This is a genomic window from Collimonas sp. GW821-FHT02H07 (assembly GCF_059421505.1).
Genome location: NZ_JBWKVC010000001.1, coordinates 618,428 through 676,098, shown reverse-complemented (window position 1 = coordinate 676,098; position 57,671 = coordinate 618,428). Strand labels below are relative to the sequence as shown.

51 protein-coding genes and 1 tRNA gene (2 of these 52 running past the window's edge) are annotated in these 57,671 nt (G+C 59.7%); 14 read left to right on the top strand and 38 right to left on the bottom strand.

Features of this window, described 5'->3' with window-relative positions; all coding sequences use genetic code 11:
- From AC07V8_RS02830 to AC07V8_RS02800, 7 genes are all read right to left on the bottom strand, one after another.
- On the bottom strand, positions 1-2,396 hold the 5' portion of the coding sequence (locus AC07V8_RS02830; RefSeq protein ID WP_494676746.1) for a putative bifunctional diguanylate cyclase/phosphodiesterase. The gene continues 574 nt to the left of window position 1, outside the view; 2,396 of the gene's 2,970 nt are visible here — the first part of the coding sequence; it begins with the start codon at positions 2,394-2,396; its stop codon lies beyond the left edge, outside the window.
- 135 nt (positions 2,397-2,531) lie between these two features.
- Positions 2,532-3,317 carry an N-acyl amino acid synthase FeeM domain-containing protein gene (locus tag AC07V8_RS02825; RefSeq protein ID WP_494676747.1) on the bottom strand — a complete coding sequence of 262 codons (786 nt, stop codon included), beginning with the start codon at positions 3,315-3,317 and terminating at the stop codon, positions 2,532-2,534.
- Positions 3,318-3,511: 194 nt separating this feature from the next.
- The gene (locus AC07V8_RS02820; RefSeq protein ID WP_494676748.1) at positions 3,512-4,237 is read right to left on the bottom strand and encodes an ABC transporter ATP-binding protein; all 726 of its coding nucleotides are present in this window, start codon (positions 4,235-4,237) and stop codon (positions 3,512-3,514) included.
- A 1-nt stretch (position 4,238) separates the two neighbouring features.
- Entirely contained in the window at positions 4,239-6,242 is a 2,004-nt protein-coding gene (locus AC07V8_RS02815; protein WP_494676749.1) for a branched-chain amino acid ABC transporter ATP-binding protein/permease, read from the bottom strand.
- A gap of 2 nt (positions 6,243-6,244) precedes the next feature.
- Complete coding sequence (locus AC07V8_RS02810) at positions 6,245-7,135, bottom strand: branched-chain amino acid ABC transporter permease (RefSeq protein WP_494676750.1); 891 nt, start codon at positions 7,133-7,135, stop codon at positions 6,245-6,247.
- A 155-nt stretch (positions 7,136-7,290) separates the two neighbouring features.
- Positions 7,291-8,448: an ABC transporter substrate-binding protein gene (locus tag AC07V8_RS02805; protein WP_494676751.1), complete on the bottom strand. Its 1,158-nt coding sequence runs from the start codon at positions 8,446-8,448 to the stop codon at positions 7,291-7,293.
- A gap of 312 nt (positions 8,449-8,760) precedes the next feature.
- Entirely contained in the window at positions 8,761-8,964 is a 204-nt protein-coding gene (locus tag AC07V8_RS02800; RefSeq protein WP_014005790.1) for a cold-shock protein, read from the bottom strand.
- A 357-nt stretch (positions 8,965-9,321) separates the two neighbouring features.
- On the opposite strand from AC07V8_RS02800, the gene AC07V8_RS02795 reads away from it, so the two are divergent.
- The 3 genes from AC07V8_RS02795 to AC07V8_RS02785 all read left to right on the top strand — a co-directional run bounded on the left by AC07V8_RS02795 (position 9,322) and on the right by AC07V8_RS02785 (position 13,503).
- Positions 9,322-10,905 (top strand): ABC transporter substrate-binding protein, encoded by a 1,584-nt coding sequence (locus tag AC07V8_RS02795; protein WP_494676752.1) that lies wholly within the window; start codon positions 9,322-9,324, stop codon positions 10,903-10,905.
- Between the two features lie 97 nt (positions 10,906-11,002).
- Positions 11,003-12,295, top strand: coding sequence for an MFS transporter (locus tag AC07V8_RS02790; RefSeq protein ID WP_494676753.1), 1,293 nt, complete (start codon positions 11,003-11,005; stop codon positions 12,293-12,295).
- A 158-nt stretch (positions 12,296-12,453) separates the two neighbouring features.
- Positions 12,454-13,503: an NADP(H)-dependent aldo-keto reductase gene (locus tag AC07V8_RS02785; protein WP_494676754.1), complete on the top strand. Its 1,050-nt coding sequence runs from the start codon at positions 12,454-12,456 to the stop codon at positions 13,501-13,503.
- 56 nt (positions 13,504-13,559) lie between these two features.
- Here the strand turns inward: AC07V8_RS02785 and AC07V8_RS02780 are convergent, their stop codons facing one another.
- From AC07V8_RS02780 to AC07V8_RS02760, 5 genes are all read right to left on the bottom strand, one after another.
- The gene (locus AC07V8_RS02780) at positions 13,560-14,579 is read right to left on the bottom strand and encodes a bile acid:sodium symporter family protein (RefSeq protein WP_494676755.1); all 1,020 of its coding nucleotides are present in this window, start codon (positions 14,577-14,579) and stop codon (positions 13,560-13,562) included.
- A 176-nt stretch (positions 14,580-14,755) separates the two neighbouring features.
- On the bottom strand, positions 14,756-16,108 hold the full coding sequence (locus AC07V8_RS02775; protein ID WP_494677224.1) for a 4Fe-4S binding protein: 1,353 nt from the start codon (positions 16,106-16,108) through the stop codon (positions 14,756-14,758).
- A gap of 58 nt (positions 16,109-16,166) precedes the next feature.
- Entirely contained in the window at positions 16,167-16,997 is an 831-nt protein-coding gene (locus AC07V8_RS02770) for an FTR1 family iron permease (protein WP_494676756.1), read from the bottom strand.
- 91 nt (positions 16,998-17,088) lie between these two features.
- On the bottom strand, positions 17,089-17,424 hold the full coding sequence (locus AC07V8_RS02765; RefSeq protein ID WP_494677225.1) for a cupredoxin domain-containing protein: 336 nt from the start codon (positions 17,422-17,424) through the stop codon (positions 17,089-17,091).
- 33 nt (positions 17,425-17,457) lie between these two features.
- Positions 17,458-18,000, bottom strand: a complete 543-nt coding sequence (locus AC07V8_RS02760) for an iron transporter (RefSeq protein WP_494676757.1) — start codon at positions 17,998-18,000, stop codon at positions 17,458-17,460.
- A gap of 289 nt (positions 18,001-18,289) precedes the next feature.
- Between AC07V8_RS02760 and AC07V8_RS02755 the strand changes: the two genes are divergently transcribed.
- A tRNA-Arg gene (locus AC07V8_RS02755) sits at positions 18,290-18,366 on the top strand.
- A 310-nt stretch (positions 18,367-18,676) separates the two neighbouring features.
- Here AC07V8_RS02755 and AC07V8_RS02750 read toward each other — a convergent pair.
- A complete protein-coding gene (locus AC07V8_RS02750) occupies positions 18,677-19,078 on the bottom strand; it encodes a hypothetical protein (RefSeq protein WP_494676758.1) in 402 nt (133 codons plus the stop codon).
- 404 nt (positions 19,079-19,482) lie between these two features.
- Positions 19,483-19,665: a hypothetical protein gene (locus tag AC07V8_RS02745; RefSeq protein ID WP_494676759.1), complete on the bottom strand. Its 183-nt coding sequence runs from the start codon at positions 19,663-19,665 to the stop codon at positions 19,483-19,485.
- A 279-nt stretch (positions 19,666-19,944) separates the two neighbouring features.
- Between AC07V8_RS02745 and ompR the strand changes: the two genes are divergently transcribed.
- Together ompR and AC07V8_RS02735 are read left to right on the top strand one after the other, a co-directional pair.
- Positions 19,945-20,700, top strand: a complete 756-nt coding sequence (gene ompR, locus AC07V8_RS02740) for an osmolarity response regulator transcription factor OmpR (protein WP_494676760.1) — start codon at positions 19,945-19,947, stop codon at positions 20,698-20,700.
- Positions 20,701-20,754: 54 nt separating this feature from the next.
- The gene (locus AC07V8_RS02735; RefSeq protein ID WP_494676761.1) at positions 20,755-22,092 is read left to right on the top strand and encodes a sensor histidine kinase family protein; all 1,338 of its coding nucleotides are present in this window, start codon (positions 20,755-20,757) and stop codon (positions 22,090-22,092) included.
- Positions 22,093-22,150: 58 nt separating this feature from the next.
- Here AC07V8_RS02735 and ispF read toward each other — a convergent pair whose 3' ends face one another.
- Positions 22,151-22,636 (bottom strand): 2-C-methyl-D-erythritol 2,4-cyclodiphosphate synthase, encoded by a 486-nt coding sequence (gene ispF, locus AC07V8_RS02730; RefSeq protein WP_494676762.1) that lies wholly within the window; start codon positions 22,634-22,636, stop codon positions 22,151-22,153.
- Positions 22,637-22,646: 10 nt separating this feature from the next.
- Positions 22,647-23,345: a 2-C-methyl-D-erythritol 4-phosphate cytidylyltransferase gene (gene ispD / locus AC07V8_RS02725; protein ID WP_494676763.1), complete on the bottom strand. Its 699-nt coding sequence runs from the start codon at positions 23,343-23,345 to the stop codon at positions 22,647-22,649.
- Between the two features lie 261 nt (positions 23,346-23,606).
- On the opposite strand from ispD, the gene mfd reads away from it, so the two are divergent.
- The 4 genes from mfd to AC07V8_RS02705 all read left to right on the top strand — a co-directional run bounded on the left by mfd (position 23,607) and on the right by AC07V8_RS02705 (position 28,968).
- The gene (gene mfd, locus AC07V8_RS02720; RefSeq protein ID WP_494676764.1) at positions 23,607-27,047 is read left to right on the top strand and encodes a transcription-repair coupling factor; all 3,441 of its coding nucleotides are present in this window, start codon (positions 23,607-23,609) and stop codon (positions 27,045-27,047) included.
- A 46-nt stretch (positions 27,048-27,093) separates the two neighbouring features.
- Positions 27,094-27,942 (top strand): phosphoserine phosphatase SerB, encoded by an 849-nt coding sequence (gene serB, locus AC07V8_RS02715; RefSeq protein WP_494676765.1) that lies wholly within the window; start codon positions 27,094-27,096, stop codon positions 27,940-27,942.
- 60 nt (positions 27,943-28,002) lie between these two features.
- On the top strand, positions 28,003-28,365 hold the full coding sequence (locus AC07V8_RS02710; protein WP_494676766.1) for a DUF4870 family protein: 363 nt from the start codon (positions 28,003-28,005) through the stop codon (positions 28,363-28,365).
- A gap of 69 nt (positions 28,366-28,434) precedes the next feature.
- The gene (locus AC07V8_RS02705; RefSeq protein ID WP_494676767.1) at positions 28,435-28,968 is read left to right on the top strand and encodes a GNAT family N-acetyltransferase; all 534 of its coding nucleotides are present in this window, start codon (positions 28,435-28,437) and stop codon (positions 28,966-28,968) included.
- Between the two features lie 91 nt (positions 28,969-29,059).
- Here the strand turns inward: AC07V8_RS02705 and AC07V8_RS02700 are convergent, their stop codons facing one another.
- From AC07V8_RS02700 to phaC, 6 genes are all read right to left on the bottom strand, one after another.
- On the bottom strand, positions 29,060-30,223 hold the full coding sequence (locus tag AC07V8_RS02700; RefSeq protein WP_494676768.1) for a cystathionine beta-lyase: 1,164 nt from the start codon (positions 30,221-30,223) through the stop codon (positions 29,060-29,062).
- A 38-nt stretch (positions 30,224-30,261) separates the two neighbouring features.
- Positions 30,262-30,738, bottom strand: coding sequence for a hypothetical protein (locus tag AC07V8_RS02695; RefSeq protein WP_494676769.1), 477 nt, complete (start codon positions 30,736-30,738; stop codon positions 30,262-30,264).
- The gene (gene rimO, locus AC07V8_RS02690) at positions 30,735-32,117 is read right to left on the bottom strand and encodes a 30S ribosomal protein S12 methylthiotransferase RimO (protein ID WP_494676770.1); all 1,383 of its coding nucleotides are present in this window, start codon (positions 32,115-32,117) and stop codon (positions 30,735-30,737) included. The genes AC07V8_RS02695 and rimO overlap by 4 nt, the downstream gene beginning before the upstream one ends.
- A 110-nt stretch (positions 32,118-32,227) precedes the next feature.
- Positions 32,228-32,794 carry a polyhydroxyalkanoate synthesis repressor PhaR gene (gene phaR / locus AC07V8_RS02685; RefSeq protein ID WP_061940049.1) on the bottom strand — a complete coding sequence of 189 codons (567 nt, stop codon included), beginning with the start codon at positions 32,792-32,794 and terminating at the stop codon, positions 32,228-32,230.
- Positions 32,795-32,992: 198 nt separating this feature from the next.
- Positions 32,993-33,733 (bottom strand): 3-ketoacyl-ACP reductase, encoded by a 741-nt coding sequence (locus AC07V8_RS02680; protein WP_494676771.1) that lies wholly within the window; start codon positions 33,731-33,733, stop codon positions 32,993-32,995.
- 106 nt (positions 33,734-33,839) lie between these two features.
- A complete protein-coding gene (gene phaC / locus AC07V8_RS02675) occupies positions 33,840-35,606 on the bottom strand; it encodes a class I poly(R)-hydroxyalkanoic acid synthase (RefSeq protein ID WP_494676772.1) in 1,767 nt (588 codons plus the stop codon).
- A 68-nt stretch (positions 35,607-35,674) separates the two neighbouring features.
- Here phaC and AC07V8_RS02670 point away from each other — a divergent pair, with 68 nt between their 5' ends.
- Complete coding sequence (locus AC07V8_RS02670) at positions 35,675-35,938, top strand: hypothetical protein (RefSeq protein WP_494676773.1); 264 nt, start codon at positions 35,675-35,677, stop codon at positions 35,936-35,938.
- Between the two features lies 1 nt (position 35,939).
- Here the strand turns inward: AC07V8_RS02670 and pgeF are convergent, their stop codons facing one another.
- Both pgeF and AC07V8_RS02660 read right to left on the bottom strand, forming a co-directional pair.
- Positions 35,940-36,725: a peptidoglycan editing factor PgeF gene (pgeF, locus tag AC07V8_RS02665; RefSeq protein ID WP_494676774.1), complete on the bottom strand. Its 786-nt coding sequence runs from the start codon at positions 36,723-36,725 to the stop codon at positions 35,940-35,942.
- A 78-nt stretch (positions 36,726-36,803) separates the two neighbouring features.
- Complete coding sequence (locus AC07V8_RS02660) at positions 36,804-37,847, bottom strand: RluA family pseudouridine synthase (protein ID WP_494676775.1); 1,044 nt, start codon at positions 37,845-37,847, stop codon at positions 36,804-36,806.
- A gap of 80 nt (positions 37,848-37,927) precedes the next feature.
- Between AC07V8_RS02660 and AC07V8_RS02655 the strand changes: the two genes are divergently transcribed.
- Positions 37,928-38,743 carry an outer membrane protein assembly factor BamD gene (locus tag AC07V8_RS02655; RefSeq protein ID WP_494676776.1) on the top strand — a complete coding sequence of 272 codons (816 nt, stop codon included), beginning with the start codon at positions 37,928-37,930 and terminating at the stop codon, positions 38,741-38,743.
- 59 nt (positions 38,744-38,802) lie between these two features.
- On the opposite strand, the gene AC07V8_RS02650 is transcribed toward AC07V8_RS02655, so the two are convergent.
- From AC07V8_RS02650 to AC07V8_RS02635, 4 genes are all read right to left on the bottom strand, one after another.
- Positions 38,803-39,861, bottom strand: a complete 1,059-nt coding sequence (locus AC07V8_RS02650) for a glycosyltransferase family 4 protein (RefSeq protein WP_494676777.1) — start codon at positions 39,859-39,861, stop codon at positions 38,803-38,805.
- Positions 39,843-40,718 (bottom strand): UDP-2,3-diacylglucosamine diphosphatase, encoded by an 876-nt coding sequence (locus AC07V8_RS02645; protein ID WP_494676778.1) that lies wholly within the window; start codon positions 40,716-40,718, stop codon positions 39,843-39,845. The genes AC07V8_RS02650 and AC07V8_RS02645 overlap by 19 nt, the downstream gene beginning before the upstream one ends.
- Entirely contained in the window at positions 40,715-41,482 is a 768-nt protein-coding gene (locus AC07V8_RS02640; protein WP_494676779.1) for a GNAT family N-acetyltransferase, read from the bottom strand. Before AC07V8_RS02640 ends, AC07V8_RS02645 begins: the two co-directional genes overlap by 4 nt.
- A 256-nt stretch (positions 41,483-41,738) precedes the next feature.
- Complete coding sequence (locus AC07V8_RS02635; protein ID WP_494676780.1) at positions 41,739-42,254, bottom strand: hypothetical protein; 516 nt, start codon at positions 42,252-42,254, stop codon at positions 41,739-41,741.
- 207 nt (positions 42,255-42,461) lie between these two features.
- Between AC07V8_RS02635 and AC07V8_RS02630 the strand changes: the two genes are divergently transcribed.
- Complete coding sequence (locus tag AC07V8_RS02630) at positions 42,462-43,574, top strand: ABC transporter substrate-binding protein (protein WP_494676781.1); 1,113 nt, start codon at positions 42,462-42,464, stop codon at positions 43,572-43,574.
- A 130-nt stretch (positions 43,575-43,704) separates the two neighbouring features.
- Here AC07V8_RS02630 and AC07V8_RS02625 read toward each other — a convergent pair whose 3' ends face one another.
- The 3 genes from AC07V8_RS02625 to AC07V8_RS02615 form a co-directional block, all read right to left on the bottom strand.
- On the bottom strand, positions 43,705-45,159 hold the full coding sequence (locus AC07V8_RS02625; protein ID WP_494676782.1) for a Ppx/GppA phosphatase family protein: 1,455 nt from the start codon (positions 45,157-45,159) through the stop codon (positions 43,705-43,707).
- A 202-nt stretch (positions 45,160-45,361) separates the two neighbouring features.
- A complete protein-coding gene (gene yoaA / locus AC07V8_RS02620) occupies positions 45,362-47,392 on the bottom strand; it encodes a DNA repair helicase YoaA (RefSeq protein ID WP_494677226.1) in 2,031 nt (676 codons plus the stop codon).
- Between the two features lie 110 nt (positions 47,393-47,502).
- Positions 47,503-47,703: a YdcH family protein gene (locus tag AC07V8_RS02615; protein WP_199111255.1), complete on the bottom strand. Its 201-nt coding sequence runs from the start codon at positions 47,701-47,703 to the stop codon at positions 47,503-47,505.
- Between the two features lie 168 nt (positions 47,704-47,871).
- Between AC07V8_RS02615 and AC07V8_RS02610 the strand changes: the two genes are divergently transcribed.
- Positions 47,872-48,678 (top strand): PP2C family protein-serine/threonine phosphatase, encoded by an 807-nt coding sequence (locus AC07V8_RS02610; protein ID WP_211440882.1) that lies wholly within the window; start codon positions 47,872-47,874, stop codon positions 48,676-48,678.
- A gap of 72 nt (positions 48,679-48,750) precedes the next feature.
- On the opposite strand, the gene AC07V8_RS02605 is transcribed toward AC07V8_RS02610, so the two are convergent.
- The 7 genes from AC07V8_RS02605 to gltA all read right to left on the bottom strand — a co-directional run.
- Positions 48,751-49,563 carry a hypothetical protein gene (locus AC07V8_RS02605; protein ID WP_494676783.1) on the bottom strand — a complete coding sequence of 271 codons (813 nt, stop codon included), beginning with the start codon at positions 49,561-49,563 and terminating at the stop codon, positions 48,751-48,753.
- A gap of 50 nt (positions 49,564-49,613) precedes the next feature.
- The gene (zapE, locus tag AC07V8_RS02600; protein WP_211472735.1) at positions 49,614-50,711 is read right to left on the bottom strand and encodes a cell division protein ZapE; all 1,098 of its coding nucleotides are present in this window, start codon (positions 50,709-50,711) and stop codon (positions 49,614-49,616) included.
- A 197-nt stretch (positions 50,712-50,908) separates the two neighbouring features.
- The gene (locus AC07V8_RS02595; protein WP_494676784.1) at positions 50,909-51,337 is read right to left on the bottom strand and encodes a hypothetical protein; all 429 of its coding nucleotides are present in this window, start codon (positions 51,335-51,337) and stop codon (positions 50,909-50,911) included.
- A gap of 12 nt (positions 51,338-51,349) precedes the next feature.
- Positions 51,350-52,777, bottom strand: coding sequence for a dihydrolipoyl dehydrogenase (gene lpdA, locus AC07V8_RS02590; protein WP_211440878.1), 1,428 nt, complete (start codon positions 52,775-52,777; stop codon positions 51,350-51,352).
- A 237-nt stretch (positions 52,778-53,014) separates the two neighbouring features.
- The gene (odhB, locus tag AC07V8_RS02585; RefSeq protein ID WP_494676785.1) at positions 53,015-54,280 is read right to left on the bottom strand and encodes a 2-oxoglutarate dehydrogenase complex dihydrolipoyllysine-residue succinyltransferase; all 1,266 of its coding nucleotides are present in this window, start codon (positions 54,278-54,280) and stop codon (positions 53,015-53,017) included.
- A gap of 60 nt (positions 54,281-54,340) precedes the next feature.
- A complete protein-coding gene (locus tag AC07V8_RS02580; RefSeq protein ID WP_494676786.1) occupies positions 54,341-57,196 on the bottom strand; it encodes a 2-oxoglutarate dehydrogenase E1 component in 2,856 nt (951 codons plus the stop codon).
- A gap of 325 nt (positions 57,197-57,521) precedes the next feature.
- Positions 57,522-57,671 carry the final stretch of a citrate synthase gene (gene gltA / locus AC07V8_RS02575; protein WP_211440875.1) on the bottom strand. The gene runs 1,155 nt beyond the window's last position, so only the last 150 of its 1,305 coding nucleotides appear in the window; its start codon lies off the right edge, out of view; the stop codon is at positions 57,522-57,524.

Sequence of the window (57,671 nt, the reverse complement as noted above, 5' to 3'; positions counted from 1 at the left end):
CTCAAATTCACGCACACGAACTTGGTCAGCGGCAGCTGCGCCTGGTTCTGGTCCAGCCACTCCAGCACGGTCGCCATGACCCAGCGGTCGATCACCGCGATGCTGCCGTTTTCCTCCGCCGCCGCGATTACCCGGGTGGCCGGCACCACCTTGTTGTCCGCATCGCGCAATCTGAGCAAGACTTCAAAATTGAGCGAGTCTTCCGGGTGCTGCAGCGACATGATCGGCTGCATTTCGACAAACAGGCCGGAAGGCAGGAATTCTCCGCCCAGCCTTTCGATCAGGCTGAGCTCTTCCAGCCGCTCGCGGAACACCGGCGCATTCTTGTGATACACCACGATATGTTCGTTATGGGCCTTCTTGGCTTCCCGGCAGGCGCGGTCGGCAGCGGAAATGGCGTCCTGCACCCGCATGCCGGCATCCACCTCGACCAGCCCGATCGACCCCTTGACCTGGAACGCGCGTGCCCCGATGTGATAAGACTGGTAGCTGATTTTCCGGATGATGGCGGAACAGATTTCCGTGGCGGCGCCTATCCCCACATCCTGGAACAGGATAATGAATTCGTCGCCGCCGATGCGGCCGATATGATTGCCCTCGCCCAGCGACAGCTCGACCCGCTCGCACAGCTGCTTCAAGACCTCGTCGCCGGACTGATGGCCGAACAGATCGTTGATCAGCTTGAAGCGGTCCAGGTCCAGATAAGCCAGGGCCAGCGGCCGGTCGTCGCACTGGCGCTCGATGGCCTGCTCCAGCATGATCTCGATGCCGCGCCGGTTCAGCACGCCAGTCAGGGGATCGTGCTCGGCCAGGAAGCGCAGGCGTTCTACCGCGTTGGAGCGGTCGCTGATGTCTTGCAGCGAGCCTTCGATACGGCCATTGGCGAAGGTGGCGGTGACCAGATAGGTGCTGGCCTTGCCGCCGGCGCCGGCAATCCCATGCAGCTCGGTTTCATTGCCGCCCTTGCCGGACACGATATGCCACAGCTTGTTATGCGCGCCGGCTTCGAAATAGTCGTCCCATTTCTTCAGCCATGGGGTTCCGGCATCGTGGCCGAGTATTTTCTCCAGCGCCGGATTGGTGCGCACAAAGCTGCCGTCAGCCGAAAGCGTAAACAAGCCGATCGGCGTGACCTCGTAAGTGGTGCGCAACTCTGCCTGGACCAGGGCCAGCTCGCGTTTTCCGGCGCGCATCTGTTCGGCGAAAGCAAACGACGCCATCAGGCTCGACAGCAAGGCCACGATCACGTTATTGGGGACTTCGTCCAGCGTCTTGATGCCGAATGCGGCGGCGACCACCTCATCCACCCGCGTGAACAGCACGACAAACATGGACGCGCAGTACCAAAGCACGGCGCGGGTGCGGGCTTTCCAGACGATGCGCGCCAGCAGGAAGATCAATATGAGTATGCCGACCACGGTCCAGCACCATAGCACCGGCAAGAACCGCTGGTACGACAGCAACAAGGCGGCGACCAGCAGCAACCCGCCGAGCCAGCGCAAGACGTTCTGCAGGAAAACGAAGCCGACCTGTTTCAACTCGTTCTGGAACAGCCTGCCGAACAAGGTGAATGTCACGATGTAATAGGTGGCGAAGGTCAGCTTGCGCAGCCATGGCAGCCACTGGTTGGGAATCGTCCATATCAGCCAATGGGCGTCCCAGCCCATCGCATTGGCGCCTAGCCGCAGATTGCCCAGCAGCCAGACGGCAAACAAGACATACATCCACTCGCGGTTGATCAGCGCCGCCACCAGCACGAACAGGGTCAGGGTCAGCAGGCCGCCTTCCATCAAGCCGATGCCGCGATAAAATTCCTTTTGCGACTGCTCGAAATCCGGAACGCTCCACTGGCGCACAGAAATTCGCGCCGGGCCGGAAAAAGCACCCCGGCACAGCACGGTCGCAGGCAGAGCCTGGGCCGCCAGCGACAAGATGAATCCGGTCTTTTCAGCCCTGACCTGGCCATCGACACCGGAGCGGCTGCCGCTCCCAAGCAAACGCCGGCCCTCGTCTTCCCAGCAACTCACCTGCTGCGCGTGACGCGAAGGCAGCTCCACTTCCACCGTGCCGGAATCGGCGGCCGGCAGCACGACAAAGGAAAACCAGAATGGGGTTTCCAGTAATTGGGTGTTTTGATAAGTCTTTTGGGGGGCGCCTGCCAGTTTCTGCAATGCCTGTTGCGGCTGCAAGTTCTGCTCCGGATCGCTCAGCACCCGCAACGGCGACGAAACCGGATCCTTGTTCCCGAAACGGCTATCAAGCGTCCCGAACGCAAGGATCGTCAGCAAAATGACCAGAGCTGGCACCAATACCACCGAAAAATAGAAACCCAGCCAATCCCGCGGCTTAAGGTTGTCGGTATTTTTTTTCGGCGTATCGGCATGGAATAGCCACATAAACATCGCGTCCGTAGAGTGAGAGGGTTCTACTGTACTGTAAAAAAAGCCACATTATTTTTTTTCAACAACAATAACACCCTCTCATTATCATATTTTAACAATACTGAACTATAGGACTATTGCAGCCCTTGATTATCCCTTCTCTCTGCCGTGAAGGTCGCCGCGGCTGGGAGCGGATTGAGAGGCCGCCAGGAAATTGGGGGGCTGATCCAGCATCAAATCGGCATGGTGTATCTCAAACATCAAGGAAAACAGCGGATGGACGGCGGCGCTCCAGCGCGCCCTGGCAGTCGCAACTTCGAACGCCATGACGCGGTGAGGCAACATGCCGACGTGCTGCATGGGGATGAACTGGCCGCCGGCAAAGACATCCTGAAACAGCAAGGCGTCATATTGCCGGTCCAGTGGCGAACGCGCTGTGATCACCATCCAGTCGATCTCGTTTTCGACACAGTACAGAAAATAAGCTTTGAACAGTAAGGTTTTCACCATCTTGCCGACCTGTCCGGGGGTCACGCCCAAACGTGTCGCTTCCGCCAGGCGCTGTCCCTGCAGCCACGCCGGCAAGCTCACCGACTGTTCCAGCACCAGGGGCTGGTCATGATTGGTCTGGATGCGCATGGTACCTAAAGACGAGCCGTCGAGCTTGGACTCCGCCAACAGGATGATCGTATCCTGCGCCAGGTCTGCCGGTTCGAACTGCGACAGATTGCGCGCCAGTTCCGGCAAGTGGCGGCTGTAGGCCGCATGCCGGATCCTGACCGCTTTCTGCAAAGCCTGTTCGTCATTCACGATGCGGATAGTAAACGGCAAGCGCTGCTCGCGCAGCGCCGCCACTGCGGATTTTGAGGGCGATGATGGCTGCGTGCTGTCGTCGTTGATGCGGCCGGAGGTGATGACTGTATGGTCTTGTTTCATGTTGAATGCTCCGAAGTAGAAAACATGGTTGGCCGTTTTATGCACGTATTGCATTACGGTATTGCCAGATTCTCACGTTCAGCGCACTGTAGAAAACTAAACCCTATTAGTGTTTAAGTCATTAGTGGCAGATAACTCACGCAACATGACTATCAATTAACATTAATTTCCGAGCATCAATATATTGCACCGATTCAGTGCTGAGTACCGCCCAGATACGCCGCCTTGACCGCGGGATCGTTCTTCAGTTTCTCGGCCGGGCCATGCACGGAAATCCGCCCATTTTCCAGTACGTAGCCGTAATCGGCGACATTCAGGGCGGCCGCTGCGAACTGCTCCACCAGCAGCATCGTTACGCCCCCCGCCTTGAGCCGGGAAATGATGCGGAACACTTCTTCCACCAGGATGGGCGCCAGTCCCATCGAAGGTTCGTCGAGCAGTATCACCTCGGGATTAAGCATGACGGCGCGCGCCATCGCCAGCATCTGCTGCTCGCCGCCGGACAGGGTGCCGGCCAGCTGGCCTTGGCGCTCTTTCAAGCGCGGGAACAGTTCCAGCGCCCGCTCCAGATCGAGTTTGATATCGCCGCGCGGACGCATGCGGGTAAAGCGCGGAAAAGCGCCCAGCAACAGGTTGTCGACCACGCTCATGGTGGCGAACACGCGCCGCCCCTCGGGCGAATGGGCCAGGCCGGCGCGGGCGATCTTGTGCGAGGCCAGGCCGGTGACATCGACCCCGGCCAGGGTGACGCTGCCGGACTTGGCTTTGATCATGCCGGAGATGGCGCGCATGGTGGTAGTCTTGCCGGCGCCATTGGAGCCGATCAGGGTTACCACCTTGCCTTTCGGCACGTCCAGCGAAATACCGTGAAGCACCTCAACCTTGCCGTAAGCCGCATGCAAATTGGAAATCGAGAGCATCTTATAACCCCGCTGGCTTGGAAGTGGATGGCGCGCCGGCCTCGGCTGCGACTACAGCGGCAGCGCTGTCGGCATCTTCGCCGGCGCTGCCGCCGAGATAGGCTTCGATCACCTTGGCATCGCTTTGCACCGCCGCCGGCTTGCCTTCGGCGATTTTCTGGCCGAAATCCAGCACTGTGACCGTATCGGAAATCGACATTACGACGTCCATGTGATGTTCGATCAGGATAATCGTGATGCCGTGCTGGCGGATCTTGTGGATGATCGCAATCAGCTCCTTGATGTCCGGCGCGGTCAAGCCGGCCGCCGGCTCATCCAGCAACAGCAGTTCCGGATTCAAGCCGAGCGCGCGGCCGATTTCCAGCAGGCGCTGCTTGCCGTAAGGCAGGTTGCGCGCCTCTTCGCCGGCCAGTTCGCTGAGGCCGACGAATTCCAGGATGCTGGCGGCGCGCTGCCGCGCCTGCTGTTCTTCGCGCCGGTAGCGCGGCGTGTGGAAGATCACGTCCAGCACATTGCTGCGGAAGGTGTGATGCAGGCCGACCAGGACATTTTCGGTGGCGCTCATTTCGCCGAACAGCTGCACATTCTGGAAAGTGCGGGCGACGCCGCCCAGGGCAATCGCCGCCGGCGTGGTGCCGGAAATCGTCTTGCCGTTGAACTCGACCATGCCGGCAGTCGGCTTGTAGATGCCGGTGAGGACGTTCATCATGGTGCTCTTGCCGGAACCGTTCGGCCCGATCAGGCCATGCACGCTGCCTTTGACGATATCCAGGTTGACTTCATTCAAGGCCTTGAGGCCGCCGAACTGCATCAGGATTTTCCGGCCGCTAAGCAGCGTGCTGCCGACGGCGCTGCCGCCGACCATAGGTCCCCAAGCCTGTCCAGGCTGGGCGGCAACGCCGGCCGGCTGGTCGCTTGCGGTCGCTTTGTGGCCAAGGAGATTGCGGGCGAAGCCGACAATCCCGTCCTGCAGGTAGTACACCACGAACAGCGTCATCACGCCGAAGATCGTCAGGCGCCAGTCGGTGATGTTTTCCAGCCGATAGGAAAATATCGCCATGCCGACAGTCGCGGCCAAAGGCACCGCCAATTCGCGCAAGGTCTTGCGCTTTTTCCATAGCAGGAAGGCGCTCGCCAGCACGCCGATCACGGCCGCCGCCGTAGCGATCTGGCGGAACAGTTCGATATCGGCCAGCAGGCTCGGCAGCATGACCACGATCAACGCGCCCAGCAGCGAACCGATGCGGCTCTTGCGGCCGCCCATGATCACCGCCAGCAGGAACAGGATGGTCAGCTCGAAGTTGTAGGTGTTCGGCGAAATATATTCTTCCGAATAGGCATACAGGCTGCCCGCCAGGCCGGCCAGCGCGGCGCTGATCACGAACGCGATCACTTTGTAGCGGTACACCGAGACGCCCATGCAGTCCGAGGCAATCGGGCTATCGCGCAGCGCCTGGAAGGCGCGCCCGAGATGCGATTTGACGATACGGTGGATCACGATCAGCGACAGCACCATCAAGGCCGCCACCAGGTAGAAATAGCCGACTTCGCTGAGACGGTGGCCGAAGAACTCAGGCTTGGTCAGCTTGATCCCCATCGGCCCGTCTGTCAGGAAACTCATTTCATTGATCAGGATCTGGATGATGGTGCCGAACGCCAGCGTCACCATGGCCAGGTAAGGCCCGGTCACGCGCAGCGCCGGCAACGCCAGGATGGCGCCGAACAAGGCGGTCACCGCCAGGCTGGCCGGGGCGGCGATCAGGAACGGCCAGCCCAGCTTGAACACCAGCACGCCAGTGGTATAGGAACCGATGCCGAACAGGCCGGCATGGCCCAGCGACACCTGGCCGGTATAGCCGACCACGATATCCAGCCCGAACAGCAGGATGGCGTAGATCAGGATGGTTTCCGCCAGGTGGATGTAATACGGATTCGGGATAACTTGCGGAAACGCCAGCAGCAGCAAGATGCCGGCGATCGACAGTGCGAATAACTTTTTACTCATCTTCACACCTTCTTGATGGCAGTCTTGCCGAACAGTCCGGCCGGCTTGATCGCCAGCACCAGCAACAGTAGCACCAGGCCCGGCACTTCCTTGTAGCCGGTGGAAATATAGAATCCGGTCAGGGTCTCGGCGATGCCCAGGATCAGCCCCCCGACGATCGCGCCCATGCCGGAGGTGAGGCCGCCGATGATCGCCACCGCGAATGCCTTGAGGCCGAGCGAAGTGCCCATGGTTGCTCCGGTCAGCGTCAGCGGCGCCACCAGCAGGCCGGCAAAAGCCGCCGTGGCCGACGACAGCGCGTAGGAAAACGTGATCACCATGCTGGTGTTGATGCCCATCAGGCCAGCCGCATCGCGGTCGTTCGAGGTGGCCACCACCGCCTTGCCGTAAATCGATTTGCGATTGAACATTTCCACCGCCAGCATCATCGCCAGCGCGCCCAGCACTACCACGATCTGCATCGGCTGCACATTGGCGCCCAGCACCTGGAACGGCGTCGCCGACAGCGGCGTAGGAAAGGTCAGGTCGTCCTTGCCCCAGATGTTTTCGGCGACATTCTTGAAGATGATCGCCAGCGCGATGGTTGACATGATCCAGCCGAATTCCGATTTGATCTTGAGCGCGGGCCGTACGCCTATCCATTCCACCACCACGCCTTGCAGCGCGCCGAACACGATCACTATCGGAATCATCAGCCAGTAGTTCAGATAGGGGCCGCCGTGGATGTTGCCGACCAGGCTGAGGCCGACCAGCGCGCCCAGCATCAAGGCTTCGCCCTGGCCGAAATTAAGGGTGCCGGAAGTGGCGAACGTGAGTTGATAACCAAAAGCGATCACCGCGTAGATCATGCCTAGCGCGATGCCGCTGAAGACGAGTTGCAGCAGAATTTCCATGATATGGGTCCAAGAGACTGCGATAGCCACGATATGGCAAAACGACGCTGCCGTCTGACGAAACAAATCCAGCCTGCATACCTGCGCAGGCTGGACCGATGTCGCTTAAACGGATGTTTCGCCGGGGCGCAATAACATTACGCTCCGGCTCCTTATCACTTGGCCAATACCACCCGGCCATTCTTGACTTCGCCGATCACCACCATATTCGGCTTGATCGCTTCGTGGTCGTCATGGCTATACGGCTTGGTGTAGTTGGTGACCACGCCTTCGACGGTGCTGTTCAGGTTTTCCAGGGCTTCGCGCACTTTCACGCCGTCGGTGCTGCCGGCCTGCTTGATTGCCGCCGCCAGCAGATAGAGCGAGTCATAGCCTTGCGCAGCCGACACCGGGGACGGCATGCGGTCGATCTTGTAGGCTTTCTGATAGGCTTCGATGAAGGCCTTGCGCTTGGCTGTGTTGCCATCCTGGATGAAGGTTTGCGGCATGCGCGCGCCGTCACCGTTCTTGCCGGCGTTGTCGATGAAATTCCCCATCGACAAAGTCCAGCTGCCGATGAGAGGCACTTTCCAGTTGAGTTTTTCCATGCCGTTGGCGATCTGCGCCAATTCGGGGCCGATGCCGTAGGTCAGCACCACTTCCGCGCCGCCCTGCTTGGCCTTCAGCAGCTGCGCCGTCATGTCGACGTCTTTCAGGTTGTATTTTTCAACGGCGACCGGCTTGATGCCTTTGGCGGCCAAGGCGCGCTCCAGGTCCTCGCGGCCGAGCTGGCCGTAGTTGGTGGAGTCGGCCAGGATAGCGACCTTGCTATGCTTCTGCCGCACTACCGCTTCGTCGACAATCATCGCCGACTGGATGGTGTCGTTGGCCGAGGTGCGGAAGACGTAATTATCTTTCTGGGCCGGCGCCACGAACTGCTTGGTGATGATGCTGCCGGTAGCGACGTTGTTGATGACCGGGATCTTGGCTTCCTGGTAGAAGCGCTGCGACGCCAGGGCGACGCCGGTATTGATGAAGCCGACCGTGCCGACCACTTTTTCCTTGTTGATCAGCTCTTGCGCAACCTGCACTCCGCGTTCATTCTTCGCTTCATCGTCGCGCTCGACCAGTTGCAGCTGCCGGCCCAGCACGCCGCCGTGGGCATTGATGTCGGCTACCGCCAGCTTGACGCCGTCGCGCATGGAAACACCCATCGGCGCGGAACCGCCGGTGAAAGGACCGCTCACGCCGATCTTGATAGGTTCCGCCGCCACGCCGGCCAGCGACCAGCTAATCAGCGCTGCCGCCACACACGCTTTGCTTATGGTGTTCATGCTTTCTCCTCTGTATTTTTTATAAGACAAGTACTGGCATGCACAAATACCGAAGTACTCGATTAACGTAAAACATCATCCAGCTTACTGTAAAAAAATGTTATCTGTATACAGCGGACTTCTTCAGCATTTCAGGCCACCCTTACAGCTTCCTGACAGCGGCCTTCCTTTACGTTCTTATGGCAAATATATAGAGTATGTCGCGCGGCGCATCTACCCGTATTACAGCGTGCCGCCTGCGTTTGCTGCAGACGAAAAAAAATCCCCGGCGGACCGGGGATTTTTGCGATGCTGATTCAGCGACTAATTAAATTAGATAGCTTGAATGTTCGAAGCTTGCTTACCCTTTGGGCCAGCAGTAACTTCGAAAGAAACACGTTGGTTCTCTTGCAGCGACTTGAAGCCGGAAGAATTGATTGCGGAGAAGTGCGCGAACAGATCTTCACCACCTTCGTCAGGAGTAATAAAACCAAAACCCTTCGAATCATTGAACCACTTTACGATACCAGTTGCCATTACATTTCCTATTTCAGTTAAGTTGGGCTGTCGCCCGTTAGATCGTTTGAAGCAAGAAAGAAATGACAGACTAATACTGCACTACTAGCTCGAATCTTAAACGATGTGCCATTATAACCGATAATTTTATTAAAAGCACCGGCCGGGTAAATAAATATTGCATCGGAAGAAAGAGTTGCCTTTTCGACTCCCCGTCGCCGCCTTCTGCGCCCCTTCGCCCGCTGCTTCTGCGCAAAGCGCATATAACTGTATATAACTAAAACACATAACAAAAAGAAATTATTGTGTTTTGATAATTATATGTCCAGTCATAGAATAGGCTCAGTCTTATTTACCTCACACCGATTGGGAGATCGCATGTTTCAGCTTTCCAGAAAGAAAGTACTTGTCCTGGCTTTCGCCGGCCTGAGCGCCCTGGCCTCTCTGGGTCCCGCAGCCAGCTACGCCGCAGATCTGAAGATCGGATTATATGCCGATGTCTCCACCCTGGATCCGCATTTCAACAATATCGCGCCGAATATCTCGCTTTCTTCGCATCTGTTCGACGCCTTGGTGAATGTCGATGCCAACGGCCAGCTGATTCCCGGCTTGGCGACATCCTGGAAAGCCATCGATCCGCTGACCTGGGAGTTCAAGCTGCGGCATGGCGTCAAGTTCAGCGACGGCTCCGAACTGACCGCGGAAGATGTTGTATTTTCGCTGGACCGCCCCGCCACCCTGACCACCAGCCCCGGCCCTTTCACCAGCTACACCAAGCAGATTATCGGCAAGCAGGTGGTCGATCCATATACTGTGCGCCTGAAAACCGCCACACCTTACGGCCCCCTGGCGCTGGATGTCAGCACAATTTTCATCGTTTCCAAGAAAGCCGCGCAAAACGCCACCACCGAAGACTTCAACAGCGGCAAGGCGCTGGTCGGCACCGGCCCCTTCAAATTCGCCAGCTTCAAGCGCGGCGACAGCATCGAGCTGCTGCGCAACGATGCCTACTGGGGCGAGAAACCGGCCTGGGACAAAGTTACCTTCCGCATCCTGACGTCTGACGGCGCTCGCCTGGCCGCCCTGCTGGCGGGTGAAGTCGACGCTATCGAAAACGTGCCGCCGGCCGACCTGGCCAAGCTAAAGACCAATCCGAAATTCACGCTGGCGCAAAAGATCTCGTGGCGCACCCTTTTCTGGACCCTGGACCAGTCGCGCGACAAGTCGCCCGACATCACCGACAAGAACGGCAAGCCGCTGGACAAGAATCCTCTGAAAGACGTGCGCGTGCGGCAAGCGATTTCCAAGGCCATCAACCGCCAGGCGCTGGTTGACCGTACGCTGGAAGGACTGGCGGTACCGGCCTCGAACATCATCGCACCCGGCATCCTGGGTTATGCCGATACGCTGAAAGTGGAAAAATACGATCCTGAAGCCGCCAAGAAGCTGCTGGCCGCGGCCGGCTATCCGAACGGTTTCGGCATCACGCTGCACGGCCCCAACAACCGCTACATCAACGATGAGCGCGTGGTGCAGACGGTGGCGCAGTTCCTCAACCGGGTCGGTATCCAGGCCAAGGTTGAAACGCTGCCGCTGGCAGTCTATTTCGGCAAGGCGCGCGCCGGCGACTATAGCGCGGCCTTGCTGGGCTGGGGCACGCTGGCTGGCGATTTCGGCCTGCGAACCCTGCTCGGCACCACCAATCCCGACACCGGCTGGGGTTCCTGGAACTGGGGCAAGTACAGCAATCCGAAACTCGACCAGCTGGTGCAATCCTCGCTCGCTTCCGTCGACCAGAAGCAGCGCCAGGATTTTGCCCGCCAGGGTGCGGTGGTGGCGCTCAGCGACTACGCCGTGATTCCGCTCTATCATCAATACGCCACCTGGGCCCTGCGCAAAGGCTTGAAGTACACGCCGCGCACGGATGAGTTCACCTTCGCCTATCAGTTCCGCCCCGAATAGCCACATGCTACAAAAAGCCGCTGAAGTTAGCGGCTTTTTTTACGGGATCGGCATATCCTATGGCCTCGCCCTGCTTCCCCGACACTGCCGCCGCATAATGACCGCCCCAGCTCGCACACCCCCTAACCCCGAATCCGTCTTGCGCCATCGCCCTTTCACCCTGTTCTGGGGCGCCCGCGTTGCCTCCACCGTCGCCAACCAGATGCAGATCGTCGCAGTCGGCTGGCAGGTTTATCAACTCACCCACAGCGCTTTCGACCTTGGCATGGTCGGCCTGGTGCAATTTCTGCCAGCCCTGTTCCTGGCGCTGGTGGTAGGGCATGTCGCCGACCGCTACGACCGCCGCAAGATTGCCCGCATCTGCCTGTTCATCGAAGGCCTGGCTGCCGCCGCGCTGGCCATCGGCAGTTACAACGGCTGGCTGACCAAGGAAGCGATCTTCGCCATCGTGTTCGTCATCGGCGCCACCCGCGCCTTTGAGTCGCCCACCTTGCAGGCGCTGGTGCCGGGACTGGTGCCGCCGCGCCTGCTGCCGCGCGCGATCGCCTGGTCGGCGTCGGCCACGCAAACCGCCGTGATCATCGGCCCGGCGCTGGGCGGCTTTATCTATGTACTGGGGCCAAGCGCGGTGTATGCCAGCAGCAGCGCCCTGTTCCTGGCGGCCAGCCTGCTGGTGGCGCTGATCCGCATCGAAAGCGTATTGCCGCGGCGCGAGCCCGCCACTGTCAAATCCGTGCTCGCGGGGATCGCGTTCATCAAAAGCCGGCCGGCCATCCTGGGCGCGATTTCTCTGGATTTGTTCGCTGTATTGCTGGGCGGCGCCACTGCCTTGCTGCCGATCTATGCGCACGACATCCTGGCCACCGGCCCGCTCGGCCTCGGCCTGCTGCGCTCGGCGCCGGCGGTCGGCGCTTTGTCGACTGCCATTTTCCTGGCGCGCAGGCCCTTGAGCCGCAAGGTCGGCCGCAGCATGTTTACTGCCGTCGCCATCTTCGGCCTGGCGACTGCGGTGTTTGCGCTGTCGCGCTCGTTTGCCTTGTCGCTGGCGGCATTGGTGGTGCTTGGCGCTTCCGACATGATCAGCGTGGTGGTGCGCTCTTCGTTTGTGCAGCTGGAAACGCCGGACCATATGCGCGGCCGCGTCAGCGCGGTCAACTCGGTGTTCATCGGCACCTCCAACCAGTTGGGCGAATTCGAATCCGGCGTGACGGCGGCCTGGCTGGGACCGGTGCAAGCGGTGGTGCTGGGTGGCGTTGGCACCATCATTGTGGTGCTGCTGTGGATACGGCTGTTTCCTACCTTGTTCAAGCTTGACCGGCTGGCCGATCCGCATGCGCAGGCAGCCGCCAAGCCCGAGCCGCCGTCCGCCGGCGCAGCCACGGCCGGCTAAGCCCGGCGGGCCGCGGCCTGCAGTGAAACGCACTTGGGGCTATACTCAGCGCGCGGCGCACTTATTACGCTCGACAGCCACCGATGCAGGCAGGCAAGCTGCCCGGCATTTTCGTACATCATTCAATTCTCATTCGGCCCGCAGCAAAGGAAGCATCAATGCAATATCGTGAACTGGGACACAGCAATCTGAAAGTCAGCCTGATCACACTGGGCACCATGACCTGGGGCGAGCAAAACAGCGAAGCCGAAGCGCATGCGCAGATCGAGCTGGCGCTGGCGCACGGCGTCAACCTGATCGACACCGCCGAAATGTACCCGGTGCCGCCGCGCGCCGAGACCCAGGGCTTGACCGAACGCTATGTCGGCAGCTGGCTGAAAAAATCCGGCAAGCGCGACCAGGTGATGATCGCCACCAAAGCCACCGGACCTGCGCGCAAGCCGCACAATCCGCGCCACGTGCGCGGCGGCATCAACAATTTCGACCGCAAAGGGCTGACCGAAGCTCTCAACGGCAGCCTGGAACGGCTGCAGACGGACTACGTCGACCTGTACCAGTTGCACTGGCCGGACCGCAGCGTCAACTGCTTCGGCACGCTGAACTACAACCACATGACCGATGAAGATACGGTGCCGATCGAAGAAACGCTGACCATCCTGGCCGACTTCATCAAGGCCGGCAAGGTGCGCCATATCGGGATATCAAATGAAACGCCATGGGGCATCGCGCAGTTCTTGCGTGCATCTGAAAAATTCAACCTGCCGCGCGTGGTCAGCATCCAGAATCCGTACAGCCTGCTGAACCGTACTTTCGAGATCGGCCATTCGGAATTTTCTTACCGCGAACAAGTCGGCCTGCTGGCCTATTCGCCGCTCGCCTTCGGCGTGCTGTCGGGGAAATACCTGGATGGCGCACGCCCTGCCGGCGGCCGCCTGACCTTGTTCGAACGCTTCAGCCGCTACACCAATCCGCAAGTCAACCGGGTTATTGGCGACTATGTAGCGCTGGCGAAAAAGCACAATCTGGATCCGGCGCAAATGGCGCTGGCCTTCGTCAACAGCCGCAGCTTCCTGACCAGCAACATCATCGGCGCCACCACGCTGGAGCAACTGCAAAGCAACCTGGACAGCGTCAACCTGACGCTGGATGAAGAAATCCTGCGCGAGATCGAGGCGATTCATTCGCGTCAGCCTAACCCCGCTCCCTAAGCCTGCAAGCCGGGTTGGCCGACACTAAGTCAAATCAAGCCAACCCCGGCAAGCGATCAATCTTCCGGACTGACGTCCGACCACACCGGCCCCGGGGCGCCGGCCACGATCTCTACCGGCCGGCTGGCATAGCGCCTGGCCAGCACCGCGCACACCATCAGCTGAATCTGGTGAAACAGCATCAGCGGCAACACGATCATGCCCACGGTATGGCCGGCAAACAAGACTTTCGCCATCGGCACGCCGCTCGCCAGGCTTTTCTTCGATCCGCAAAAGACAATGGTGATCTCGTCTTCCTTGTTGAAACCCATGCGCCGGCTGGCGAAGGTCGCGATGCTCAGCATCACGAACAGCAGCAGCGACACCACCACCATCAAGCCCAACAGGGAAACCGGCGGCAGCTGCTGCCACAAGCCCTGCACCACCGCTTCGCTGAAGGCGGTATACACCACCAGCAGGATCGAACCCTGGTCGACGATCTTCAAGATGATCTTGTGCTTTTCGATCCAGCCGCTGATCCAGCGCCGCGCAATCTGGCCGGCGACGAACGGCACCAGCAGCTGCAGCACGATGTTCATGATGGAATCGAAGGAGCCCTTGCCCTGGCCGTGCGCCACCACCACCAGCCCGACCAGCACCGGCGTCAGGAAAATCCCCAGCAGATTCGAGGCAGAGGCGCTGCAAACTGCCGCCGGCACGTTGCCGCGCGCGACCGAGGTAAAGGCGATCGAAGATTGCACGGTGGACGGCAAGGTGCATAAAAACAGGATGCCCAGATACAGATCGGGCGTCACCAGCGGCAGCAAGGCCGGCTTCAACAGCAGCCCAAGCAGCGGGAACAGTACGAAGGTGGCAAGCAGCACCGTCAGGTGCAAGCGCCAGTGCAGCGCGCCCTGCACCACCGCCTCGCGCGACAGCTTGGCGCCATGCAGGAAAAACAGCAAGCCGATGGCGAGCGTGGTGATCAGGTTGAAAGACAGCGCGACCTGGCCCCTGGCGGGAAGAAGACTGGCGACAAGGACGGTAGTAACCAGCAACAACGTGAAGTTGTCGGGCAAGTAACGGGGGCGAGCCATGATCAGGAAGGTCAGCTAGAGTTTAAAAAAGGCATCCCGCCGCCGCTTCCTATGCCTGGAAGGCAAGGCAGCACAGCAAATATAGACGGGATAACAAGCTCATTTTACGCATTAAGCACGACAAACAGCGCGGGATTTTGGTTTTAAGCGCACAACAATCAGGAAGCGACGGGTATTTACCACAGCCAGAACATCAGCAACCAGGCGAAATTGACCAGCGCCAGGCTGGCGACGACCGGCGCCATGCTCGCCAGACGCCGCGCCAACGACGGCGTATAGCGGCCGGTGACACGCCACGCCAGCCATACGCTCCACAAGGTGGTGGCGACCAGCAGGATCGCGCGCAAGTCATTGGCCCAGAATACCGGCAGATGTTCGCCGCGCAGCAGGCTGATGGTGGTGGCCGACAAGCCGACGAAGACGCCGCAGCCAGCCAGCGGGATGGTGGCCTGCACCAGATGATTGAAGCGCTTGCGGTCCCAGTTGCCGAGCACGCGACTGCTCAGCGCGAACAGCAAGCTCAGCGCGCTGCCGAGCACCAGGCCGGTGGTCAGGATATAGGCGATCACCAGGCCGCCGTCGAGCCAGCTGAAAACATCGTTCTGCGCCGGATAATTGGTAAACACCCACCACGGCGCATGCGTGTCGAAAGGCCACATGATGTCGCGGTCGATCAGCCAGGTCGCGATGGCCTGCTTAATCTGCACAAACCAGGGACTGGCCGACCAGTGGAAAGCGCCGATGGCGATCCCCATCAGGCCATACAGCGCCAAGGCGCTTTCCCACAGGCTGTTTTGCTGCTCGCCATGGCGCACGATTTCCTCGGTCGGCGCGCGCCAGGTCAGCTCGATGGCGTCGCGGTGACCGCTGCAGCGGCCGCACATATGGCAGTCGGCGGCGCCCTTCATGGCTCGCAACGGCAGCAGCGGCGCGCAGTTGACAGGAATCACGGTGCGCCCCTGCGTGTGGCTGTGGGTGCCATAGGAAGCGCGCCAGGCGGTTTCATTGACCTTGTAGTGGAACGGCGCCAGCTTGGCCAGCAAGCCGAACACGCCGTTCACCGGGCACAGATACTTGCACCAGACGCGCTTGTCGCGGCCATACAGATAGCCGACAATGATGGCGCCGACGGTGGAACCGCCCAGCACCAGCAGCACCGCCTTGGGGTATTGATAGACGCTGACCATCTGGCCGTAAACCGTGGTCAGGGCAAAGGCCACGAACGGCCAGCCGCCCCAGCGCATCCAGTGCGGGATCGCCTTGCCGCGGCCATGACGGCTGGCGAATTCGGTCAGCGCCCCTTCCGGACACAGCACACCGCACCAGACACGCCCCATCAGCACCATGCTGATCAGCACAAACGGCCACCAGACACCCCAGAAGGCAAACTGCGCGATCAGGGTCAGGTTCGACCAGATGTGCGCGGTCTCGTCCGGCAACGGCAGGAAGATCGGCACCAGGATCAGCAAGCCGTAGACCAGCACAATCCCCCACTGCACCCAGCGAATCAGCTTCGCGTGGTCCCGCATCCAGTCAGCCGTGCGGGAAAGTCGTGTCGCTTGGGGAATTGCGCAAGTAGTCATCAGATCATTTCACCGGGGTTGCTTTAGGCCGGGCGCGTTTCAGGAACAGCAGGACGCCGACCCAGTAAGCCGCATACACCAGCAAGCTCATCAGCGCAGGCTGTGCGCGATAGCCGGTCAGCGTGGATACCAGATTGCCAAAGGTAGTCGTATCGTCGAGCAGGCGGGAGCTGTCCCAGACCGGATCGATCAGCGTCGGGATGATATCCAGCGACATCAGACGTTCGATGCCGGTCAGCAGCAAGCCTGCGGCCAGGAACAACAATATGATTTCGGTGATTTGAAAGAAGCGGCGCCAGGAGAAAATTTTACCGCCGAGCTGCAGCAGATAGAAAGTCAGGAAGGCCAGCGCAAAGCCCAGCACCGTTGCCAATATCATGGCGCCGGCGGTTTCGCCTTGCTGCGCCAGGCCGAGGCCGTACAGGAAAATCACGGTTTCGCTGCCCTCGCGCGCAATCGCCAATGCCGCCAAGGCGAACACGCCCCACCAGCTTGCCTTTTGCATGTTCTCGCTGAGCGAGGTTTCCATGTCGCGCTTGAGCGTACGGCCATGCTTGCGCATCCAGAACACCATCTGCACGATCAAGATGGCCGCCAGGATCACCATCACGATCTGAAAGTAATCCTGGGCATCGCCCGACAGCAGTTCGCTGAAACCCAGCAGCGCAGCACCGAGGCCAATCGCGCCCAGGACGCCAACGCCGACGCCGCCCCACAGATAAGGCAGGCCGCGGCGCGCCGCGGCGCCGCCGTTCTTCAGCCACGCATGCAAAATACCCACTACCAGCAAAGCCTCGACGCTTTCGCGCCAGACGATGAATAAAACCTGGCCCATTCCCAATCTCCAATCAGTCGTGGTTGCGCCGTTCGACGCAGCCACGCAAATATCTACAATCCGAATAACGAAGCCTCTATATATAGAGGCTCTATTTAGCGACGATCACGCCCTGCGCGGTGGCATGGAAATCGTCGAAGAACTTGTACTCGCCCGGCGACAGCGGCGCAATCACCACGAAAGACTCCGCGCCCGGCGCCAATACTTTTTCCTTGCGCAGCTGAACGCTTTCAAATTCCGCCGCCGACTTGCCGAGATTATGGATTTCGATTTTGATTTTTTTACCGGCCGGCACTTCGATCCGCGCCGGACTCAATACGCCATCCTTCATTTCCAGCTTGAAGGTCGGCAAATCGGCGGCCATCGAAACCGCTGCCGCACAGAATAAGCCGATACCCAGCAAGCCGCGTACTTTGGCAGACACCATGGTCATGCTCTCCGATCGAAAATTCATGAGAGATTAATATCCGCCTTTTTTGCCGACGCCGGCGAAGGTGAATTCGTTGACCACTTCAAACGGCTTGAACCAGGCGCCGACGCCGGTTTCCTTATCCACGTGACGGCCGAAGTGCGCGCCGGCATTGGCCGACGGCGGCGAGATGATCATCTTCAGAGTGTACTTGCCCGGCCCCGCCAGCTTGACGTTGTCGCCGTAATGCGGACCGTCGCTGGCCACCATCGGCATCATGTCGCCCTTGATCACCTGGTTCGAACCGGCTTTGGTGAATACGTAAGAGATGACCAGGTTCGGCATCCAGTCGCCCTCGGCAAAGCCATTGGGATTGTTTTTGACTGCCCGGATATCCGCCTCGACATGGATGTCCGACAGCTCCGCCTTGCGCATCATGCCTTCCGGCTCCATCTTGATCGGCTGCAGGTAAACAGCGGCAATCTCCAGGCCGTTCATGATCTGCTGCTTGCCGATCGGATACTCAGCCGCTGTCGCGGCGCCGGCAATACCAAGAGATGACAACACAGCTGCCGCGATTACTTTTACCTTCATGTGATCAACCTTCTTTCGTAACGTAAACAACAAATGATAATGATTATTGTTTGATTATAGCACCGGGCGATTTTCCTCATTACCCGGGCATCGCAGGCAAGCTTCAGCAAAAAAATAGCAATCAATTGCAGAAAATGCTTCCCATTCTGCAATTGTTCAGGCATAGTAGCGGACTTGGTTGAGGGCAAGCAGAAAAAGAGATTTAGCTCTGCAAGCGAAGCGAAATATGAAGTTTTTAAATATTTTCCTCTTCCAAAATAAACAAAGATCGTATATAATTTTGTTTTTCGCGGCTGTAGCTCAGCTGGATAGAGTACTTGGCTACGAACCAAGGGGTCGTGGGTTCGATTCCTGCCAGCCGCACCAGTATTACGAGGGGTTGCAAGAGAAATCTTGCAACCCCTTTCTGGTTTACATGTCCCGATTTACGCCATCATCATCAGTTGATCGTACTCACCTCGCCAACGATCAAGTAGCTGCTGTCTTGAATGACACAAGCTCTCGAATTTTCAAAACCTGAACCACAAATACCGAGAGCGTCACCACTGCTCAAAACAGATCGGTACCGGTTTATGCATACCGGTTTTTGATCGGTCGCGTGACCAGGCCCGTACCCGCGACTTTGGATCGACCGCAACCGCTCACGCCGCAGAATCTGTGCCAGATCAAATTTGAACTACCGCTCCGCATCTGCCCGGCGAGGCAAAGCAACCGGCACATACACTTCCCATTTTTTGTAATGCACATCTGCTGTCTGCCCGCAGATTACCCAAACGCTTTTACTAGATAAGCCGCGATCTTTTGTGGCCCATTTTGTTTTGATGGGAGTGATGCATCTGGGGACCACTATCTTTAAATTAGGATCAAGGACTTCCCAGTTGGTGAGATTTTTTGCATTCTCCCGCGCGACAAATTTTCTCGCTTCTTCTCGAATCTCATAAAGCCCATGCTTGCCGGACGTCGTATGGTCGTCATCGATACCCCGATAGATCGTATGAGCAAAACAAGGGCACGAAAAAACCGAGATGAAAATCAACAGCAACTTGATAGCAAGATTCAAGCGTGACTGCGCCGACATACCCTCCTCCTTGTTCAGTCGTCCGATATTTGTGCTGCGCCTATTCGCCGTTCCTGGATACGCGTCTGATACGACTCATTTTGCCGCGGCATATTATTACTTCCAAAATAGACGCACAAAAATCATCGCTTAAAAAACGGCTTCTCTGGCTTTCGCGCCACTTATGCAAGGTGACGAACATTTGCAGTCGCCCCTGCCCAATTAGGCGCGCAGGTTTTTAGCCCCGACAGCTACTTGCACAGATAGTTTCCGTGTGGGAACATGTAGATTGTGCGCATTCGCGTACAAGGTCATCAAACAAAAGCAGCGATGGCGATATGCGCAAACCGGCCGCCAATAAAAAAACCGGCGACTTTCATCACCGGTTTTTGTTGCGCAAGCAGCGCATGCACATCATGTCGAAATCAGCGCCGCTGCGGATAGATGTCGCGTCCTGCCCTGTCGATCTGCTGGCGCAGGGCGCGCCGCTCATCCGGCGACATACGGTTGCGCGCATTGCCTTCGCCTGGTTCGGCGTTGCGCTCGCGGCCTTGCCACTGTTCATCTGGCGCAGGACCACGGCGTGGTTCATACTGAGAAGGAGGCATGCGGCGCTCGCCACGCTCCTCAGGCATCCGGTCGGAACGTGCAGAGGCGCCCATCATTGCCGACAGCAACAATAAACAAACACTGATTTTCCGAAACTTCATCATCATATGGACTTCTTTGCTGTGTGTTCAGGATAGCGGGTAAGATTAATCATCACGAATTCAGTGTAAGCTCCTCGACTTATCGCCATAAGACGATTTTGGTAAAGTTTGTAACACTTTGTAATCCATGGGTCCTAACTGTATTTTTGATGCGCACTCTGAAGTTACCATATGACCATGAATACGATCAACACCCCAACACCAACATCCACTGCCCATCAACATAAAATCCTGGTGGTCGACGACGACATCCGCTTGCGCGATCTGCTGCGGCGCTATCTGACGGAGCAAGGCTTCCAGGTGGTCACGGCGGAGAACGCGCAGGCCATGAACAAGTTGTGGATACGCGAGCGTTACGACCTGCTGGTGCTCGACTTGATGCTGCCGGGCGAAGACGGCTTGGCCATCTGTCGCCGTTTGCGCGGCGCCGGCGACCAGACGCCGATCATCATGCTGACCGCCAAGGGCGAAGACGTGGACCGCATCGTCGGCCTGGAAATGGGAGCGGACGATTACCTGCCGAAGCCGTTCAACCCGCGCGAACTGGTGGCCCGCATCGGCGCTGTATTGCGCCGCAAGGGTCCGGACGAACTGCCGGGCGCGCCGTCGGAAACGCCGCAATCTTTCGAATTCGGCGAATTCGTGCTCGACCTCGGCACCCGCACCTTGAAAAAGAACGGCGAATCGATTCCGCTGACCACCGGCGAATTTTCGGTGCTCAAGGTATTTGCACGCCATGCACGGCAACCGCTGTCGCGCGAAAAGCTGATGGAACTGGCGCGCGGCCGCGAATATGAAGTCTTCGACCGCAGCCTCGATGTGCAGATTTCGCGCCTGCGCAAGCTGATCGAGCCGGATCCGGCCAGCCCGCTTTACATTCAAACGGTATGGGGACTGGGCTACGTGTTCATTCCGGAAGGCCAGCCGCGTTGATGCCTGTTTGCGCGGCATGGCTTTTCTCCAACGGAGGTTGCATCGCGTGGTCGCATGGTAACCACTAACCGCCTGGCCTGGCTCAAAAGTGGTCTGCTGTGGCGGACCTTTTTCATGCTGGCGTTCCTGATCACGGTCAGCATGGTGGCCTGGGTCGCCAGCTTTCGCATCGTCGAGCGCGGCCCGCGGGCGCAGCAGCTGGCGGCGCAGATCATCTCGATCGTCACCATCACCCGCGCCGCCCTCACCCACTCAGCGCCCGATTTACGGCGCGAGCTGCTGTTCGACCTGGCCAGCAACGAGGGCATCCGCATCTATCCGCTGGAAGACACCGACCAGATCGATCCGCCGGTTGACGACTCCTTGATGCCGGACCTGGAAAAGGAAGTGCGGGCGCGGCTCGGCAACCAGACCCGCTTTTCTTCCAAGGTCAACGAGATCGGCGGCTTCTGGGTCAGCTTCAAGATCGATGGCGATGAATACTGGCTGGTGCTGGACCGCGAGCGGGTCGAGCGCGGTTCCGGCGTGCAATGGTTGCAGTGGGCCAGCGTGGCGCTGATACTGTCGCTGCTGGGCGCGATGTTCATTTCCACTCTGATCAACCAGCCGCTGTCGCGCCTGACGGCGGCGACCCGGGCGGTGGCCAAGGGCTTGCAGCCGGAACCCTTGCCGGAAACCGGTCCGACCGAAATTGAAGAGGCCAACCGCAGCTTCAACCAGATGGTCAGCGATTTGCAGCGCATCGAATCGGACCGTGCGATCATCCTGGCCGGTATTTCGCACGACCTGCGCACGCCGCTGGCGCGCATGCTGCTGGAAGTGGAAATGGCGAACCTGTCCGACGACGCCCGCAGCGGCATGCAATCCGACCTGGCGCAGATGGATGGCATCATCGGCCAGTTCCTGCATTACGCCAAGCCGACCGACACCAGCAGTTTCGAGCGGATCAACCTGAGCGAACTGATCGAGAATGTGGTGCAGGCGGCGGAACGCCAGTCCGATATCCGCATCCAGACTCAGATCGCGCCGGATATCCATGTCTCCGGCAACGAGACCGAACTGCGCCGCGTGCTGAACAATGTCATCGAAAATTCCCGCCGCTACGGCAAGAAGGACGGCGACGACTGCGTCATCATCGATATCAGCTGCCAGGCGCGCCAGGACCGGGCTATCGTGACCCTGGCCGACCACGGCCCCGGGATTCCCGACAGTGAAATAGACCGCTTGCTGCGGCCGTTCACCCGCCTCGACGTCGCCCGCGGCCAGGCCAACGGCTCCGGCCTGGGGCTGGCGATCGTCAGCCGCATCGTCAAGCAGCACGGCGGAAAACTGCGCGTCAGCAACCGCGAAGGCGGCGGCTTGTCGAGCCAGATCGAACTGCAGCTGAGCTAAAGCCGACCTTTAGTAGTCGGCGCCCGCGTGGGCATTGCATGCCCACCCTACATCTTGATTAGCGTGGAAAAAGCAAGGCCACGGCTTCCGCCGCAATGCCCTCTTCCCGTCCCAGATAACCCAGCTTCTCGTTGGTTTTGGCCTTGACGTTGACCTGGCTGACGGCGATGCCGCAATCTGCGGCGATGTGGGCCACCATCTGTGGGATATGCGGCGCCATTTTCGGCGCCTGGGCGATGATGGTCGAATCGATATTGCCGACCACATAGCCGGCTTCGCCGATCAAACGCACCGCTTCCCGCAGCAGCTTGCGCGAATCGGCGCCGGCAAACTGCGCGTCGGTATCGGAAAAATGGCGGCCGATATCGCCTAGCGCGGCGGCGCCGAACAAGGCGTCGATGATCGCATGCAGCAGGACGTCGGCATCCGAATGGCCCAGCAGGCCGGTTTTATGCGGAATCGTCACGCCGCCGATGATCAACGGCCGTCCGACCTGCAAGGCGTGGCAATCGTAACCCTGGCCGATGCGAAACTGCTGATTCATGCCCGCTCCTTCATACCTGCTCCTTTAAAAACATTTCTGCCAAGGCGACGTCGTGCGGCAGCGTCACCTTGAAATTGCGCGGACTGCCTTCGACCAGGCGCGGCCGCAGGCCCAGCAACTCGACCGCGCCGGCTTCGTCGGTGACGGCATCCGCCAGCGTCAAGGCGCGCACCAGCAGCCCATGGCGGAACATCTGCGGCGTTTGCGCCGCCCACAACCCGCTGCGCTCGACAGTTTCCGCCACGCGCGCATTGTGGTCGCCGCGCTTGAGGGTATCGACCACCGGCAGCGCCAGCAAGCCGCCCACCTGGTCATCTTTCAAGGTCGCGATCAGATGCGCGATCAAGCCGTGGGTCAGGCCGGGCCGGGCGGCGTCGTGCACCAGCACCCAGTCTTCCTCGCCCACCTGTTCCTTGATCGCCTGCAAACCGTTCAGCACCGATTCGTGGCGGCTTGCGCCGCCGTGGAACAGCACCGTCACCCGCGCCTGCAGATGCGGCGCAGCCGCCATCAGGTCGGCGATATAGCCGTCATCGGGGCTGACCACCACGAATACGTGGCTGATCTCGCTGGCGGCAGCAAATGTCGTCAGGACATGCGCCAGCATAGGCTGGCCGGCCAACGGCATATATTGTTTCGGGAGCGCCGCTCCCAGCCGGGCGCCGACACCGGCAGCGGGAATCAGCGCAAAATAAGAGGATGCATTCATGCGCAATGGGCTCGCTGGAGTTGCTGAAGAAATGTCATGAATAATTTAGATAAATGGCGAAAACCGCGCATAGCCTGCATTCCGTGGCGGAAATCGGCAATTCAGCCCGTGGTTTATAATGCGGCTCTGAATTTTAACTGTCAAATCAGGCGTATTGTGGCTTTTTTTGACCATGCAAGACCATCGGCAGGCCATGTGCATCCCATCGGTTGCGGCATCGTTTGCTTCAGCTTGCCTTACGTTTCATGTTAACAGGCTCTAATGTCCCTTGATCTAGAAAATTTGCTGCCCAAGCCTGCCACGCGCTTCGCCCTGCCGGCCCTGCACGGCTCGGCCGATGCCTACGCCCTGGCGCAAGCAGCGCTGGCGCTCAAGCCGCAACAGCGGATGCTGGTAGTGGTGGTGGCCGACGCCACCGACGGCCAGCGCCTGCGAACGGAAATCCCGTGGTTCCAGGCCAGCGGCGAGCAGCCTAACGGCCTGCGCTGCCATTTGCTGCCGGACTGGGAAACCCTGCCCTACGATGCCTTTTCGCCGCACCAGGACCTGGTGTCGGAGCGCCTCGCCACGCTATATGAAGTGCAGAGCGGCCAGTGCGACGTCTTGCTGGTGCCGGCCACCACGGCGCTGGTGCGGATGGCGCCGCCCTCTTTCCTGGCCGGATACACCTTCTTTTTCAAGCAAGGCGAGACGCTCGACGAAGCACGCCTGAAATCGCAACTGACGCTGGCCGGCTACAGCCATGTCAATCAGGTCATGTCGCCCGGCGAGTACTCGGTGCGCGGCGGCCTGATCGATATTTTTCCGATGGGTTCGGTGCTGCCCTACCGGCTCGACCTGTTCGGCGACGCCATCGAAACCATCCGCACTTTCGATGCCGACACCCAGCGCTCGCTGTATCCGGTGAAGGAAGTGCGCCTGCTGCCGGGCCGCGAATTCCCGATGGACGAAGCGGCCCGCTCGGCCTTCCGCAGCCGCTGGCGCGAAGTGTTCGAAGGCGATCCCTCGCGTTCGGCGATCTACAAAGACATCGGCAACGGCATCGCCTCGGCCGGCATCGAGTACTACCTGCCGCTGTTCTTTGAAGATACCGCAACCCTGTTCGACTACCTGCCTGAGAACGCCACCTTCGCCCTGGTGGGCGACATCGACGGCGCCATACAGCGCTTCTGGGGCGATACCCAGTCGCGCTATAAATTCCTGAAATCGGACCGCGAGCGGCCTCTGCTGGCGCCGGAAGCCCTGTTCCTGACCGGCGAAAATTTCTTCGGCCTGGCCAAACCTTTCGGCCGCTGGGTGATCCAGCACAGCGACGCCGCCTCCGACCTGTCGGCGCCGATTCCGAATATCGCGGTGAACCGCCGCATCGACGACCCGCTGACCAACCTGCGCGCTTATCTGCTGCAGAGCGGCAGCCGCGTCATGATCTGCGCCGAAACCAATGGCCGCCGCGAGACCCTGCAGCAGTATTTCAATGAATACGACCTGCCGCTGGCCCTGTGCGACGGCTACGCCGATTTCATCACGTCGGAACACAAGCTGATGCTGGGCGTGGCGCCGCTGCATGCCGGCTTTGCACTGCCGCAGCTGGCCTTCATCACGGAAACCGAACTGTATGCCGGTTCCGGCCGCAGGATAGGCAAGAAGAAGCAGGAAGGCGCGACCCAGGTCGAATCGATGGTGCGCGACCTGTCCGAACTGAAGATCGGCGATCCCGTAGTGCATATCAACCACGGCATCGGCCGCTACATGGGCCTGCTCAGCATGGACCTGGGCGAAGGCGAGACCGAATTCCTGCATCTGGAATACGCCAAAGACACCAAACTGTACGTGCCGGTGTCGCAGCTGCATGTGATTTCGCGCTACTCCGGCGCCTCGCCGGAGGACGCGCCGCTGCATGCGCTGGGTTCCGGCCAATGGGAAAAAGCCAAGCGCCGCGCCGCCCAGCAAGTGCGTGATACTGCGGCTGAACTGCTTAACCTGTACGCCCGGCGCGCGGTGCGCCAGGGCCACGCTTTCGAATATTCCGCGCACGATTACGAAGCCTTCTCCGAAAGCTTCGGCTTTGAAGAGACCGCCGACCAGGCCGCCGCCATCAATGCCGTCATCAAGGACATGACCAGCGGCAAGCCGATGGACCGCCTGATCTGCGGCGATGTCGGCTTCGGCAAGACCGAAGTCGCCTTGCGCGCCGCGTTTGTCGCGGTGTTGGGCGGCAAGCAGGTCGCCATCCTGGCGCCGACCACACTGCTGGCGGAACAGCATGCGCAGACTTTTGCCGACCGCTTCGCCGACTGGCCGGTGAAAATCGCCGAACTGTCGCGCTTCCGCTCCGGCAAGGAAATCACGCAAGCCATCAAAGGCATGGCCGACGGCACGCTGGACATCGTGATCGGCACCCATAAATTATTATCGGACGATATCAAGTTTTCCCGGCTGGGGCTGGTGATCATCGACGAGGAACACCGCTTCGGCGTACGCCAGAAGGAAGCACTGAAGGCGCTGCGCTCGGAAGTCGACGTACTGACGCTGACCGCCACGCCGATCCCGCGCACGCTGGGCATGGCGCTCGAAGGCCTGCGCGAGTTCTCCATCATCGCCACGGCGCCGCAAAAGCGCCTGGCGATCAAGACTTTCGTCCGCAGCGAAGGCGAATCGACCATCCGCGAAGCCTGCCTGCGCGAGCTGAAACGCGGCGGCCAGGTCTACTTCCTGCACAATGAAGTGGAGACCATCCAGAACCGCAAGGCCATGCTGGAAGCGCTGCTGCCGGAGGCGCGCATCGCCGTCGCCCACGGCCAGATGCATGAGCGCGACCTGGAAAAGGTGATGCGTGATTTCGTCGCCCAGCGCTTCAACATCCTGCTGTGCACCACCATCATCGAAACCGGCATCGACGTGCCGACCGCCAACACCATCATCATGCACCGCGCCGACAAGTTCGGCCTGGCGCAGCTGCATCAATTGCGCGGCCGCGTCGGCCGTTCGCATCACCAGGCCTACGCCTATCTGCTAGTGCATGACGTACAAGGCCTGACCAAGCTGGCGCAGCGCCGCCTGGATGCGATCCAGCAAATGGAAGAACTGGGCAGCGGCTTCTACCTGGCCATGCACGACCTGGAAATCCGCGGCGCCGGCGAAGTCCTGGGCGACAACCAGTCCGGCGAGATGCACGAGATCGGTTTCCAGCTGTATTCCGACATGCTCAATGAAGCAGTGCGCTCGCTGAAGAACGGCAAGGAGCCGGACCTGGCCGCGCCGCTCGCCAGCACCACCGAGATCAACCTGCATGTGCCGGCCCTGTTGCCCAACGATTACTGCGGCGACGTCCACGAGCGGCTGTCGATCTACAAGCGGCTGGCCAACTGCAACGCGCAAGACAAGATCGACGACCTGCAGGAAGAACTGATCGACCGCTTCGGCAAGCTGCCGGATCCGGCCAAGGCGCTGATCGAAACGCACCGGCTGCGGATTTCCGCCAAGTCCATCGGCATCGTCAAGATCGACGCCCATACCGACTCGGCCTTGCTGCAGTTCTTGCCGAATCCGCCGATAGACGCCATGCGCATCATCGAGCTGATCCAGAAAAACCGCCATATCAAGCTCAACGGCCAGGACAAGTTGCGGATTACCGTCAACATGCCGGACCTGGCGGCGCGCCTGACCCAGGTCAAAGCCACCATCAAAGCCCTGGCGGGATGAGTTTGTTTACCCGATTATTTATATTTTAGTAAAGCCACAGCGAACCATGAATCTTATCTTGCAAAGCCTGAACGCAGACCGCAGCGCCATAGACCGCATCGCCAGCCTGGCTGACGTTGCGGCGGAAGACATCAGCAGCGGCGGCCGCCATGCATGGCGTTGCGCCGGCGTCGCCTATTCTGCCAGCCTGAAGACGCTGATCGACGCCGCCTGCTTTGGTGCAGGCATCGATTGCGCCTGGCTGCCGGCGGCGCCGAATCTCAGTGATTTCAAACTGCTGGCGATGGACATGGATTCGACCCTGATCACCATCGAGTGCATCGACGAGATCGCCGACATGCAAGGCCTGAAGCCGCAAGTCGCGGCAATTACCGAAGCCGCCATGCGCGGCGAGCTGGAATTCGACGAGAGCCTGACGCGGCGCGTGGCCTTGCTCAAGGGCCTGGAAGCCTCGGCCTTGCAGCGGGTATACGACGAACGGCTGCAACTGTCGCCGGGTGCGCAAACCATGCTGGCGGCGGTCAAGGCGGCCGGCGTCAAGACTTTGCTGGTGTCGGGCGGCTTTACCTTTTTCACCGACCGCATGCAAGCATCGCTCGGCCTCGACTACGCCCATTCCAACGTGCTCGAAATCGTCGACGGCAAGCTGACTGGCAAAGTGGTCGGCGCCATCGTCAACGCCGAGGAAAAGAAACGCACGGTCGAGCGCGTTTGCGCCGAGCTGAACATCGCCGCCAGCCAGGCGATCGTCATGGGCGATGGCGCCAACGACCTCTGCATGATGAGCATCGCCGGCCTCTCGGTGGCCTTCCGCGCCAAGCCGGTGGTGAGAGAAAAAGCCAGCGTGGCCTTGAATTTTGTCGGTTTGGATGGCATCTTGCCTATATTGGCGTGATTTCCCAGGGAATCGGCGCCGACGGTAACGTTAAATCCTGAACAACACAGAAGGAAAAACATGGCCAACGAACTGGTTTTCGATAACAAGCTGCACTCCGAGAAAAATCTGGCCTGGTGGCTCTATTTCGCTCACGCCGCCAGCCTGCTGTTCTCGCTCGGAACGCTGTCCTGGATCCCCTTGATCATCAACTACGTCAAGCGCCAGGATGCGGCAGACACGTTTGTGTATAGCCATCACAACTGGCAGATCCGCTCGTTCTGGTGGTATCTGCTGTGGGTGGTCGTCGGCGTCGCGCTGTGCATGACCGTGATCGGGATTCCGCTGGCGTTCGCGGTGTGGGGTCTAGCCTGGCTGTGGAAGGCTTATCGCCTGATCAAGGGCCTGGTCGACCTGAATGACAACAAGGCAATGCCCGCCTGAACTCGTCGCAACACTGCCCGCAGCCGCGGGCAGTGACAACATCTTCCTTTCCTCACATCGCTTCCAGGCATGAGCAATACCCTCGTTTCACCCGTCCGGCCCATGCTTGCCGGCGACATCCCGGCCGTCATGCAAATCCAGGCCGAATGCTATCCGCCGTCGATGCTGGAATCCGAAGACGTATTCCGCGCCCGCCTGGCGCTGACGCCGGCCACCTGCTGGATCTGGTCTCCGGCTCCTGACAACGCGGCAGCTTATCTATTCAGCTATCCGTCCCGCAAGGATGCAATCACCCCGCTCGGCGCCCAGTTCAAGCTGGCCGCGGCGCCGAATTGCTTGTACCTGCACGACCTGGCCGTCGCGCCAGCAGCCCGCGGCCAGCGCGCAGCCAATGCACTGGTAGCGGCGGCGCTGGAACATGCGCGTGCGGCAGGCATGGCATGGAGCGCGCTGGTGTCGGTGCAGCGGTCACAGGATTTCTGGAGCGGGCTTGGTTATGCAACGGTAGAAGTCGAACACTCTCCGGCAAAAGAAAACCTCGACAGCTACCAAATACAGGGGAACCAGCAAGCGGCGATTTATATGCTGCAACGCTTGATTTAACTGACCTCGCCCGCCCATTAAAAAACCGACCTGGCGGATCGGTTTTTTTAATCATACTCAGACATGCGAACGCCGTGCCAGGCATTAGCTGCTACATGGCGGTCAAGGCCTGTTCGATATCGGCAATCAGATCCTGCGGATCTTCCAGGCCGATGTTGAAGCGCACCAGGATGCCCTTGCCTTGCCAGTTCTGGCGCATGGCCTGGATGCGGTAAGGCACGCACAGGCTATTCGCGCCGCCCCAGCTGTAGCCGATCTTGAACAGCTGCAAGCTGTCGACGAAACGGTCGGTCTGCTCTTCGCTGTAACGCTCGTCGAACACCACCGAAAACAAACCCGCGGCGCCGCTGCAATCGCGCTGCCAGATGTCATGGCCGGGGCAATCCGGGAAGGCTGGATGCAGCACCCGGCTGATCTCGGGCCGCTGCTTGAGCCAGCCCGCAATGTTGCGCGCCGCTGCATCATGCGCTTCGAAACGCATTTTCATGGTCGGCAGGCTGCGCAGCACCAGGTAGACATCGTCCATGCCGACGCCGAAGCCAAGCCGCATATGCGCGGTCTGCAGGCGCTGGTTCAAGGCGGCGTCACGCGTGATGACCGCGCCCATCAGGACGTCCGAGCCGCCCGACTGGTATTTGGTGAGGGCATGCATGACGATATCGACGCCAAGGTCGAAAGCGCGCAAAGCCAGGCCGGCCGACCAGGTATTGTCGATCGCCACCAGGACATTGTTGGCGCGGGCAGCCTGGCAGATGGCGGGAATGTCCGGCATTTCCATCGACACCGAACCCGGCGCCTCGGTCCAGATCAGGCGGGTATTCGGCTGGATCATGGCGGCAATGCCGGCGCCGATCAAGGGATCGTAATAGCGCGCGCTGATGCCGAAATCGCGCGCCAGCCAGTTGCCCAGGTCGCGGTTCGGGTTATAGACGTTATCCGGCAGCAGCACGTCGTCGCCGCTCTTCAGCAAAGCCAGGTTGACCATCGTGATCGCCGCCAGGCCGCTGGGGGCCAGCAGGCAGTGCTGGCCGCCTTCGATTTCCGCCAGGCGCGCTTCCAGCGTGAAGGAAGTCGGAGTGCCGTGCAGGCCGTAAGTGTAGCCGTTCTTTTCCTGCCAGTTGCGCGCCCGCATCGCGGCGACATTCTTGAACAGGACTGTAGAGGCGTGGTGTATGCCGACCGGGAAGGCGTCAAAGCCTGCCGGGGCCTGGTAATCACTGTGGATCACCGCAGTTTGAAAATTCTTTTTTGCCATATGCCTTGGAAGAATTTCTCGAAGAATTTCTTAAAGAATTATTTGCCGAATGATTTACCTGAATGGGCAGTCTGCGCCGGCGCTTGCACCACCAGTACGAATGGCTTGGTTACCGCATCGTCGGTGGTCGACCAGGTGCCGCTGAAGGTGTTGCCGACCAGGGCGCCGGTCCACTCGCCGGAGACATCCTTGCCGTTGAGCGACTCTTCCATGACGACATCCGTGTTTTCCGATTCGCCGGCCAGCAAAATCTTGGCGTTCTGCCCTGCAATCACGTAGCTGCCTTCGATGCCTTCGGTAGGATCCGGTTTCAATTGCAGATGCATTTCGATCCTGGCGTCGCCCAGGGTGCCGCGCAAGGTCAGCGGCTTGGCGAACAGACTGGCTGCCGCAGGCGCCGCGGCGGAAACCGTCGTCGCGCCGATATCGCTATCGGCCAGCGCCAGGCCCGAAGCCAAGCCTGAAGCCAGCCCCAGCGATAAGGTCAGCGCAACGACACACTTCCGTGCCGTCATGCAGCTGCCCACAGGTCATGCGCATCGGAGGCGGTGATGGTGACATCGACAAACTCGCCGACCACCAGCTTCTTGTGCGGCTCATACGGCGGCTTGACATACACCACGCCGTCGATTTCCGGCGCATCGGCGCTGGAACGACCGACGCCGCCGCTGCGGTCGACCGAGTCGATCAGCACGCGCATGGTCTTGCCGACCTTGGCTTGCAGACGCTTCTTGGAAATCTCTTCCTGCAACTGCATGACGCGGCCGCGGCGCTCTTCGCGCAGCTCTTCCGGCACCGGATTATCCAGGGCGTTGGCAGTCGCGCCTTCCACCGGCGAATAGGCGAAGCAGCCGAGGCGGTCGATTTCGGCTTCCTTGAGGAAGTCCAGCAGGTATTCGAACTCGGCTTCGGTCTCGCCCGGGAAGCCGGCGATGAAGGTCGAGCGGATGGTCAGGTCCGGGCACATGGCGCGCCAGGCTTGGATGCGTTCGATATTCTTTTCGCCGCTGGCCGGGCGCTTCATGCGCTTGAGGACGTCCGGATGGGCGTGCTGCAGCGGCACATCCAGGTATGGCAGCACCTTGCCTTCGGCCATCAGCGGGATGATCTGGTCGACGTGCGGATACGGGTAAACGTAGTGCAGGCGCACCCAGGCGCCGTACTGGGCGGCAATCTCGCCCAGTGCGGTCACCAGTTGCGTCATGTGGGTCTTGACCGGCTTGCCGTTCCAGAAACCCATGCGGAACTTGACGTCGACGCCGTAGGCGCTGGTGTCCTGCGAAATCACCAGCAGTTCCTTGACGCCGGCCTTGAACAGGTTTTCGGCTTCCATCATGATGTCGGCGATCGGGCGCGACACCAGGTCGCCGCGCATCGACGGGATGATGCAGAAACTGCAGCGATGGTTACAGCCTTCCGAGATCTTCAGGTAGGCGAAATGCTTGGGGGTCAGCTTGATGCCTTGCGGCGGCAGCAGATCGATGAACGGCGCATGCGGCTTCGGCAGATGCTTGTGGACCGCGAACATGACTTCGCCGACAGCGTGCGGACCGGTCACTTCCAGCACTTTCGGGTGGATTTTCTGGATGATGTCGTCGCCGTCGGCGTCTTTCTTGGCGCCCAGGCAGCCGGTGACGATGACCTTGCCGTTTTCGCTCAGCGCTTCGCCGATGGCGTCCAGCGACTCTTGCACGGCGGCGTCGATAAAGCCGCAAGTGTTGACGATGACCAGGTCGGCGCCTTCATAAGACTTGGCAGTTTCATAACCTTCCGCGCGCAGCTGGGTCAGGATTTGTTCGGAATCGACCAGTGCCTTGGGGCAACCAAGGGAAACGAAACCGACTTTAGGAGCTAGAACTGGTGCAGCTGGCGCTGCGGAAATGACATTGGACATGACGAAAGGTGGGGTCAAAGCGAAAGACGCTATTGTACCCCTTCCCTTGCCATGGTTACCCGTGATGAGCCCTAAAAACCTGTCATAGGATCAAGAACCCCCGAGGGCGTTTACTTTTTGGTCTTTTCCGCAGGCGGCGGAGGCGCAAACGGGAAGGTGCCGAACATGTTCTTGGTCTGGTTCTGCATCTGTTCCTGCATCTGGATGAACAGGCCCTTGCTCTGCTCGATGTAGTTGCTCATCATGCCCTGCATCATCGGCCCCTGGACGTTCATGAACTGGGTCCACATCTCCGGGCTGAAAGGCTTGCCTTCGTACAGGCCCTTGGAATTCTCCGCCAGCTTGTTCTGGATATCGATGAACGCCTGGATGTTTTTTTCCAGGTAGTTGCCCATCATCCCCTGCATGGCGTGGCCGTAGTAGCGGATGATCTGCGACAGCGCCGCGCTGGAGAACATGGGCGTGCCGTTGGATTCTTCCTCCAGGATGATCTGCAACAGGATGCTGCGCGTCAGATCGTCGTCGGTCTTGGCGTCCAGCACCACGAACTCTTCGTTGTCCAGCACCAGCTGCTTGACGTCAGTCAGAGTGATGTAGGAGCTGGTCTGCGTATCGTACAAACGCCGATTCGGATATTTCTTGATCAAGCGTTCAGACGTCTTTTTTGTAGTAGTCATTTCTGTCCCAGGTTACTGCGCTATAACGCGCTTATAGGTGCTGAGCCGCAATCAATTTGCTGCAACACCTCATTATATTGCGCAAAACATGTGCAACCGGCTTTTATAGGGAGATTTATTGCATTGCAATATGGACAAGCAAATCCAGCGGCCGTACGGACCGGCACTGCGGTCCGCACGAGTCCAGCAAGGGCTGGATCAGCCCATATGCAAGCCGCCGTTCAGCGAGAAGTCAGAGCCGGTGGCATAGCCGCCTTCATCCGACACGATCCAGGAGATGATGGAAGCGATTTCTTCCGGCTCGCCCAGACGCTTGACCGGAATCCCGGCCACGATCTTTTCCAGCACATCCGGCCGGATCGAACGCACCATGTCGGTCCCGACATAGCCTGGCGAGACAGTATTGACGGTCACGCCCTTGGTTGCCACTTCCTGCGCCAGCGCCATGGTGAAACCATGGATCCCGGCCTTGGCGGTCGAATAGTTGGTCTGGCCGAACTGGCCCTTCTGGCCGTTCACCGATGAGATATTGACAATCCGGCCCCAGCCGCGGTCGGCCATGCCATCGATTACCTGCTTGGTGACGTTGAACAGCGAATTCAGGTTGGTGTCGATCACCGCATCCCAGTCAGCCTTGGACATCTTGCGGAACTGGCCGTCGCGGGTGATGCCTGCGTTATTGATCAGGATATCGATTTCGCCGATCTCGGCCTTGACCTTCTCGAACGCCGTCTTGCAGGAATCCCAGTCGGAGACATTTCCTTCCGAGGCATGAATATCAAAACCCTTGGCGCGCATGTCGGCCAGCCATTTGTCCTTGCGCGTTGAATTCGGACCGCAGCCAGCGACCACGGTAAAACCATCTGTGCAAAGACGAGTACAAATTGGGGTGCCGATGCCGCCCATTCCCCCGGTCACATAAACGATTCGCTTTGCCATCTCTTGTCTCCTTCAAAAAAACAATTCAATAATCGATCTGCTATTCATTTACTGCTGCCTTCTGCACATCCGCACATTTCCGTGTCTTGTTTTTCCTACCCTTAATTCATTCTGCCCTGACCTTGACGTAACTGCCCGGCGCCGCTTCGATCACGACGTGCTTAGTATTTCCCAATTTGCGCGGCGCTGCCACCTGTTTTCCTGCATGTTCCGATAAAAATGTCGCCCATTCGGTCCACCAGCTGCCCGGATGCTCGACGGCGCCGGCCAGCCAGGCGTCGGCATCGGCCGCCTTGCCGTCGTTGGTCCAGTAGCTGCGTTTGTTCTTGGCCGGCGGATTGATGACCCCTGCGATATGGCCGGAGGCGCCCAGCACGAAACGGTTCTGCTTCTGTTTTTTCGGATTCAGCAAGCCCAGCGAAGCATAGGCCGAAGTCCAGGGCACGATGTGATCTTCGCGCGAGGCGTAGATGAAAGCCGGCGCGTCGATCTTGCCGAGATCGATCTTTGCGCCGCCCACGGTCAGCTTGCCGGCGTCCTTCAGCGAATTGTCCAGGTACATATTGCGCAGGTAATAACAAAACATCGGCCCCGGCAAATTGGTGCTGTCGGCGTTCCAGTACAACAAGTCGAAGGAGCTCGGCTGCTCGCCCTTGAGATAATTCGATTCGACATAATTCCACAGCAGGTCGTTCGGCCGCAGGCTGGAAAACGCCGAGCCGAATTCGCGCCCCGGCATCAGGCCGCCCTGGCCGATCGCCTGTTCGCGCATGCGAATCTGCATGTCGTCGATGTAGACATCGAGGATGCCGGTATCGCTGAAATCCAGGAAAGCGGTCAGCAAGGTCAGGCTAGCCACCGGATTGAGCTTGGCCGCCGCCAGTTTCGCCAGCGCCGTCGACAGGATGGTGCCGCCGACGCAAAAGCCGAGCGCGTTAACCTTGTCCTGGCCGGAAATTTCCTGCACCAGCTCCAACGCCTTGATGGCGCCGTCGTCGATGTACTGATCCCAAGTCGTTTGCGCCAGCGACTCGTCGGCATTGCGCCAGGAAACCAGGAACACGCTGTGGCCCTGCTCCACCGCATAGCGCACCAGCGAATTCTGCGGCTGCAGGTCGAGAATATAGAATTTGTTGATGCAAGGCGGCACGATCAGCAGCGGCCGCTGGAACACCTTGGCGGTCAGCGGCTGGTACTGGATCAGCTGGAACAGTGCGTTTTCAAACACCACCGCGCCTTCAGTGGTGGCCACATCCTTGCCCACTTCAAACGCCGTTTCATCGGTCTGCGAGACCCGGCCCTTGTGCATGTCAGCGATCAGCTGGGCGATACCCTTGGTCAGGCTTTCGCCATTAGTCTCGACGATTTTCTGCTGCGCCACCGGATTGGTCGCCAGGAAATTCGACGGCGCCATGGCGTCTATCATCTGCTGCACGGTAAAGCCGATCTTGCGCTTGATCTTGGGCGGCGCGTCCAGCGCATCGACCATGGCGTTGAGGAAATGCGCATTCAACAAGTAGGCAGCGGCATTAAAGGCGTACAGCGAATTGCCATGCCAGGCAGCCCCGCTGAAGCGGCGGTCGGCGAAGTCCGGCGGGCGCGCCGCCAGCATGTCTTGCCACAAGGCCGACAGCTTTTGCGTGTACTCCACCTGCAGCTTTTCCAACGCGACCGGGTCCAGCGCAATGCCCAGCTCGCTCAGTCCGGCTGGGCCTGGGCCGCGGGCCGACGCGTTCAACGCACCGAGGAACATGTTGGGATCGCCGATATGGCTGAGCTGCTGGAGAAACTGGGGATTGAAGGCTTGATTGAACTGCTGCGAGAGTTGCAGCAATGCGGCAGGGTCGAAGACGGAAAATTGGGGCGTATTCATGCGGTAACCGTTGATTTGGCGTATTTTCGTGTATCTTTTATCGGATTGACTCTACAGCAGGAAACACAATGTATATCGTCGCCATCGCATGGATTTACGTCGTCTTCATGATGGCAATAACGGAAGCTAACGCAGTCGCCGGTGTAATGACATTTTTGCTGTACGGTGTTTTTCCTTTGACAATTGTTTTATACCTGATGGGCACGCCGCAGCGCAAGAGAAATCGACAGCGAGCTGAAAATTCTGCCAGGTTGGCGGCACAGGAAAAAGCTGCGGAAGCCGCTGCCACAGCGGCTCAGCAGCCAGCCCCGGCAGAAAAAACAAAACCGTAACTTATTTCAGCCAGATCAGCGACGCCATGCGTCCGGTCACCCGGTCTCGGCGATAAGAATAACAATTCCCGTCACTCACGGTGCACAAACCACCGCCGTAAACCTGCACCACACCTGCCTGTTTTAATGCAATTCGCGCAAGCTGGTAGATATCCGCCAGGTATTTCCCCGGCCGCTGCGCGATGGGTACAAAACATGCGTGGATTTGCGCCGTACGGCTTGCAGCATCGGCGTCGCCAGGCTGCACCGCCCCGACAAACGCCTGCAGCACATCGGCGCCGACTTCGAAACTGTCAGGACCGATCGCCGCACCCAGCCAAGCCACGATCGTTCCGGCGCCCGCAGCCCGCATGCGCGCCGCCGTATTCTGCAGCACCCCGCCCTGCAAGCCGCGCCAGCCGGCATGCGCGGCGCCGACCACTCGCCCGTTCACATCGGCAAACAAGACCGGCAGGCAATCAGCCGTCTGGATTGCGCAAACCACCCCCGGGCGCGTGGCAATCGCGGCATCCGCTTCCATCACAGCGCCATCGGCCGCGCCTGCATCCACCACATCGTGGCCATGTACTTGCGTCAGCCAGAGCGGCGACGCCGGCAGCAAGACATCCAGCAGCGCGCGATTCTGCGCCACCGCCTGCGGCGCGTCTTCGACGTGCGCGCCAAGGTTCAGGCCGCCGCCGCCGTTGCCGTCGTCGTAAGGCCCCTGGCTGACGCCGCCGCCGCGTAAAGTGGCGAAAGCGCCGATGTTGCCCGGCACGCCCGTCCAGTTCGGAATAATCAGTTGCATCTGCTTAGCATTCCCAGCTTTTCATTTTGCTCACAAAAAAACAGCCGCCAACAGCGACTGCTTTCTCCCACAAACCTGCTACTCCGGCACGCTCATGCCGGCGCGGGTCAGCAGCTCGGCGAAATCCTGCGGCAAGGGCGCAAACCATTCGCAAGGCTTGCCGGTAGTCGGATGGATCAGTCCCAGGCGCGACGCCTGCAGGGCCTGGCGCGGAAATGCCGGCATCAGATGTTGCTTGCCGTACAAGGCGTCGCCGACCAGGGAAAAGCCGAGCGATTGCATATGCACGCGGATCTGGTGGGTGCGCCCGGTTTCCAGGCGACAACCCATCAGGCTGACCGGACGCCGCTCCAGCAAGCCGGTCCCCAGGCGCTGGTAATGCGTAATGGCCGGCTTGGCGATGAGGCTGTCCGACACCGCCATCTTGATGCGGTCGCGCGGATGGCGCGCCATCGGACTGTCGACCGTGCCGTTCAACTGCGGCGTGCCCCACACCAGCGCCAGGTACTGGCGCTTGACAGTACGCGCCTGCAGCTGGCGCACCAGATCGGTCTGGGCTTCCAGCGTCTTGGCGACCACCATCAGGCCGCTGGTGTCCTTGTCCAGGCGGTGCACGATGCCGGCGCGCGGCACCCCGGCCAACGCCGGCCAGCGGAACAGCAGGCCGTTGAGCAAGGTGCCCGACCAGTTGCCGGCGGCCGGATGAACCACCAGGCCGGCCGGCTTGTCGATCACGATGATCGCCGCGTCTTCATAGACCACGGCGAGCGGCATGTCTTCCGGCGTGAAGGCCTGCTCGTCAGGCGCTGGCTGCGGCAGCACCACCACGGTTTCGTCGCCGTAGGTGGTCATCTTGGTGGTAGTGGCAACCTTGCCGTCCACCGTGACGTGGCCGGCTTCTATCCATTGCTGGATACGGCTGCGCGAATACTGGGGCACCAGGCTCGACACCACCTTATCCAGGCGCGTTCCGCACACATCAGGCGTTAATTGCAATACTATCGGCGCGCTGGCCGTAGCGGCGTCGCCGTCGTCGATACACTCGATATCGACATCTAAATCAGCTTCTGGCAGACTTTCAGCCAAATTTGGCTTGGTAAATGACATCAGAGGAAGTCCCATCGGCTATAATCGATCAATCGTTAAAGTAATTACCCAAACACAGTAACTACAGGTAAACATACGCAATCTTGCAAAAAACTATGCAAAAAAGACTCTTAAAACTAGCTGCAGCGGCATTCGTTCTATCCTTATCTGCGTGTGGCTTGCTGCCAGACAAAGTCGATGAAACCGCAAACTGGTCCGCCCCCCGATTATACTCGGAGGCCAAGGATGAAATGAACAGCGGTGGCTACGATAAGGCAATTAAGTACTTTGAAAAGCTGGAATCGCGTTATCCGTTCGGCACCTATGCGCAACAGGCGCAGATGGATATTGCGTATGCCCACTACCGCCAGGGCGAACAGCCTGAAGCGCTGGCGGCGATCGACCGCTTCATCAAGCTGCATCCGAATCACCCTAACGTCGACTATATGTACTACCTGCGCGGCCTGGTGAACTTCAACGACAAGGTCAGCATTTTCGACTTCCTCTCGAGCGAAGACGCCACCGAACGCGATCCGAAAGCTGCACGCGATGCATTCGATGCATTCAAGCAAGTTGTGGTGCGCTTCCCGAACAGCACTTATGCGCCGGATTCCATGGACCGCATGAAATACCTGGTGAATGCGCTGGCGCAGTATGACGTCCACGTCGCCAGCTACTACTACCGCCGCGGCGCCTATGTTGCTTCCGTCAACCGCGCCCAAAGCGCAATCTCGGAATACCGCGACGCGCCCGCAGTGGAAGAAGCGCTGCACATCATGGTGCAATCGTATGACGCCCTGGGCATGACACAGTTGCGCGACGACTCCGAGCGCGTGCTGAAGAAGACCTACCCTAACAGCATCTATGTGGGCGGCACCGGCACCGATAGCAAAAAGGTGGCGGCCAAGGCCCCTTGGTGGAAGTTCTGGTAACCCGGCGGAAAATATCCCGCCTCAAAGAGAAGCCCCGCACTGCGGGGCTTTTTTCATGGCTACAGGCCGGACGCCGGCCGCGACTGGCTGGTCAGCAGTTTCTTGGGGCGCACCTTGACGCCCTGGATCTGATGCAAGTGATGCTGGAACTGCAGGGTCGCCGTGTCCCACGAGTACTCCAGCGCGTGCCGCCGCACTTCGCGGCGATCGAGGCCGAGCGCCATCAGGCAAGCGGAGGTCAGGTCCTGATCCAGTATCCCCGAACGGCCGTGCGCCACCACATCCACCGGGCCCGGCACCGGGTAGGCGGCGACCGGCACGCCGCAGGCCATGGCTTCCACCATGACCAGGCCGAAGGTATCGGTATGGCTAGGGAAGACCATGACGTCGGCGCAGTTGTAGTACGAGGTCAGCTCGTGGTGCGCCTTGGCGCCCAGGAATTGCACCTGCGGATAGCGTTGCTGCAGTTCTTCGCGCAGCGGACCGTCGCCGATCACCCATTTGGTGCCAGGCAAATCGACTTGCAGGAAAGATTCGATATTCTTTTCCACCGCAACCCGGCCGACATACAGATATAGCGGGCGGACGATGCAGGCGTGATCTTCGTCGACCGGCTTGAAGCGTTCTGTATCCACGCCCCGGCCCCACAACACCAGATGGCGGAAACCGCGCTGTTCCAGCTCCCGCATCACATGCGGGGTCGGCACCATGACCGCCTTGGAAGGGCCGTGGAACCAGCGCAGCCAGCGATAAGTGATCGCCTTGGGCAGCATGGAACGCGCGCTCAGGTATTCCGGGAAACGGGTGTGGTAGGCCGTGGTGAAACCTATGCCCTGGCGCAGGCAGAAACGCCTGGCGGCGAGCCCCATCGGACCTTCCGTGGAGATATGGATGCAATCCGGGGCAAACGCTTTCAGGCTGGCGGCGACCCTGGCATAGGGCTTGTAGGCCAGGCGGATTTCCGGATAAGTGGGACAGGCAAAGGTCTGGCAATCGTCCGGGCTGAGCAGCAATACTTCATGGCCATTGTTGCGCAGGCCGGCGGTGGTGGCGCGCAGCGTGTTGACCACGCCGTTGATCTGGGTCTGGGCGGCGTCCGTTACGATGGCAATTCGCATAAGTCTCTGATCTGATTGCTGGAAACTGCCTTTTTCTGCTGCATGATTTCCTGCCAGGTGACCAGCCGCAGTGCGCCGCTGGCCTCTTCCACCAGCGCCGACAGGCTCTCCACCCAATCGCCGTCGTTGCAATAGGTGATGCCGTCGATGTCGCGGATTTCCGGCTTGTGGATGTGGCCGCAGATAACGCCGTCCAGCCCTTTCTTTTTCGCCTCGGCAGCCAATGCATCTTCAAACGAAGAGATGTAGTTGACGGCGTTTTTCACCTTCAGCTTGAGGTATTGCGACAGCGACCAGTAAGGCAGGCCGGCGCGCGCGCGCCAGCCGTTGAACCACTGGTTGAATTTCAAAATCACGGTGTACAGGCCATCGCCGACATACGCCAGCCACTTGGCGCAGGCGATGACGCCGTCGAAGCGGTCGCCGTGCAGCACCAGCATGCGTTTGCCGTCGGCGGTGGTGTGCACCAGCTCGTCACGGATGCGGATGCCGCCGAAATCGAGATCGACGAACTGGCGCACCGCTTCGTCGTGGTTGCCCGGCACGAAAATCACTTCAGTGCCCTTCTTGGCCTTTTTCAATACTGTCTGCACCACGTTGTTGTGAACCTGGTCCCAGTACCAGCGCCGCTTCAACTGCCAGCCATCGATGATATCGCCGACCAGATACAAGGTATCCGATTCGGTGGCGCGCAAGAATTCCAGCAGGCGAGCAGCCTGGCAGCCGGTGGTGCCCAGATGGACATCGGAAATCCAGATCGTGCGGAAGCGGATCGGATCGCGCTTCGACGAGGTGGAGCCGGCGCCCGCATTGGCGCCGAACAAAGCCGCTTCCAGAAACTGTTCGCCTGGTTTCATGTCGTCCTCGCTTCTTTCAAGTAGTGACGTGCGTAGCGGCCGTCCAGTTTCGACAAGGGCAGCAGCAGGAAAAAATCGGCGGAATGGAAATCAGGATCCCAGGCCGGATCGCCGCAGACCCAGGCGCCGCTGCGCAGATAGCCTTTCAGCAGCGGCGGCATTTGGGCCACGTGGCCGGATTCGCGCTCATAGACCGGGAACGGCACATGCGGCGTGACCCGATATTCGGCAGGCGAGAAACTGTTTTGATCGAGCGCGTGATACAAGGCTGCTGCATTGTGGCCGCCATCGGCCAGGCTGACGCTGGCGCAGCCCATCAGGTAATCGCAGCGCTCGCGCCGCATGAATGCGGCCAGGCCGGCCCACAGCAGCATGATGACGCTGCCGCTGCGGTAGTCGGGATCGATGCAGGCGCGTCCGGCTTCGGCGATGCTGCTGCGCAGGTTGTCGAGCCGGCCCAGGTCGAATTCCTGTTCGGAGTAATAGCGGCCCATGCGCCGCGCACCGTGCGGGCTCATGAGACGATAAGTGCCGACCACGCGCAGCGTCTTGGTGTCGCGCACGATCAGGTGATCGCAATAAGCGTCGAACTCGTCGCTGTCGAGTCCGTCGGCATTGGCCAGCGCAGACAGGCCCATCGTCTCGATAAAAACCTTGTAGCGCAAGCGCTGCACTTCGCGCACTTCTTCCTGCGTGCTGGCCAGGCTAACCGTCAACTTGGCTTCACTTGAGCTCGCTGCGCCAGCATTAGTTAGGAGTTGCATTCATCGTCCTTTCAGATTGTGACGATGACAAGCCTAACCACCGATTACTTCAAGAAAATGACAAAATTATTTCGGTTTTATGACATAGCAACAGTGACGGAATGGCAATTCTCAAGGCAAAAAAAACACGAAAAACATGAAAATAACCAAAAGGATATTTCATGTTTTTCGTGCTTATTGCGTCCTGAATCAGAACACTGGCAGTGTGCCGAGCCGCAGCGAAAGCCGCGGATCTCGCTGCCTTGCAGGCCGCTGCTTACTTCTCTTTTTTCGGCCGGCCGGCCTTGACTGGCGGCAGGCTGGCCACAGCCAGCTTCAGGTTTGCCAGGCTCAGGTCGCGGATCAGGGCAACGCCGACGCGCAGCAATTCGCTCTTCTTCACTTCCAGGCCCGCTTTCAGGAAGGTCTTTTTGACGTCGCCCAGCACCTGGTATTCATCGGCCGGCATGGTGAAGCTGTCGCGCACCAGCTTGGCTTTCTTGACCTTGGCTTTGGCGTCCGGCAAAACCTTCAGGCTTGGCGCCGGCTTGACGGCCAGCGGCTTGGCAGCGATCAGCGGCTTCGGTGCGGCTTTCAGTTCCGGCTTGGCTGCTGGCTTCGGCCCCGGCTTGGCCGCCGCTTTCACCGATGGTTTCGCTGCAGGTTTTGCCGCAGGCGCCGCCTTCGGGCTGGCCTTGACTGCCGGCCGTGCGGCCGGCTTGGCTTTGGCGGCCGCTCTGACTGCGACTACCGGCTTTTTAACAGCGCGTTTAACAATTTTACTGGCAACCATTCAATTCTCCATTAACAAATCGTATAAATAATATATACAATTCTTTGACCTTCGGCAAGAACAGCTTGATCAAGCGCTCCATTTCCAGGCCTGCCAATACAACACCAAGACGGCGGCCGACGCCGCGATTTCATCAAGCGGTCATATTAAACAAGGACACTGCGACTCCTCCGCCACCTTATTTCAATTTTTCTGATGAACTTAAACTTGAAACGCATTTTGTGCAAGTGCCTGGCTGCTTTCTCTTTGTTCCTGCCCTTGCTGACGCATGCCGCCGACATCATCGTGGTCGGCCAAGCCATCGACCTGTCCGGCCCGAACGCCGATCTTGGACGGGATTATGTGGCGGGCATAAAGACTTATTTTGACGTGCTGAACACCAAGGGCGGCATCAACGGCCGCCGTATCCAGTATCTGGTGCGCGACGACCGCGGCCAGGCCGATCTGGCTGTCAAGGCGGTGGCCGAGCTGATCGACCAGGCCCACGTCTCTTACCTGTTCGGCGGCGTCGGCGACGACGTCACCCGCGCGGTGCTCAATTCCGCCGATTTCAAGCGCAGCGGCCTGACCCTGTACGCGCCGCTGGCCGGCGCCGACTACCAGAAGGACGCCAGGATCCTGTTCTGGCGGCCCAGCTACCAGCAGGAAATCCGTCACATATTTTCCCATTTCGACAAGCTGGGAATCAAGGATATCGGCATCGTCTACCAGGAATCGGCCGCCAGCGCCGATGCCTACCAGCGCCTGCTGGAGCAGATGAAGGAAAGCGGCATCAAGCTCAGCGGCACCGTCCACCTGAGCAAGGATGCAAATCAGATCGGCAAGGAAACCGCTGCCCTGGCCGCGGCCAAGCCCGGCTTCGTGATCATGGTGGCCGACACTGTCAACGCCGGCGTGTTCCTGAAGGAATTCCGCAGGCTCGCGCCGCAGACTTTTGTGGCCGGCTCTTCCCTCACCAACCTGACCACCCTGCGCCAGCTGGCTGGCGGCAAAGCCGTGGAATGGACCGTGTTTTCGCAAGTGGTGCCGAATCCCGGCATCGGCAGTTCACCTATCCAGCTTGAGCACCTCAACATGATGCGCAAATACCGCGATGAACCGGTGTCCGCCTTGACGCTGGAGGGCTTTGCCGCGGCCAAGACCTGGATCCGCCTGTTGCAACCCGGCGCCAAGCGCGTGGCCGGCCAGCCGGAATACGTCATCCCCGGCGGCGGCTTTGATATCGGCGGCTACATGATGGGCGAAACCGCCGGCAGCAACCATCTATCCAATTATGTCGATATTGCGCTGTTCAACAAGGCTAGCGGGCTGACCTACTGAGAATGTTTATCTGAAGCGTAGAGTGGGCACATCGTGCCCACGTGTGAATTCGCTTCATCTGCCAGCTTTCTTGCTGCCGCGCAGTCTTTACTCCGGTTATCGCGGTCAGCGTGGGCACGGAGTGCCCACCCTACGTCCGGCGGATGGCGAAATCGACGCCGATCTCGCGCCACCAGTCCTGCTCCTTGGTCATCCAATAGGTCGCGGTGGGATGGTCCTCGATCCAGTCGCGCTTGATGTCGAGCTCGATCTTGCTCTTCATTTTCAGGCGCAATTCGTCAAGATCGATCTCTATGCGCGAATGCAGGAACATGACGGCCAGGCGCAGGGCCAGCACCGCCTTGGAGAAATCCGGATCGAGCAAGGCGTCGCTGATCTTGCGCAGGTTGCCCTTCTGCCCCAGGATCAGCATGCTCATCGCGCGCTGCTCGCGGGTGGTGAAACCGGACAGGTCGGCGTTTTCGATCAGGTAGGCGGCATGCTTGTGATAGCCGCTTTGCGACACCACCAGCCCGACCTCATGCAGCAAGGCGCTCCAGTGCAGATACTGGCTGAGGCCGTCGTTGGCCGGCTTGAGCATTTCAAACAGCGAGGTTGCCGTTTCCGCAACACGGCTGGCGCGCAGCTGGTCGACATGGAAACGCTGCGAGAAATCATGCACCGACTGGTCGCGCCGGTCCAGCCGCGTGCCGCGCAGCTGCAAGTCCCACATTACGCCCATGCGCAAGCCGGCTTCGATCGGCTGGATCACTTCGATGCCGAGTTCCTGCATCAGGCCGATCAGCACCGCCAGGCCGCCGACCATGACGGCGGCGCGCTCCGGCTTCATGCCGAGCAGATCGATGCGGCTGACATGGCCGAACTCGACGAAGCGCGCGCGCAAGGCCTCCAGGCTGGTGTAAGACAGGCGATGATCGCCCAGGCCGTTCCTGTCGATGGTCTCGGCAATCGCACGGATGGTGCCGGAAGAACCGTAGGCATGGCTCCAGTTCTGCGGCCGGTACGGCGGCGCGGCATCTTCGAAATGGCTGCGCGCCGACAGCACCGCGGCATCGTAGGCGGCGGCGGTGATCTGGCCGTCGGCGAAGAACGCCAGGCTCTGGTTGACCGTGCCGATGCCGAACGATTCGACCCGCTCGATCTGCTGGCCGCGGCCCAGGATCAGTTCGGTGGAGCCGCCGCCGATGTCCAGCACCAGCCGCTTTTCGTTGGGCAGGCGCAGCATGCTGGCGACGCCCATGTAGATCAGGCGGCCTTCTTCCTCGCCCGAAATGATTTCAATCGGATAGCCGATCACCTGCTCGGCGATCGGCAGAAATTCGGCGGCGTTCTTGGCTACCCGCAGCGTGTTGGTGGCGACCACGCGCACCGCTTCCAGCTGGTAGTCGGCCAGGATATTGCGGAAGCGCGCCAGCGAATCGAGCGCCACCTGCATCGCCTGTTCGGTCAGGTAGCCCTTGCTGTCGAGTCCGGCAGCCAGGCGGATCGGGTCGCGCGCACTCTTGATGACGCGGATCGCATCACCATTATATTTGCCAATATGCAAACGAAAACTGTTGGACCCCAAATCCACTGCTGCAAACATTGCTTACCTTTATCCAAACGAACGTTCGACAAAAACCCGCACCCTCAACGCGCAGGGCCTGCAAAATGCAAGCTGCGACAATAGAGGCAGATTATTACATGCTGATGACAAGGCAGAGAGGCATTCCTCAGCCCAGCTTAGCCGATCATAGCGGATCACGCCAGCAGCGCCGTCATAGATAACACAAGAACGATCATGCCAGTTATTCGGCAACCGGGTCGCCGCGCCAGAATGCCTTCACCGCATCCAGTTCGCGGGTGCGCTTGAACGGCGGCAGGCTTTGCCAGATGCGGCGGCCGTAGCCCTTGGAGATCAGGCGCGGATCACAGATCATCAGGACCCCGCGATCGCTTTCATCGCGAATCAGGCGGCCGGCGCCCTGTTTCAGGTTGATGATCGCGGCCGGCAGCTGATGATGCATGAAGCCGTTCATGCCCTTCGATTCGAGCGCTTCGATGCGCGCCGCCAGCACCGGATCGTCAGGCGGCGAGAACGGCAGCTTGTCGATGATCACCAGCGACAGCGCTTCGCCGCGCACGTCGACGCCCTCCCAGAAACTCTGGCTGCCGATCAGCACCGCATTGCCGGCGGCGCGGAAGCGGTCCAGCAGTTCGGTACGGCCGGCTTCGCCCTGCACCATCAGTGGAAAATCCAGGTGGCGCGCTTCGAATTCGGCGCGCAGGCGTTCCGCCGCGCGGTTGACGGCGCGGATGGTGGTGCACAGCAGGAAAGCACGGCCGCCGGAGGCTTCGATCACAGGCAGCGCGGCATCGATCACGGCGTCGGTGTAGTCCGGCGAATTCGGCTGCGGCAGGTTCTGCGGTACGTATAGCAGGCCTTGCTGGCCGTAGTCGAAGGGACTGGGCCAGGATTGCGCCGGCTCGTCGCCCAGGCCCATCTGCGCCGCGTAGTGCTGGAAATCGTTCTTGACCGCCAAGGTCGCCGAAGTAAAAATCCATGAGCGCGCCACGCCTTCGCGCTGCTTGTTGAAAATCGGCGCGATCGATAATGGCGTCTGGTGCAGCTGCAGCGACGACGAAAAAGCCTCCACCCACAACACGCTGCCCTCGCCTTCGTCGGCGACAAGCGCTTTGCCGGCCTTCTTGCCGCCGCCGGCGACGGGCGCGCTGTTCCAGCCGTCCAGCTTGTAGCCCAGTTCCACCGCGCGGGTGCGGCACTGCTCGATGGTTTCCGCGCGTTCCGCCTGCTTTTCCAGCACGGCGATCATGCCGTGCAGCTGGCTGCGCATGGTTTCCAGCGCCGGGAAGAAAATGCTCGATGGCGCAATCTGGTTGACCGACAGCCGCACCACGTCTTGCGGGAAAGCCAGGCGCAGGTCGCGCGCGGCTTTTTCCACCGGCAGCACGACCTGTCCCCAGTCGGCGCCGTCACGTGCATGCGACAAGCCTTCCGCCAGCACATCCCGGCACAGCTCCAGGATCTGCGAGGTGGAGACGGTATTGCCAAAGAATAAAGTGGCGACTTCGGGCAGCTGGTGCGCCTCGTCGAAGATCACGGTATTGGCTGACGGCAGCAGTTCGGCGACGCCGGTATCCTTCAGCGCGACGTCGGCAAAGAACAGATGGTGATTGACCACCACCACATCGGCCTGCTGCGCCTCCTTGCGCGCCTTCATGACGAAACAGTCCTGGTAATACTGGCACTCGGCGCCCATGCAGGTATCGCGGGTCGAGGTCACCAGGTTCCAGATCGGCGCGGTTTCCGGCACCATGGACAGCTCGGCCTTGTCGCCGGACGAGGTGGTTTTCATGAAGCGCGAGATTTCGCGCAGATAGCCGACGTCCTCGCGCGAGGTCATGCGGCCGTTCTGCAGCGTGCGCTCCAGATGGAAATGGCAAACGTAGTTGGCGCGCCCCTTGAGCAGTGCAATCGAGACCGGCGCGCTGAGCGCCTTGCGCACGGTCGGGATATCGCGCAGGAACAGCTGGTCCTGCAGGTTCTTGGTGCCGGTCGACACAATCACCTTGCCGCCCCACAGCAGCGCCGGGACCAGATAGGCGAAGGTCTTGCCGGTGCCGGTGCCGGCTTCGGCGATCAAGGTGCGCTGCTGGGCGATCGCTTCGGCGATGGCTTTCGCCATTTCAGTCTGCGCCAGGCGCGGGCGAAAGCCGCCGACCGCCTGGCCCAGCGGGCCGGAACTGGCGAACAGGCGATCGACGTCGGCGTCGTGGACGCCGGGAGCGGGGATGTTCGCTGCGCCGGCAACGGCGATTTCGGCGGCAAGGGGGGATGTATCTTGGGTCAAGGTAACTTACTTAATAAAGCGGCGGCTGGGATAGATGCCTGTTCTACTAGCATCCTACCAGCCTCGGGGGTGAGCTTTCAGGCAGGGATATCAGGAATCAATTGCATTCTTAACAGCGTAATCTGGTCCTTCAGTTGCAATTTGCGCTTTTTCAGGCGCCGCAACTGCAATTCCTCATACAGGACCTGGTTGGTCATGGTATGAATAGCCGCATCGAGATCGCGATGTTCGACTTCAAGCTCTATAATGCGGCGAAGGATTTCTTCTCGATCGATCATGGTCAGATTCTTGCGTTGGAAAATGTTAACATGTGGAAACACCTTGAAAATCATTCCTGCGTATAATCTTTCCCATCGACTTCATATCGTATTACCGTGAATGAGTGGCGATTTGACGCCGGATCCAGAATTACCTAGAACAGGATGCAGTTTAATCTACCCAGACGAATGAGCCAATACAAGATCGAAGCCGGCACCGGCCAGCATATAGGTGACCGCCAGGAACAGCAGGACCGCACTGCACTATTTACCGCCCCGAAAGCGCCGGGCTACATGATGGCCGTGTTGGCCGATGGCATGGGCGGCCGCAGCGGCGGCGCGCTTGCCGCCGAGCAGGTGATATGCACCGCCAAGCAGATATTCGAGGGATTTTCGCCCTTGATCGACAATGTCGAAGCGATGTTGCACAACATTGCGCTGGAAACCCATACGGTGATCAAGCTGAGCGGTTTTTCCAACGACAAGGATCCGCACACCACCATGGTGATCCTGGTGCTGTCGCCGGACGGCACGGCGACCTGGGGCCATGTCGGCGATTCGCGCTTGTACCGCTTCGACGGCCCCAATTTTGCCGAGCACACCATCGACCATTCCTATGTCGAAAAGCTGGTGGCGGAAGGCAAGCTGTCGCGCAGCGAAGCGAAATCGCACAACCTGTCCAACATCCTGCTCAATGCGCTTGGGTCCAGCACCGATACGCCGAAGGTCAGCATCGGCCGCCATACCGGCCTGAAAGCCGGCGACGCCTTCCTGCTGTGCTCGGACGGGCTGTGGCATTACTTCACCGAAGATGAGATGGGTGCGGCGATCGCCATGAACAAGCCGCGCGACGCGGCGGAAATGCTGATCAACAAGACGCGCAAGCGCGCCGAAGGCCACGCTGCAGACAACTGCACGTTCGCCATCGTCAAGCTGGTGGCGCCGCCCAAGGAAGCTGCCAGCTACACCGTCAAGAAGATGCGCCGCGCGGTTTAAATAAAGCGGAGATTCAAAGCCGAAAAGAAGTTAAATAGCCGTTAGCCGCGGGACGCAGCTAACGGCTTTGTTTTATGGCTGTGCAGCGGGTGCGGCAGCCGGCGGCACAGGCGGCGTTGCAACCGGCGGCACAGGCGCTTTCGTTGCAGCCGCCTTCTTGGCGGCCAGATCCTTGGCCTTGGCGGCCTTGTTGGCCGCTACTTCACGCTGGCGCGCCGCCGAATCCTGCGCCTTTTTCTCGAAAGCTGCCACATTGGCGGCCCGTTGCGATTCCTTGGCGGCCGCGTCCTGCTTCGCCTTCAGTTCACGCGCGTTATGCTCCGCCACACGTTTGTCGGCCTCGCCCAAATGCTTGCGGGTATTGGCGGCCACTTCTTTTTCCTTGGCCGCGCCCTGCTTGACCTTTTCCACGTTGCTCAGCTCTTTTTCCTTCTGGTCCTGGGCCTTTTGCGCTTCCTCGGCCGGATGCTTGGCTTCGTTCGCCGCCAGCGCCTTGTCGCGCTCGTCGGCGCGGTCCTTGCGCAAGAAAGCATTGGCGGTGATGTCGACCGGACGGATCGCCTTCAATGCCAGGCGGCGCTGCTCCTTGGCGGCGTCGAGGCAATGGTTGACGAAAAACTTGGTATAGCAGACCCGGCGCTGCTCCAGATCGCGCGCCGCCACCTCGGCCTTGGCGTCGGCGACATCGTCCAGCGCCTTGTTGGCGACGTCCACTGAAGTCAGCGATTCCAGCGGGTAGCGCGCGGTCAGTTCGGCCGCCGGCTCGGCGACCGGCTTGAGCACTGTGGCGTCTTCCGCCTGCGCGCCGGCGCTCAAGGCCAGCAGTGCTGCGGCCAGCGCCGGAAGCAGACGCCGCGGCGCCAAATTAAAAGGGGCAAATTCCACTAGGACCTATCCATTTCTTTACATTGTTTAGACACTACCGCAGAGCCGGTTCAGACGATGGAATCAGCTTCGGAGCGCCGTTCGCTATCCATGTACTCGCGCGACTGCATTTCCATGATACGCGACACGGTGCGGTGGAACTCATTGGCCAGCATGCCCTGCGTATAGAGCTCTTCCGGCGGCACCGCCGCCGACATGATCAGCTTGATCTTGTGATCATAGAACACATCGATCAGCCAGGTAAACCGGCGCGCTTCGGACGACATCGCCGCCGACATCTGCGGGATACCGGACAATATCACCGTATGGAAGCGGCTGGCAATTTCGAGGTAGTCATTTTGCGAGCGCGGGCCGCCGCACAAGGTGTTGAAATCGAACCAGATGGCCCCGCCGGCCTTGCGCAAGGCCTTTATTTTACGCGCTTCGATGTCCACCAGCGGATCTTCGTCGGCGGTTTCGGCGACGCCGGCAAACGCATGGCGCAAGGCGCGGTCGGTATCGGCGTTGAGCGGCGAGTGATAGGTTTCCACCTGCTCGAGCGCGCGCTTGCGGTAGTCGATGCCGGCGTCGATGTTCATGACATCCAGGTTGTCCTGCAGCAGCTTGATGGTCGGCAGCATGCGGTCGCGGTGCAAGCCGTCCGGATACAGGGTGCTAGGCTCGTAGTTGGAGGTCATGACGAAAGACACGCCATTATCGAACAAGGCTCTCAGCAGATTGTAGAGAATCATGGCGTCGGCGATATCGGATACATGAAACTCGTCGAAACAGATCAGGCGGTATTTCTTGGCCACCCGCTTGGCGACCTCGTCGAGCGGATCGGCAACGCCTTTCAGCTCGTCCAGCTGGCGATGCACGGCGCGCATGAATTCGTGGAAATGCAAACGGGTCTTGCGCACCACCGGCACCACTGAATAGAAGCTGTCCATCAGGAACGACTTGCCACGGCCGACGCCACCCCACATGTAGACGCCGCGCGGCACGTCCGGCCGGTTGATCAGGCGCTTGAAGGAGTTGGAACGCTGCGCCTTGTACTCTACCCATTCGTCGTAGGCGCGCTGCAGGCGATCGACCGCGCGCCGTTGCGCCTCGTCAGCCTGGAAGCCGCGCTGCGTCAGCGCCTGTTCGTAAAACTCTAATACATTCATGGCTTTTCAGTTCAAAAATTCACAGAGCCGATGCGCGAAGCGTCATCCGTTCCATATTTGTCAATATCGCGGCAAAGACATTGACGGAAAATCAATATTCGTGGCTTTACGGGGGAAACATTACGCTCGGCGGCGGCCAAAAATAAAAATGGGCGAGCTTTCGCTCACCCACTTCAACTCAGGAACCAGCCAAGCAACTATGACCGCCCCATTTCCACCAGCACGCGGCTGGGATAGGCTTTTTCCTTGCCGCCGAAACTGAGCGGCAAGCTGACGCCGATACCGATGCCGGCGGCACCGACGCCGCCGCTGCCGCCCGCAGCGCCGATGCCGACGCTAGGGGAGTTCAAGCCGGGCGGCGCCCGGTACACCACTTCCGAAGTGCGGTAGCCGGGCTTGTCGCACACTACGTGCAGGTCGCCGTCGGCAGCGACGATCAGGACATCGCCCGGCGTCACCACATTCCAGCGGCTGCTGTCGGTTTTCACCACGCAGCGCGCCCCTTCCAGCTGCTGGCTGTCGGAACTGGCTTCGATCAGCACGTGACCGTTCTCCGACGCTACAGTGGCGCAACCGGATAATGCAACACCTAACACCAGAGTCAGCAACGGCAACAGAACACGCATCTTGCTTCTTTCTTAAAAATTCAAAGACCGCTTGTCGACCGCCAGCGCTGCTTCCTTGGTCGCTTCCGACAAGGATGGGTGCGCATGGCAGATACGGGCGATGTCTTCCGCCGAGGCGCGGAATTCCATCGCCACCACGGCTTCCGAAATCAGCTCGGACGCCATCGGACCGACAATATGGACACCCAGGATTTCGTCAGTCTTGGCATCCGCCAGGAACTTGACCATGCCCGAAGTATCGCCCAAGGCGCGCGCCCGGCCATTCGCCAGGAACGGGAAGGTGCCAGCCTTGTATGCTACTCCATCTGCCTTAAGTTGTTGTTCTGTCTTGCCAACCCATGCGATTTCCGGCGAGGTGTAGATCACCCACGGAATGGTGTTGAAATTGACGTGACCATGCTGCCCGGCAATACGCTCGGCAACCGCAACGCCCTCTTCCTCAGCCTTGTGCGCCAGCATCGGGCCGCGCACCACATCGCCTACCGCCCAGACGTTCGGCAGGTTGGTCTTGCAATCGTCGTCAACCGCGATGAAGCCGCGCTCGTCCAGCTTGAGGCCGACCGCTTCGCCATTCAGGCCGATGGTGTTCGGCGTGCGGCCGATCGAAACGATCAGCTTGTCGTACACGGCTTTTTGCGCGGCGCCGGTGGCGTCGACATATTCCACTGTCACATCGTTCTTGCCAGTCGTGATGGCGCCGATCTTGACGCCCAGGCTGACCTTCAAACCTTGCTTGGCGAAAAGTTTTCCGGCTTCCTTGGCGATCTGCTCATCGACTGCGCCGAGGAAAGTCGGCAGCGCTTCCAGCACGCTGACTTCCGCACCCAGGCGGCGCCATACGCTGCCCATTTCGAGGCCGATGACACCGGCGCCGATAACCCCCAGTTTAGCCGGAACCGCGTCAATTGCCAGCGCGCCGGTATTCGACAGGATCAGTTTTTCATCGAACGGCGCGCCTGGCAGTTCGCGCGCGTTGGAACCGGTCGCCAGCACGATGTGCTTGGCGCTGATGGTTTCTTCCGTGGCGCCGGCAACCTTGATTTCATAACCGCCGGCATCGCCCTTGACGAAGGAGCCGCGGCCGTGGAAAAAGGACACCTTGTTTTTCTTGAACAGGTACAGGATGCCTTCGTTGTTCTGTTTGACAACGCCGTCCTTGCGCGCCAGCATCTGGCCCAGGTTCAGCTCCAGGCCCTTGACATTGATGCCGTGCTCGGCGAACGCATGGCCGGCATGCTCGAAATGCTCAGACGACTGCAGCAGCGCCTTGGAAGGAATGCAGCCGACGTTGGTGCAGGTGCCGCCCGGCGCAGGGCCGTTCTTGGCGTTTTTCCATTCATCGATACAGGCTGTGCTGAAACCCAGTTGTGCGGCGCGGATTGCTGCAATGTAACCGCCAGGACCGCCACCGATCACTACGACATCAAATTGTTTGCTCATTTTCCATCCTTGGAGTTGTTGCCTTGCCATCTCGCTACCGCTTTGCCTGCCGGCGCGGTCCATTGCCGCCGCTGCCGGCAAACGCCTGCAACAAGAGACCAGGCGCTCATCAATTACTTCGCATTACTCAATATTACCTAGCCACCTAAGCGACGCGCCCTGCTCTATTTTTTGCGCCGTTGAAAGGGCAAAAAACAGAATCAGGGCGCGCCTGCCTAGCCTTGGCGAATTTGAAGCTTACAGGTCCAGCAACAGACGGGCCGGATCTTCCAGCGCTTCTTTCATCGCCACCAGCGCCAGCACTGCTTCACGACCGTCGATGATGCGGTGATCGTAAGACATGGCCAGGTAGTTCATCGGACGCACCACGATCTGGCCGTTTTCGACCACTGCGCGGTCCTTGGTCGCATGCACGCCCAGGATCGCCGATTGCGGCGGGTTGATGATCGGCGTCGACAGCATCGAACCGAAAGTACCGCCGTTGGAGATCGAGAAAGTACCGCCGGTCAGGTCGTCCAGGGTCAGCTTGCCGTCCTTGGCCTTGGCGCCGAATTCGCCGATCTTCTTTTCGATGTCGGCGATCGACATCTGGTCTGCATCGCGCAGCACCGGCACTACCAGGCCGCGTGGCGAACCGACCGCGATACCGATATCGAAATAGCCGTGGTACACGATGTCGTTGCCATCAACCGAAGCGTTGACGATCGGGTATTTTTTCAGTGCGGCAACCGCAGCCTTGACGAAGAACGACATGAAACCGAGCTTGACGCCATGCTCTTTTTCAAACTTGTCCTTGTACTTGGTGCGCAGGTCCATGACCGGCTGCATGTTGACTTCATTGAAGGTCGTCAGGATGGCGTTGGTCGATTGCGACTGCACCAGGCGCTCGGCGATACGGGCGCGCAGGCGGCTCATCGGCACGCGTTCTTGCGGACGATCGTCCAGGTTGGCCTTGGTCGGCGCTGCAACTTGCTGCAGCAGCGCTTTGGCTGGCGCCGCTGCCAATGGCGCCGGCGCAGGTGTTGCTGCCTTGTTGGCTACCGCGCCGATGACGTCGCCCTTGGTGACGCGGCCGTCTTTGCCGCTGCCTGCAACCTGGGTCGCCGACATATTGTTTTCCGCCAGCATTTTCGCTGCGGCCGGCATGGCGATGCCCGCGGCCGATTTCGACTGCAGTTCAGGCGCTGCCACCGGTGTCGGTGCGTGGCCGGCTTGCGGCACTGGCACGGCTGCCACTTCCATCGGGCTGACCTTGGCCGAAGCGTCGGTATCGATGATGGCGATGACCTCGTCGGCCACCACGGTGCTGCCGTCGGTCTTGATCAGCTGCACGATGACGCCGTCGGCTGGGGCCGGCAATTCCAGTACTACTTTATCTGTTTCGATGTCGATCAGGTTTTCGTCGCGCTTGACCGCATCGCCGACTTTTTTATGCCATGCCAACAAAGTCGCTTCGGCGACGGATTCCGACAATTGCGGAACTTTTACTTCAAGAAGTGCCATTTAATTCTCCGTAAGATGGTGCGGCGGCAGGCGGATCATCCAGACCCGCCCTATCGTCAATTATTTGGTAAGAACAAAGCCTTTGAGCTTGGAAAATGCAGTGTCCAGCAATGCTTTTTGCTGCGCATAGTGCTTGTCGTAGTAACCGACGGCTGGCGATGCGCTGGCTGGACGGCCTGCATACGCAAGCTTTTGACCATCTTCCAGGTTTTCAAAAATATTGTGCTGGATCTGCAGCCATGCGCCCTGGTTCTGCGGCTCGTCCTGCGCCCACACCAGCTCATTGAAGTTCGGGAACTGCTTCAATTCGGCAGCGAACGCCTTGTGCGGGAATGGATACAGCTGTTCCACACGGATAATCGCGACATCGGTCTGGCCACGTTCTTTACGGGCATTGACCAGGTCGTAGTAAACCTTGCCTGAGCAAGCGATGACGCGCTTGACCTTCTTGGCTTCGATCTTCTCATCGACTTCGCCGATGACGGTCTGGAAACTGCCCTTGCTGAAGTCGGACAACGGCGAACCGGCGTCCTTGTTACGCAGCAGCGACTTCGGCGTCATGATCACCAGCGGCTTGCGGAACAGGCGGATCATCTGGCGGCGCAGCAGATGGAAGATCTGCGCAGCGGTAGTCGGCTGCACCACTTGCATGTTGTTGTCCGCGCACAGCTGCAGATAACGTTCCAGGCGTGCCGACGAGTGTTCCGGACCCTGGCCTTCGTAACCGTGCGGCAGCATCATGACCAGGCCGGAAGCGCGGCCCCACTTCACTTCGCCGGAGCTGATGAACTGGTCGATCACGACTTGCGCGCCGTTGGCGAAGTCGCCGAACTGGGCTTCCCAGATGGTCAATGTGTTTGGCTCTGCTGTCGAATAGCCGTACTCGAAACCGAGCACGGCTTCTTCCGACAGCACCGAATCGATCACCTTGAACGGCGCTTGCTGTTCCGAGATATTTTGCAGCGGAATGTAGCTGCCTGCATCCCAACGCTCACGGTTTTGATCGTGCAATACTGCGTGACGATGGACGAAGGTGCCGCGGCCGGCATCCTGGCCGGTCAGGCGAACTGCATAACCCGACGATACCAGCGACGCGTAAGCCAGATGTTCACCCATGCCCCAATCGAGGTTGAGTTCACCACGGCCCATCGCTGCGCGGTCGTTCAGTACTTTCTCAACCAGTGCGTGAACCTTGAAGTTTTCCGGCACGGTCGTAATACGGGTGGCCAAGCGCTTCAGTTCGGTCGCCGGCACTGCCGTATCGGCGGCGTCAGTCCACTTGCGGTTCAGGAACGGCAGCCAGTCGACCGCATACTTGCTCTTGAAGTTGGAGATGACCGGATCGACCGTGTGCCTGCCGGCATCCATCGCATCGCGGAAAGCCTTGACCATGGCGTCGCCATCGTCAGCTGCGATGGTGCCTTGGGCAGCCAGCTTGTCCGCGTACAGCTTGCGGGTGCCTGGATGCTGACCGATCTTCTTGTACATCAGCGGCTGCGTCAGCGCCGGTGTATCTTGTTCGTTGTGACCGAGTTTGCGGAAGCAGATGATATCGACCACGATATCCTTCTTGAATTCCATGCGGTAGTCGAGCGCGATCTGGGTGGCGTACACCACGGCTTCAGGATCGTCGCCGTTGACGTGCAGCACCGGCGCTTCGATCATCTTGACCACGTCCGAGCAATACAGGGTCGAACGGGAATCGCGCGGATCGGAAGTGGTGAAACCGATCTGGTTGTTGATCACGATGTGCACCGTGCCGCCTGTGCCGTAGCCGCGCGTCTGCGCCAGGTTCAGGGTTTCCATGACCACGCCCTGGCCCGCGAAAGCGGCATCGCCGTGCACCAGGATCGGCAGCACTTGCGAACCGTCGGCATCGCCGCGGCGTTCCATGCGGGCCTTGACCGAACCTTCAACCACAGGGTTGACGATTTCCAGGTGCGACGGGTTGAACGCCAGCGACAGATGCACCGGGCCGCCAGGGCTGGTGATGTCGGACGAGAAGCCTTGGTGATACTTGACGTCGCCGGCCGGCAGGTCGTCGGCGTGCTTGCCTTCGAATTCCGCGAACAGTTCCTGCGGCATCTTGCCCAGGGTGTTGACCAGCACATTCAGGCGGCCGCGGTGGGCCATGCCGATCACGATTTCCTGCACGCCCTTTTCGCCGGCGCGCTGGATGGTTTCATCCAGGGATACGATGAAGCTTTCGCCGCCTTCCAGCGAGAAGCGCTTCTGGCCGACATAGCGTGTATGCAGGTAGCGTTCCAGGCCTTCGGCCGCGGTCAGGCGGTCGAGGATGTGTTTTTTCTTTTCCGCGGTGAATACCGGCGCCGAGCGGGTCGACTCCAGGCGCTCTTGCATCCAGCGCTTTTCGGTCGGATCGCTGATGTACATGTATTCGGTACCGATCGAACGGCAATAGGTCTCGCGCAGCGCATTCAGCAGATCGCGCAGGGTTGCCGTTTCATGACCGAAGTAGGTATTGCTGATATTGAACACGATGTCCATGTCGGCATCGGTGAAACCGTAGAAGCTCGGCTCCAGTTCCGGCAGCGCGGAACGTTCCTGGCGTTGCAGCGGGTCCAGGTTGGCCCAGCGCGAACCCAGGTAGCGATAGGCAGCGATAAGTTGCGTTACGGCAACACGCTTAAAGCCCATTTCAGCATCGGCTGAAGCGGAGATGGTACGGATAGGACCTTGCTTGGCGCGCTCGGCGAACGAGGCGATGACGGATGCGTGACCTACGTCAGGCTTGTCGGAGCCGTCGACGGCAGGCACGTGCTGCATGGCGTCGAAATAAGCACGCCAGTTGTCGGCAACTGAACCGGGATTGTCGAGGTATGACTCGTACAGCTCTTCAATGTACGGTGCATTACCTCCGAAGAGATAAGAATTAGAGCGGTATTGTTGCATCATCTTGCTCACCTTTCTTCGCGTTTCGCGAGATTAGCGGGTTAACATAACCTTCCGCGACACGGCCTGACCGGTTAGCGGATTGCACATCAAGTTGTGGGGAAGGGCTCTATTGCTGTGTTCTTTTACTGCCACTTAAAAATTCGGGTACTGCTTATGCCTGCCCTTCAAAACACGCTCACCACATGTTTTTACTACGCTGCGCCCTGAAAAATCGGCACAGAATAAGAGCATAGCATAACCTGCAGAAATGCAAACAGCGAATCCGTGGATTCGCTGTTTTTGTGTTGTATCAGGATGTTAATGAACCCTGCCTGCTGACGCAGGATCAGCCGCGCTTGTCGATTGCAGGCACATCACGGGTCGGCGAACCGACGAACAACTGGCGTGGGCGGCCGATTTTTTGCTCAGGATCGGAAATCATCTCGTTCCATTGCGCGATCCAGCCGACGGTACGGGCCATGGCGAAGATCCCGGT

Coding starts and splice junctions, on each gene's coding strand:
- AC07V8_RS02680 (WP_494676771.1), bottom strand. CDS start 33,733: ATGGCAAAGCGAATCGTTTATGTGACCGGGGGAATGGGCGGCATCGGC.
- lpdA (WP_211440878.1), bottom strand. CDS start 52,777: ATGAGCAAACAATTTGATGTCGTAGTGATCGGTGGCGGTCCTGGCGGT.
- AC07V8_RS02820 (WP_494676748.1), bottom strand. CDS start 4,237: ATGCTCTCGATTTCCAATTTGCATGCGGCTTACGGCAAGGTTGAGGTG.
- AC07V8_RS02695 (WP_494676769.1), bottom strand. CDS start 30,738: ATGACGGCACGGAAGTGTGTCGTTGCGCTGACCTTATCGCTGGGGCTG.
- mfd (WP_494676764.1), top strand. CDS start 23,607: ATGTCCCTTGATCTAGAAAATTTGCTGCCCAAGCCTGCCACGCGCTTC.
- AC07V8_RS02735 (WP_494676761.1), top strand. CDS start 20,755: ATGGTAACCACTAACCGCCTGGCCTGGCTCAAAAGTGGTCTGCTGTGG.
- AC07V8_RS02635 (WP_494676780.1), bottom strand. CDS start 42,254: ATGGTTGCCAGTAAAATTGTTAAACGCGCTGTTAAAAAGCCGGTAGTC.
- AC07V8_RS02595 (WP_494676784.1), bottom strand. CDS start 51,337: ATGCGTGTTCTGTTGCCGTTGCTGACTCTGGTGTTAGGTGTTGCATTA.
- AC07V8_RS02705 (WP_494676767.1), top strand. CDS start 28,435: ATGAGCAATACCCTCGTTTCACCCGTCCGGCCCATGCTTGCCGGCGAC.
- AC07V8_RS02640 (WP_494676779.1), bottom strand. CDS start 41,482: ATGCAACTCCTAACTAATGCTGGCGCAGCGAGCTCAAGTGAAGCCAAG.
- AC07V8_RS02805 (WP_494676751.1), bottom strand. CDS start 8,448: ATGAACACCATAAGCAAAGCGTGTGTGGCGGCAGCGCTGATTAGCTGG.
- AC07V8_RS02795 (WP_494676752.1), top strand. CDS start 9,322: ATGTTTCAGCTTTCCAGAAAGAAAGTACTTGTCCTGGCTTTCGCCGGC.
- AC07V8_RS02710 (WP_494676766.1), top strand. CDS start 28,003: ATGGCCAACGAACTGGTTTTCGATAACAAGCTGCACTCCGAGAAAAAT.
- odhB (WP_494676785.1), bottom strand. CDS start 54,280: ATGGCACTTCTTGAAGTAAAAGTTCCGCAATTGTCGGAATCCGTCGCC.
- AC07V8_RS02580 (WP_494676786.1), bottom strand. CDS start 57,196: ATGATGCAACAATACCGCTCTAATTCTTATCTCTTCGGAGGTAATGCA.
- AC07V8_RS02750 (WP_494676758.1), bottom strand. CDS start 19,078: ATGTCGGCGCAGTCACGCTTGAATCTTGCTATCAAGTTGCTGTTGATT.
- rimO (WP_494676770.1), bottom strand. CDS start 32,117: ATGTCCAATGTCATTTCCGCAGCGCCAGCTGCACCAGTTCTAGCTCCT.
- AC07V8_RS02790 (WP_494676753.1), top strand. CDS start 11,003: ATGACCGCCCCAGCTCGCACACCCCCTAACCCCGAATCCGTCTTGCGC.
- AC07V8_RS02645 (WP_494676778.1), bottom strand. CDS start 40,718: ATGAAACCAGGCGAACAGTTTCTGGAAGCGGCTTTGTTCGGCGCCAAT.
- AC07V8_RS02815 (WP_494676749.1), bottom strand. CDS start 6,242: ATGAGTAAAAAGTTATTCGCACTGTCGATCGCCGGCATCTTGCTGCTG.
- pgeF (WP_494676774.1), bottom strand. CDS start 36,725: ATGCAACTGATTATTCCGAACTGGACGGGCGTGCCGGGCAACATCGGC.
- AC07V8_RS02760 (WP_494676757.1), bottom strand. CDS start 18,000: ATGAAGGTAAAAGTAATCGCGGCAGCTGTGTTGTCATCTCTTGGTATT.
- zapE (WP_211472735.1), bottom strand. CDS start 50,711: ATGAATGTATTAGAGTTTTACGAACAGGCGCTGACGCAGCGCGGCTTC.
- AC07V8_RS02745 (WP_494676759.1), bottom strand. CDS start 19,665: ATGCCTCCTTCTCAGTATGAACCACGCCGTGGTCCTGCGCCAGATGAA.
- AC07V8_RS02800 (WP_014005790.1), bottom strand. CDS start 8,964: ATGGCAACTGGTATCGTAAAGTGGTTCAATGATTCGAAGGGTTTTGGT.
- AC07V8_RS02775 (WP_494677224.1), bottom strand. CDS start 16,108: ATGCGGGACCACGCGAAGCTGATTCGCTGGGTGCAGTGGGGGATTGTG.
- AC07V8_RS02650 (WP_494676777.1), bottom strand. CDS start 39,861: ATGCGAATTGCCATCGTAACGGACGCCGCCCAGACCCAGATCAACGGC.
- ompR (WP_494676760.1), top strand. CDS start 19,945: ATGAATACGATCAACACCCCAACACCAACATCCACTGCCCATCAACAT.
- AC07V8_RS02770 (WP_494676756.1), bottom strand. CDS start 16,997: ATGGGCCAGGTTTTATTCATCGTCTGGCGCGAAAGCGTCGAGGCTTTG.
- AC07V8_RS02615 (WP_199111255.1), bottom strand. CDS start 47,703: ATGATCGATCGAGAAGAAATCCTTCGCCGCATTATAGAGCTTGAAGTC.
- serB (WP_494676765.1), top strand. CDS start 27,094: ATGAATCTTATCTTGCAAAGCCTGAACGCAGACCGCAGCGCCATAGAC.
- AC07V8_RS02660 (WP_494676775.1), bottom strand. CDS start 37,847: ATGGGACTTCCTCTGATGTCATTTACCAAGCCAAATTTGGCTGAAAGT.
- AC07V8_RS02825 (WP_494676747.1), bottom strand. CDS start 3,317: ATGAAACAAGACCATACAGTCATCACCTCCGGCCGCATCAACGACGAC.
- phaC (WP_494676772.1), bottom strand. CDS start 35,606: ATGAATACGCCCCAATTTTCCGTCTTCGACCCTGCCGCATTGCTGCAA.
- AC07V8_RS02610 (WP_211440882.1), top strand. CDS start 47,872: ATGAGCCAATACAAGATCGAAGCCGGCACCGGCCAGCATATAGGTGAC.
- AC07V8_RS02765 (WP_494677225.1), bottom strand. CDS start 17,424: ATGGTGTCTGCCAAAGTACGCGGCTTGCTGGGTATCGGCTTATTCTGT.
- AC07V8_RS02700 (WP_494676768.1), bottom strand. CDS start 30,223: ATGGCAAAAAAGAATTTTCAAACTGCGGTGATCCACAGTGATTACCAG.
- phaR (WP_061940049.1), bottom strand. CDS start 32,794: ATGACTACTACAAAAAAGACGTCTGAACGCTTGATCAAGAAATATCCG.
- AC07V8_RS02655 (WP_494676776.1), top strand. CDS start 37,928: ATGCAAAAAAGACTCTTAAAACTAGCTGCAGCGGCATTCGTTCTATCC.
- ispF (WP_494676762.1), bottom strand. CDS start 22,636: ATGAATCAGCAGTTTCGCATCGGCCAGGGTTACGATTGCCACGCCTTG.
- AC07V8_RS02810 (WP_494676750.1), bottom strand. CDS start 7,135: ATGGAAATTCTGCTGCAACTCGTCTTCAGCGGCATCGCGCTAGGCATG.
- AC07V8_RS02625 (WP_494676782.1), bottom strand. CDS start 45,159: ATGTTTGCAGCAGTGGATTTGGGGTCCAACAGTTTTCGTTTGCATATT.
- AC07V8_RS02670 (WP_494676773.1), top strand. CDS start 35,675: ATGTATATCGTCGCCATCGCATGGATTTACGTCGTCTTCATGATGGCA.
- AC07V8_RS02780 (WP_494676755.1), bottom strand. CDS start 14,579: ATGGCTCGCCCCCGTTACTTGCCCGACAACTTCACGTTGTTGCTGGTT.
- ispD (WP_494676763.1), bottom strand. CDS start 23,345: ATGAATGCATCCTCTTATTTTGCGCTGATTCCCGCTGCCGGTGTCGGC.
- AC07V8_RS02785 (WP_494676754.1), top strand. CDS start 12,454: ATGCAATATCGTGAACTGGGACACAGCAATCTGAAAGTCAGCCTGATC.